Annotated in this window: 19 protein-coding genes and 3 pseudogenes; 11 read left to right on the top strand and 11 right to left on the bottom strand. The window is 72.5% G+C overall.

From position 1 onward, the window contains the following. The first annotated feature begins 142 nt into the window (after nt 1-142). The 4 genes and pseudogenes from ACIBAF_RS43930 to ACIBAF_RS43915 form a co-directional block, all read left to right on the top strand. Nucleotides 143-1,918, top strand: coding sequence for an RICIN domain-containing protein (locus ACIBAF_RS43930; RefSeq protein WP_399471512.1), 1,776 nt, complete (start codon nt 143-145; stop codon nt 1,916-1,918). A 252-nt stretch (nt 1,919-2,170) separates the two neighbouring features. After that, nucleotides 2,171-2,455, top strand: a complete 285-nt coding sequence (locus ACIBAF_RS43925; protein WP_399471510.1) for a hypothetical protein — start codon at nt 2,171-2,173, stop codon at nt 2,453-2,455. Between the two features lie 394 nt (nt 2,456-2,849). Beyond that, complete coding sequence (locus ACIBAF_RS43920) at nt 2,850-4,241, top strand: protease inhibitor I9 family protein (protein WP_399471508.1); 1,392 nt, start codon at nt 2,850-2,852, stop codon at nt 4,239-4,241. A gap of 478 nt (nt 4,242-4,719) precedes the next feature. Continuing rightward, a pseudogene (locus ACIBAF_RS43915) lies at nt 4,720-5,179 on the top strand (transposase family protein); the annotation flags it as partial. 84 nt (nt 5,180-5,263) lie between these two features. On the opposite strand, the gene ACIBAF_RS43910 reads toward ACIBAF_RS43915, so the two are convergent. Next, entirely contained in the window at nt 5,264-6,064 is an 801-nt protein-coding gene (locus ACIBAF_RS43910) for a hypothetical protein (protein ID WP_399471516.1), read from the bottom strand. Nucleotides 6,065-6,534: 470 nt separating this feature from the next. Continuing rightward, nucleotides 6,535-7,464 (bottom strand): alpha/beta hydrolase fold domain-containing protein, encoded by a 930-nt coding sequence (locus tag ACIBAF_RS43905; RefSeq protein ID WP_399471506.1) that lies wholly within the window; start codon nt 7,462-7,464, stop codon nt 6,535-6,537. Nucleotides 7,465-7,680: 216 nt separating this feature from the next. Between ACIBAF_RS43905 and ACIBAF_RS43900 the strand changes: the two are divergent. Continuing rightward, nucleotides 7,681-7,890 (top strand): annotated as a pseudogene (locus ACIBAF_RS43900) (IS5/IS1182 family transposase); the annotation flags it as partial. A gap of 296 nt (nt 7,891-8,186) precedes the next feature. After that, complete coding sequence (locus ACIBAF_RS43895) at nt 8,187-8,792, top strand: LuxR C-terminal-related transcriptional regulator (RefSeq protein WP_399471504.1); 606 nt, start codon at nt 8,187-8,189, stop codon at nt 8,790-8,792. Nucleotides 8,793-9,249: 457 nt separating this feature from the next. Here ACIBAF_RS43895 and ACIBAF_RS43890 read toward each other — a convergent pair whose 3' ends face one another. Continuing rightward, complete coding sequence (locus ACIBAF_RS43890; RefSeq protein ID WP_399471514.1) at nt 9,250-11,010, bottom strand: S8 family peptidase; 1,761 nt, start codon at nt 11,008-11,010, stop codon at nt 9,250-9,252. Between the two features lie 274 nt (nt 11,011-11,284). On the opposite strand from ACIBAF_RS43890, the gene ACIBAF_RS43885 reads away from it, so the two are divergent. Together ACIBAF_RS43885 and ACIBAF_RS43880 are read left to right on the top strand one after the other, a co-directional pair. Beyond that, nucleotides 11,285-11,737 (top strand): transposase, encoded by a 453-nt coding sequence (locus ACIBAF_RS43885; protein WP_399471502.1) that lies wholly within the window; start codon nt 11,285-11,287, stop codon nt 11,735-11,737. Between the two features lie 51 nt (nt 11,738-11,788). After that, the gene (locus ACIBAF_RS43880; RefSeq protein ID WP_399471500.1) at nt 11,789-12,196 is read left to right on the top strand and encodes a hypothetical protein; all 408 of its coding nucleotides are present in this window, start codon (nt 11,789-11,791) and stop codon (nt 12,194-12,196) included. A 92-nt stretch (nt 12,197-12,288) separates the two neighbouring features. On the opposite strand, the gene ACIBAF_RS43875 is transcribed toward ACIBAF_RS43880, so the two are convergent. From ACIBAF_RS43875 to ACIBAF_RS43840, 8 genes are read right to left on the bottom strand one after another with little or no spacing between them, the layout of a single operon-like run. Then, a complete protein-coding gene (locus ACIBAF_RS43875) occupies nt 12,289-14,982 on the bottom strand; it encodes a non-ribosomal peptide synthetase (RefSeq protein ID WP_399471498.1) in 2,694 nt (897 codons plus the stop codon). A 48-nt stretch (nt 14,983-15,030) separates the two neighbouring features. Then, a complete protein-coding gene (locus tag ACIBAF_RS43870) occupies nt 15,031-15,855 on the bottom strand; it encodes an SDR family oxidoreductase (RefSeq protein ID WP_399471496.1) in 825 nt (274 codons plus the stop codon). A gap of 3 nt (nt 15,856-15,858) precedes the next feature. Further along, nucleotides 15,859-16,611, bottom strand: coding sequence for a thioesterase II family protein (locus ACIBAF_RS43865; RefSeq protein ID WP_399471494.1), 753 nt, complete (start codon nt 16,609-16,611; stop codon nt 15,859-15,861). A gap of 33 nt (nt 16,612-16,644) precedes the next feature. Continuing rightward, nucleotides 16,645-16,857 (bottom strand): MbtH family protein, encoded by a 213-nt coding sequence (locus tag ACIBAF_RS43860; protein ID WP_399471492.1) that lies wholly within the window; start codon nt 16,855-16,857, stop codon nt 16,645-16,647. Then, nucleotides 16,854-20,891: an amino acid adenylation domain-containing protein gene (locus tag ACIBAF_RS43855; RefSeq protein ID WP_399471490.1), complete on the bottom strand. Its 4,038-nt coding sequence runs from the start codon at nt 20,889-20,891 to the stop codon at nt 16,854-16,856. Before ACIBAF_RS43855 ends, ACIBAF_RS43860 begins: the two co-directional genes overlap by 4 nt. Nucleotides 20,892-20,951: 60 nt before the next feature. Then, the gene (locus ACIBAF_RS43850) at nt 20,952-27,320 is read right to left on the bottom strand and encodes an amino acid adenylation domain-containing protein (RefSeq protein WP_399471488.1); all 6,369 of its coding nucleotides are present in this window, start codon (nt 27,318-27,320) and stop codon (nt 20,952-20,954) included. A 6-nt stretch (nt 27,321-27,326) separates the two neighbouring features. Further along, entirely contained in the window at nt 27,327-34,979 is a 7,653-nt protein-coding gene (locus ACIBAF_RS43845) for an amino acid adenylation domain-containing protein (protein ID WP_399471486.1), read from the bottom strand. 52 nt (nt 34,980-35,031) lie between these two features. Beyond that, nucleotides 35,032-36,330, bottom strand: a complete 1,299-nt coding sequence (locus tag ACIBAF_RS43840; protein WP_399471484.1) for a cysteate synthase — start codon at nt 36,328-36,330, stop codon at nt 35,032-35,034. A gap of 457 nt (nt 36,331-36,787) precedes the next feature. Here ACIBAF_RS43840 and ACIBAF_RS43835 point away from each other — a divergent pair, with 457 nt between their 5' ends. The 3 genes and pseudogenes from ACIBAF_RS43835 to ACIBAF_RS43825 form a co-directional block, all read left to right on the top strand. Continuing rightward, entirely contained in the window at nt 36,788-37,738 is a 951-nt protein-coding gene (locus ACIBAF_RS43835) for a thiamine pyrophosphate-dependent enzyme (protein ID WP_399471482.1), read from the top strand. Nucleotide 37,739: 1 nt separating this feature from the next. Then, entirely contained in the window at nt 37,740-39,866 is a 2,127-nt protein-coding gene (locus ACIBAF_RS43830) for a 2-oxo acid dehydrogenase subunit E2 (protein ID WP_399471480.1), read from the top strand. 87 nt (nt 39,867-39,953) lie between these two features. Beyond that, nucleotides 39,954-40,106, top strand: a pseudogene (locus ACIBAF_RS43825) (DNA helicase); the annotation flags it as partial. Between the last annotated feature and the right edge of the window lie 571 nt (nt 40,107-40,677).

The raw sequence follows: 40,677 nt of genomic DNA, 5'->3' as shown, positions 1-40,677 counted from the left end.
CCGAAGGGCGTCGAGCTCGCCGCATAACCCCAGCAACCCTGAACCACCCCAAACCCGACAGAGGTGCCTTGACGAAGGACATAGAGGCACCCCCCAGCGCGCCGGCCACCTGCAAGTCCCCTCCAGCCCAGGAGAGCCGCTGATGTCATACCTGAGCTCCCGCCACCGCCACAGAGGAACCCTCGGCCGCGCGAGCGCCGCCGCCCTCGCCACGGCCCTGGCCACCACCACCGCCGCCGTCGTCCTGTCGGGCACGTCCGCCCAGGCCACCCCCTCCTCCTCCACCACCCTGGTCGTCAACGCCGCGCAGACCCTGCGGCCCGTCACCCATGTCGGCACGGGCAGCCTCTACGGCCTCGCCGACGACAGCACGCCCGCCGACAGCCTGGTCAGCGCGCTGAAGCCGAACACCTTCGTGCAGATGGCCCCGGGCGGCTCCCAGCTGCCCAACGGCGAGCCCGCGCCGGCCGGTGACGCCCTTGTAGTGGCGCCGAAGGCGGCCCGCGCGGGCGCCAAGGTGGTCGCACGAATGCCGGACTGGTACCCGGACTTCCCCTACAAGTGGGTCAGCATGAGCAACTGGCTGTCCGCCGTAGACCAGCAGATCGCCGCCGTCCAGGCATCCGGCGTCACCAACATCTCCGCGTGGGCCATCTGGAACGAGCCCGACCTGAACTGGGACACCACCCACGCCGGCCCCTTCGACGCCGCCTGGAACACGACGTACAAGGAGATCCGCTCCAAGGACACCACCACCCCCATCCAGGGGCCGAGCTTCAGTTCCTACACCCATGCCAAGATGCAGACGTTCCTCCAGGACGCCATCGCCAACAACGCCGTCCCCGACGTCATCGCCTGGCACGAGCTGCAGACCAGCGCGAACATCGCGTCGCACATCTCCGACTACCGCGCCCTCGAGTCCAGCCTCGGCCTGAGCCCCCGCCCGATCGACATCGAGGAGTACGGCACACCCGCCCAGATGGGCAACTCCGGCGCCCTCATCAGCTACGCCGCCAAGTTCGAGCGCGCGGGCGTCCGGGACGCCGAGCTGGCCTTCTGGAACCACTACGGCACCCTCGGCGACACCCTCACCGACACCGGCGGCTCGCCCAACGGCTCCTACTGGACGTACAAGTGGTACGGCGACATGTCCGGGAACATGCTGACCACCACGCCTCCCGCCCAGACCGGCATCGACGGTCTCGCCTCCCTCAACGGCGCCGGCAACCAGATCAGCGTCGTCGCGGGCGGCTGCACCGGCTCCTGCGCGGTGACCGTCAACGGCCTGTCGTCCCTTTCGGCCTTCGGAAGCACCGTCCACGTCAAGCTGGAGTACAGCCCCGACACCGGCCGCCTCAACGCCTCCCCCGGCCCGATCACCATCTCCGACGCCAGCTACACGGTCTCGAACGGTTCGATCACGGTCCCGGTGGCGATGAACGCCAACGACGGCTACCACCTGGTCATCACCCCCAGCGGCGCCAACACCTCGCTGGCCGGCCGCTACCAGATCACCAACAAGAACAGCGGCCTCGCCCTCGACACCCTGAACGCGGGCACCGCCCAGGGCACTTCGGTCGTCCAGGCCACGTCCACCACGGGCACCGACCAGAACTGGACCCTCGTGGCTGCCGGCAACGGCCTGTACAAGATCCAGCAGCAGTCCAGCGGCCTGCTCCTGGGCATCACCAACGCGGGCACCGCCGACGGCGGAACGGCCCTGATCTGGGGTGACAACGGCACCGCCGACCACCTCTGGCAGGTCATCCCGGCCCCGGGCGGCTACTACAAGATCGCCAACTACAACAGCGGTCGCCTGCTCGGCGTCAACAACATGAGCACCTCCTCCGGCGCCCAGGTCCTGCAGTGGGCCGACAACGGCACCGCCGACCACCTGTGGACACTCACCTCCCGCTGAGGCAAAACCAACGGCCCCGCGTCCGTCCTTCCGGCGGGCGCGGGGCCGCCGTCTCTCCGGCCGGGTGCCTTCGGGCTCGGGCGGGCCTGTGCGCATCCGGCGCCCAGGGGGCGACGGACGTCCTCACCTCGGCCTCCGGTACGCCACACTGGCGGGAGGCGGCCTACCGCACCCGTGGGGTCAACCGCTTACGGGCCCAGCTCACCGGCGTCCTCGGTCTGGAACGGGTGTTGGATCTGACCAACACCCGGCTTGCTGACGTTGCTGACCGGCTACCAGACGCCGGCGGCTATCCGCCGAATCGGTGCCAAGCGGCTGGAGACCCGGCTGCGCAACCGTCACGTCGTCCGCCCCAGCCGGCTGGCTGAGATCACTGTCCAGGCCGCGGAACGGCAGCACACCAGCCTGCCCGGCGAGAAGCTGGCCGCCGACCTGGTGCACACGCTGGCGAAGGAAGTGCTCGCGTTCAACCAACAGTCGCCGATCCCGACAAGGACATCGAGGCCCGGTTTCCCGACCACCAAGCCTTCGACTTGATCACAGCAGGCCTGGCCTGGGCGTCGTCCTCGGCGCCGAGTTCCCGGCCGCCACCGGCTAGGAACAACTGACTGGCCTCCGCTCCGGGGCGGTTGGAGATGTTGAGGCCAAATGCCCCTAGTTCTGTTCGGTTCCGGAAGACATATTTGACGCGCCCCCACAGAAAGAGCTGGACCCATGCCGATGTTCACCTCATCCCGCAGCAAGTTCAGGTCGTGGGCCGGTATGCGAGTCGCATCGCCCACGGTGCTGGCCGCGACCGTGACGGGGGAGTAGTCCGAGGCGCCAAGTCGACCAAAATGGACAAGATTTGAAACACGGCAACCGGCACGACAGGTCAACTGTCAGGTGCTTGACGGCTCTTCTGACCGTATCCCTGAGTGTCGTCGGTACGGTGGCGTCTGCCCACGCCGACCTCGCCGGCAAGCCCGCCGACGCAGGCACCCGCATGTACTTGGTGAAACTCGCCGACCCGCCGGTCGCCACCTACCAGGGTGGCCTGAAGGGTCTGGTGCGCACCGCCCCCTCCCCCGGAGACCGGCTCAAGACGGGCACGAACGCCGTCCGAGCGTATCTGCGGCACTTGGACGCCCGCCGCGACGAGATACTCGACGACGTCTCCGGCATCAAGAAGGTCTACGAGTACAACTACGCCTTCAACGGCTTCGCCGCGCTTCTCACCGCACGTCAGGCGGCGGAGTTGTCCGCCACTCCCGGCGTGGTCTCACTGACCCGGGACAAGGCCGATCCCCTGCCCCCGGCACCCGTCCAGTCCACCGCGCAGGAAGCTGCTGGGGACGCCCGTCACCCGGCAGCCGCCGACGGCGGTCGGCCCCGACAGGAGCCATTCGCACGCGACATCGCCGCCCCTGGCCGTATCGCGGTCGGCGACCTGGCCGCGCGGCAGACGGTGACCCGCACCGTCACCAACGTCGGCACGGACACCGCCACCTACTGCGCGACGCTCCAGACACCGCCCGGCTACAAGGCCCAGGTCACCCCGCAGCGCCTGACCGTGGCCCCGGGTGGCTCGGCGACGTACCGGGTCACCTTTACACGCACCGACGCCGCCTATGGGACCTTCTCCTACGGCTCCCTGACCTGGAGCGATGCCCGCAGCCAGCACCGGGTCACCAGTCCGATCGCGCTGCGGGCCGCGCACGTCGCCGCACCGTTCGAGATCGCCCTCGAAGGTGAGCGGTCCACGGCGCTGACCGTGCGGGCGGACTGGAAGGGCGAACTGACCGCGCGGGCGGAGCTGTACAAGTCCGAGAAGATCACCGGCACCCTCACCGGCGAGGACCCGTCGAACTTCGCGGCGGACCCGCACACCGGTGACGCCGTCGCGAAGGTCCCGGTCCACGTCCCGGACGGTGCCCCCTTCACCCGGGTCGGGGTTTACGCGGCGGACCACGTGCCCGGCAGCAAGATGTCCCTCTACGCCTTCGACGGGAACGGAGTCAGGATCTTCCCCGGGCCGCAGACCGGCTCGGACGACTACCTCGATCTGCCCCCCGGCGACTACGACGTCTATGTGGTGCAGGAGGACATGCCCAAGGGCACCGACAGCCAGCAGTACACGCTGCGCCTGTGGAAGGTGGGCCAGGGACCCCCGGCCGTCCGCCCCACCGTCGGGCCCGCCACAAGGCCCGTCACCCCGGCCACCCTGCGCGGACTGACGGTGACGTGGCCGGATGCAGCGCGAGGTGAGCAGTACGTCGGCATCGTCGAGTACGGCGACGGGTCCCGGCCCGTGGGCTTGACGAGGCTGGCCGTCACGGCGTAGCACCCGACGACAGCAGCGAAGAACCGCTCGTGAACCCCGCACGGTTCGCGAGCGGTTCGGGCTCCGGAAGCAGGAGTCCCTCCGCGAACGGTCACTGATCGTCGGCCGGCAGCGCACAGTTGACCGCCCGGCCGGTCCAAAAGCTGTGGCGGATCGCGCGATATGCCGGCGCAGCCGGTAGCACAGACGGGCGGGCAGGCCCGGCCGGTAGCACAGCAGCCCGGCTACCGAGAGGCGGCCGCGGCTGCGACCGGAAACGCGCAACGGCGGGGTGATGCCCCGCCGGCCCCAGGTGCGGCCCTTGGGCGGACGGCCGGTCACGCCCGCTTCGTCCTCGAAGCAGACGAACGCGCCGGTCGCCGCCCGGAGGGTGGAGGGGGGCCGGCCGCGCACGGCTGGGCGGACGGGGTGAGAGAGGGGCCCGCAACGCACAAGGCGGAGGTATTCGAAGTCTCAACCCACCGGCGCAGGAGCTTTGTTGGGTCCCTTTCCTGCCGCACTCGACCTGCCGCACGGGCTGGTCGAGTGGGTAACCACGCTCATCGTCACCCGTGAGGGTGACAGGCGATGCAAACGCACGCCGCACCAGCGCGCTCGTCGCTCTGGTGTACCTGCACCGTCATGACACCCTTGCCCGCATCGCCGCCGGCTTCGGCATATCCGTCATCATGCGGATCTACGAACACCAGGGCGTCCCCGTCCTCGCCACCGCGCCTGCACCGGCGCCGTCCCCTGGGGTACCACCGGCCTCAGACGGCCACCTTGCGGGGAACTCACCCCAACCCAGCGCACCGTCAACCGCACACTCGCCCAGGCCCGAGCACCCGTCGAACGTGCCATGCCACGGCTGAAGTCCTGGCAGATCCTCCGCAGATCCCGCATCGGCCCTAACCGCAACAGTCATCACCAAGGCCGTCCTCACCCTGGAGAGGCAACGCAGAAACGCTCACTGCGTCAGCTCGGACACGACTGTTCCTGGCGAGGGAATCTCGCCAGGAACAGTCAGGCCTTCTCGCGCTGTCTCAGCAGTGGTCGGATTTGCGGACCGGGCGGTCATGGGCCACGTACTGGCCTTCCGGCGAGCCGTCGGACTTGAGCACCTCGCCTATGGCGTCGTAGTAGGCGCTGTAAGAGGTGATGTCGCTGTAGTCACGGCCGCGCCAGTTGGAGCTGCTGCCCCCGTCCCACTTGTACACGTAGATGTGGAAATTCGGGTTGGAACGCACCGTACGCATCACCGGGCGCAGCGACAGCCATGCCACCCGGCGCGGGCCGACGGCAAGGCCCGTGGTCGTGGACCAGCCCGACGTCTTCGCGTACGACCAGCTGTGGCTGTAGCTGCCGCCCGCCTCGACCTCCAGGACCTTCTCGAGGGCTGTCCAGTCGATGCCGAACTGGGCGCTGACGCTGTTCTCCGTGGTGCTCGTCGTGCTCCCGCTCGTCTGAATGTTCTGAGTCAGCGTGGATTGGTGGGCGCAGTTCACGAGCGTGTTGCTGACCTGTCTCTCGGACCCGGGCCAGGTCCAGCTGGTCGACTGCGGGTAGCTGCAGTAGCCGTCGAACGTCTCCCACGGCCCCGTCAGCCTCCCGAAGCGGAACGTGGCGGCGTCGGACTGCCGGATCTCGCCGGTGTTGACGTTGATTTTCCAGAACGAGAGGGCCGTCGAGCCGGTGCAGATGCTCCCCAGGATGTGGTTGGTGTCGAACGGCTCGCGGCCCTGGATGTCGGTTACGGCGCTCGCCGGCGTAACCAACATCAGCCCCGAGGCCAGGCTCAGGGCACCGACAACTGCCGTGCGTTTGATCGCAGTACGGGAAATCATGTGGAGTACCTGCTCTCCTGAAGACGCAAGTTGGTCACTTGACTAGAACGCCGACGTGGATCTGGAGCGTGATGCGTGTGGGGGAATCTGCAGGCCGAGTGTGCCCGGGACGGCGCCGCGCAAAATAGAGTCATTTGCCTCCACCGGCCGCGCACTTGGCGCATGGCGCGGTGGAGGAGTTCAGCGTCTTGACCCACCGAGTCGGGCGGTGGGTGGTGGCCAAAGGCCGCCCGGGGGCCCAGGGACGGAGCCCGCCTGACGGGGGCTGAAGGGGCAGGGCCTCTGGGGATCGGACGGCAGGGGCGGCGGGGGCGAAATTTGATCTCCGCCGCCCCTGAGGCACCACGCCAGCCCAGGCCCCCCGCACCGGGATCGACGTGAACGTCGGCGCCGGGTCCTGATGAGTTGGGTACCAGCCAGAAGCAGTCGGCCGGTACCCCGCTCGTCGATTCCGGTCGGGCGGTACGCGGTCAGTCGGGGCACACGGCCTGACATATGTGCTTGGCCATCAGGCCGTACATGCCACGGGCTGTTTCGGCGTCGTTCTGGTCGTAGCCGTGGTCGGCGCCCGGCACGTCACAGTGGTCGCGGAGCGCGCCGACGCCGCGCAGCCGCTCCGCGTAGCGAGTGCCCTCCGCACGGAGGAGGTCGTGCTCCGGCGTGATGACGAGGGCGGGGGCGATACCGGTCAGGTCGGCGGTGTCGGAGGGATGGGCGGGGGAGACCAGGCGATCGCCGCGCAACGTCGGCTCCGGCACGTAGGAGGTGTCGAAGATGTCTGCCATCCACGGGCGCAGCATCGGCTTGGCGATGACCGAGCGCTTGTCCCTGGCATGGGTGACGAGGTCCAAAGGGGGATAGTGCAGGATCTGGAGAGCGATGGAGGGGCCTCCTCTTTCCAGTGTCTGACGGGCCACGGCCGCTGCGAGGGCCCCTCCGGCGCTCTGGCCGCCCACCGTGAGGAGGTCGCCGTCCCAGCCGTGTTCGGCGCCGTGCTCGGCGACCCACACGACGACCTCGTACGCCTGGTGAGGCGGCGCGGGAAAGGGGTGCTGCGGCGCGACGGCGTAGTCCACGTTCACCACCACGGCGCCCGCTTCGGCCGCGAGGAAGCGGCACAGCGGGTCGTCCAGTTCGACAGGCGGCAGGACGAAGCCGCCACCGTGGAAGTTCACGTGGACCGGCGGCAACGGCGCGCCGGCGGGACGGTCGGGTACGTACACCACAGCGCGCGCCGGGGCGACGGAGGTCGGGATGGTCAGCTCGTGTGTGTTCCGGGGATACTCCGGATAACGCTTGTGCAGGGAGGACGCGACGTGTCGGTCTGCCAGCAGGGCGTTCAGACGCTGCATCACTTTGGCGGCGGGGAAGGCCAGCGCCGGCCGGGCCAGGAGGGACATGACAGCTCCGTTCGGTGGGATGGTACGCCGGGCTCGCCGCTTCGAGGGGCGGTCACCTGCGCAACCCCCTGCTCTGCCGGCCCGCCCGTGGTGCCCTGTGGCGTGTGTCCAGGCTAGTGATCTCTTACGGGACGAGCAGGACACCGGAGAAGCGAAAATGACGGGCCTGACTGGTACTTGAGTAGGAGTGGCCCTGTCCGAAAGGACAGGTGGGAGCTACGGGTGCCCTTTCGCGGCCGGTGGGGCCGGCTCTCGGCAGGCCAACGCGCGTTCAACGCCGCGCACGCCCGCATCTGGGCCGTCGGCGAGCAGACCGTGGCGATCCTGAAGAGCTGGTTCCTGCTACGGAAGATCCGCTGCAGCACCACCCGAATTACCAGCCACGTCCAAGCCGTCCTCACCCTCCACCTGACCTGCTCCAACTGAGGTCGGTAAAGGCTCGCTACTTCAGTAGTAACTGGTCCAGCGGCTTTTTAGTTCTTTGGTCGCATGACCACAAGGGGGGAGTGCCATACCCTTCCTGACCAAGGGCTGTACCGTAATCCCGCAAGGCCCCGCCAGTCCCCCATGCGCGTGGAGCTGCAGTGCCACCTTACTTCGTCACTCGATCGAGCGCTTCTCAAGTTCCCTTGTCAATTGCAGTGGTCAGTTCTAGCGGCCTTGTTCCGAATTATCTTTCGGTAGCCCGAACCCGACTGGTCAACAAATCGTCCGCCATTCGCGTGAACGACGACGTCATTCTTTTTTATGGAGAGAGAATGGGGCAGGAGTTGATGCGCTTCTCGGGAGAACTGGAAGGCAAGCTGCCACCGAGCGCAGTACTGGCGCACGCGTTGGACTGGGACGACGTGTCCTTGGCTCTCAAGCAAGGGGTCACCACCTATCTGCTGGAGAATCGGTACGATTTCCTCCTCATGGAAGCGCTCCTGTGCACATCCCGTGGCGCCGGGTTTCTGGACCCTGTGATCGCAGGCACATTAGTGAGGGAATTTTCCGGTTCGTCAAGCGTGACACTTGGCACGACGAGGCTGCAGACCGTGCCCGCGATCGGCCTGGATCACCGCTCGACGCTTTCGCCGCGGGAACGCCAGGTCATGGATCTGCTCGCCTCCGGCATGAAAGTTCGCGAGGTCGCGCAGCGGATGTTCCTCACGGAGAAGTCGGTCCGGAACTATCTGAGCCGCATCTACCGCAAGCTCCATGTACGCGGTCAGTCCGAGGCGATTCTGTGCTGGATAGGATGCCTGGAGGCTCCGATTCCTATGGGTCAGCAGGGGCTGGCCTCAGCCGGAACCGGACCGAATCAGCCCGGAGCGGTAAGGCAATGACGATGCCGGGGCCCGGTGCCGTACCCCGGCTACCCGGCTCCAGGCCATCCGGGCCGGCGTCGGTGCGCAAGGCGTAGGCCTCCCGCGGTGAGGCCGCCTCCGCGGTCCGGGCCGGGACGGCCGGCCGCCGTTCGAGCCGGCCGGCACTCCTCGGGGCCATGGTGCGCGCAGCCGCGGCCTCGCTGCCCGTACGGTCAGCGCGGACACGGCCCGCAGCTCCTCGGGGAGGCGCACGGTGAGCTGGACACCGGCTCCAGGCCGTCCGCGGCCTTCCTGGACGCCTCCGGCATGGTGGCCCCGACCGCGGCGTACACCGCCGCCGGGGCCCATCTGCCCTCGCCGCCCAGCAGTTCGCAGCCCGGGCCGAACAGACCGCAGCCCGCCTGGTCCGCGGCCGCGGGCGGGGAGCTGCCGCCGGCGCTGTGCGTGCTGTACGCGGGCGTTGCCGGGCCTTGCGCTAGAAGGTCAGGTTCCAGGCGTCGATCTTGCCTGTGTCGGAGGCGGCGTTGTCGTTGACGCGCAGCTTCCAGGTGCCGTTCGCGACCTCCGAGGAGGCGTTCACGGTGTAGGTCTGGGCGATGTCGTCGGCGCTGCCGCCGGCGTGGTTGTGCAGCGTGTAGACGGTGCCGCCCGGCGACACCAGGTCGACCTTCAGGTCACCGATGTAGGTGTGCTTGATGTCCACACCCACCTTGAGGGTGGCCGGGGCGTTGCCGGTCACGCCGGTGACGGCGATCGGGCTCTCCACGGTCGCGTTGTCGTTGATGGCGAGGTCCGCGAGGTTCTCGAAGTACTTGCCGGTCGGCGGGGTGGTCCCGACGGCCTTGAGGGCGTCGACCTGTCCTTCGCCGAAGAACGAGTTGTTGGCCGTCGTGCCCGTGCAGCGGCTGTCCGAGGGGCAGGCGATGTCGTTGGCCTGCTCGGCCAGCTTGGCGCGGATCTGCGCCGGGGTGAAGCCCGGGTTGGCACTGGCGATGAGCGCCGCCACGCCCACCACGTGCGGGGTGGCCATCGAGGTGCCGCTCTTGCTGCCGTAGCCGCCGCCGGGGACGGTGGAGTACACGTTGCTGCCCGGCGCCGCGACGTCGATGACGCCCTGACCGTAGTTGGAGAACGAGGCCTTGGTGACGCCCGTGCCGTTGGCCGCGACGGTGACCACGCCCGGCAGCTCGGTCGGGATGTCGAGGCAGGCGTTGGTGATGGTGCGGGTGACCGGCGTCGAGTCGTTCGGGCTCGCGGAGTCGGTGGTCTTGTGGGCGAGGTCGTAGTTCTCGTTGCCCGCGGCGGCGATCTGGAGGGAGCCCTTGCTCTCGGCGTACTCCTGGGCGCGCTTGACGCCCTCGATGATGGCGGCCTGGTCGATGTTGTCCGGGCAGTTGAACTGCCACGGGTCCGTGTAATAGCTGTTGTTGGTGACCTTGAAGCCGTGGTCACCGGCCCAGACGAAGCCGCAGATGGTGTTCTCGGCGAAGAAGAAGGAGTTGCCCGGCTCGGCGACCCGGACCGCGGAGATCTTCACCCCGGGGGCCACGCCGACGACGCCCTTGCCGTTCTTGGCCGCGGCGATGGTGCCCGCTACGTGGGTGCCGTGCGTGTCGACGTCCCGCCAGGCGCCGGCACGGGTGTCGGGCTTGCCGTAGGCGCAGGAGACCGAGTCGGCCGCGTTGAAGTTGGGCGCCAGGTCCTGGTGCTGGTCGTCCACACCGGTGTCCAGGATGCCGACCGTGACGGACGCGGAGCCTGGGTTCACGGCCCAGGCCTGGTCGGCCTTGATCTGGCTCATGTCGGCGCGGACCGGTTCTCCGGCCGGGGTCGAGGCCTGGGCCGGATTGGCCGGGAGCGCCGGGTTGTAGGCGTCGGCCGGGACGTCCGAGGTACGCGTGGCGCCGACCTGCTGCACGCCTGCGACGCCGCGCATGGTGGCGGCGAATCCGCTGGACGCCGAGTGGGCGACGATCACGCCGATGGCGTCGAAGTTCGAGAAGACGGTGCCGCCGTTGGACGCGATCGCGGAGCGGACCGCCGAACTGTCACCGGGGGCGGTGATCACGAGGTAGGCACGCGTACCGGCCACCCACGTCGCACTCTGGGAAGCCGGCACGGCGGCCGGCGCGTGGGCCTTGGCGGCCGGCGCGGTGGAGGGGACGACGGGGAGCGTGCCCGCGAGGGCGCCCGGGGCGCCGAACGCGAGGGCGGCGCCGAGCGTGGCCGCCAGCACCAGCGTGCGTCTAGGGCGGCGGGACATGTGGGGTATCAATGCGTCCTCCGGAGACGGCCCGGCCGTGCTGAGGGCAGCGGCCGGGCCGTACGAAACGAGTGGTGGATGCAAGATGTCAGGTGCATGCTCTAGTACGGAAGTACCTTTCCGTGCAGGGACGTTATAGAGGCATGGCTGAAAAGAGACGTACTGCGGGCATCGGGGGATCGGGATCCGCCGGGAGCTCGGCGACGTCGACCGTGCCCTGGCGTACGCCGCCGGCCTGGTGCCGGCCGTGCTGCCCGCACCAGAGCGCCGGACCCGCGCGGCGACCGACGCCGCGTCCTGCTCGCTGCAGTGGCGCCTGTTCCTGCCCGAAGAGTGGGCCTCCGACACCGGCCGTCGGACCGTCGCCCGCATCCCGCCCGAGGTCACGCACCGCGAGAAGTGGCGCCTGGCCCTGGACGTGCTCGACACCCTGGCGGGCTGGGGCATGGTCCTGCCGGTCGTGGTGGCCGATGCCGCCTACGGCGCCAACGCGCACCTGCGGGCCGCGCTGGCCGACCGCCACATCGACTACGTGCTGGCCGTCCGGGCGGATGTGACCGCCACCCCTTCGACGCCAAGCCCGCAGCCCCGGACCGTAAGGGGCCTGTCGGTTGCCTGCCCCAGCCCCGCTACTGCCGCCCCGCGCCCCCGGTGGCAGCCCTCGCCGCCCGCCTGGGGCGCGACGCATTCACCCGCGTGACCTGGCGGAACGGCTCGCGAGGGGAGTTACGGTCCCGCTTCGCCGCCGTGCGTGTCCGTCCGGCCGGTAAGGCCGTCGAGCGTCCGGTCAAAAGCCGCGGCCTCGGCCGGGCAGGGCTGGTGGGACGGAGTCCTGCCCGACTGCTGGCTGCTGGTCGAACGGCCCGCCGATGCCGAGGCGCCGACCGATGACCGGCTGTCCAGCCTGCCCGCCGACACCCCGGTCACCGACCTGGTCCGTCTGGCCAAGGTCCGCTGGCGCATCGAGCAGGACTACCGCGAACTCAAGCACGGCCTGGGCCTGGACCACTTCGAAGGCTGGTCCTGGCCCGGCCGGCGCCAGCACGTCACCCTCGTGACCGCCGTGCATGCCTTCCTCACCGAACAGCGTCTCGCCCCAAAAGCCCCCGGGCCGGCCTCACGCTCTACCAGGTCCTCGATGCCCTCCAGAACACCCTGAGGTGCTGGACCGTCCTCTGCACCACCTGCCACCAGCCCCTGCCCAGCCGGCCCCCAGCACGCCGAGATCGAGACAGACCAAACGGAGTGCTATCAGCGCCTGCCCTCGGTGTCGCTGTGCGCGGAGGTCCCGAGGCTCCCGACCGTTCCCCGGACGGTCGGGTGGCGATACAGCTCCCGGAGCGGCGGGGACGGCAGGCCGCGGGCGCGCAGCGCGGCTCGGATGCGGACGGCGAACAGAGAGTTGCCGCCGAGCTCGAAGAAGTCGTCGTCCGGGCCGACGGGCACGCCCAGCACCTCGCTCCAGACCTCCGTCAGGCTCGCGGTGAGATCGTCCTCACCGCCACCGCCACCGCCACCGCCACTGTCACCGTCACCGCCACCGCCAGCGCCGGGCGCGGTGTCCGGGCCTCGCGTCCGGCGAGCGGAGGGTGCGGGAAGCCGGGCCGCGTCCAGTTTGCCGTTGGGGGTCAGCGGCAGCGCGTCCAGCGCCGTGACCGTGGCCGGGAGCATGTACTCGGGCAGGATGCCGGCGGCCCGTTCGCGGACCTCGGCCGGGTCGCCCCCGGACGACAGGACCACGTACGCGTCGATCCTGGCCATGGCGGCGTCGGCCCGGTCGTCGCGGCGCACCAGGACGGCCGCGGCGCGCACGGCGGAGTCCTCCAGCAGGACGGAGCGGATCTCGTCGAGTTCGATCCGGAAGCCGCGGATCTTCACCTGGCTGTCGATCCGCCCCAGGTGTTCGAGCCGCCCGTCGCAGAGCAGCCGCCCCAGGTCACCGCTGCGGTACATCACGGCCCCGGTGAAGGGGTCCGGTACGAACCGTCGGCCCGTCAGTTCCTCCTCGCCCAGGTAGCCGAGGGCGACTCCGGCACCGCCGACGTGTATCTCACCCTCCACCCCCGGCGGCACCGGCCGTCCGGCCGCGTCCAGCACGTACAGGTGCCAGCCGGGCAGCGCGCGCCCGACCGAGCGGGTGGCGGTGAGCGCCAGTTTCCGGGTGAGGGTCTGCTCGGTGACATGGACGGTGGTCTCCGTGATGCCGAACATGTTCACCACCCGGCAGGACCGCTCCGGGTGCCGGTCGAACCAGGGCAGCAGCATCCGCGCGTCCAGCGGCTCCCCGCCGAAGACGACGAGCCGGACGGCGACGTCGGCGTGGTCGACGTCCAGGAGCTGGGCGAAGGCCGACGGGGTCTGGCTGAGCACGGTGACCTGCTCGGCGACGAGCAGATCGCGGAAGCGCTCCGGCTCCCGGGAGACGAGGTACGGCACCACGACCAGCCGTCCGCCGGTCAGCAGGCAGCCCCAGATCTCCCACACCGAGAAGTCGAAGGCACTGGAGTGGAACCAGGTCCACACATCCGAGATGCCGAAACCGTACTCGCCGCGGGTCGCGTCGATGAGGGCGATCACGTTGCGGTGCGGCACGACGACGCCCTTGGGCCGGCCGGTGGAGCCGGAGGTGTAGACGACATAGGCGGGGTCGCCGGGGGAGGGCGGAGGTGGACTCGGGTTCTTCGGCGGGCTCGTGCTCACGAGGTCGTCCGGCGTCACCCGCACGCAGCCCGCCACCGCCGGGAACTCCGCGAGCCGGGTGACCACCACGCCCAGCTCCGCGTCCCGTGCCGTGTGGGCGAGCCGGTCCGCCGGGTAGGCGGGGTCGACGGGCACATAGGTCGCGCCCGCCTTCAGCACGGCGAGCAGGGTGACGACGAGTTCGGCGGAGCGCTCCAGGCAGACGCCGACCCGGTCGCCGCCGCCGACCCCGCGCGCCCGCAGGCCCTGCGCCGACCGGGCCGCCCGCTGGTCGAGTTCGCGGTAGGTCAGGCCGGTGGCGCCGTCGGTCACGGCGACGCTGTCCGGCCTCGCCGCCACGATCAGGGCGAACGCCTCGGGCACGCTCACCGGCGGCCGGGCGGTCAGGGAGCGGGACGGCCGGCCGAGTGCGGCCGTACGGGCGCGTTCCGCCTCGTCGAGCAGCTCGACGTCGTCCCATGCGGTGTGCGGGCGGCGCAGGACCTGCTGGTGCACGTGCAGGAGATGCCGTACGAACTGTGCGGCCACCTCCGGGGAAAAGTGACTGCTCAGGTGGTCGCAGCGCAGTCGGCTGCCGTCGGCATCCCGCAGCACGGAGACGGTGAGCGGGAACGGGGGTGCGAGGCACGGTACGTACTCGTACTCGGTCTCGATCTCGCCCGCGCCCGCACCGGGAAGGCCGGAGTCGGCGATGGCGGCGATGGCGGCGGCGGTGTCGTCGAAGAGCAGGCCCGTGAGCGCGGGACCCGTCGCCGCGGAGGGCTTCGACTCACCCAGCGTGGCGGCCGGTTCGACGGTGAAGCCGCCGTGGTCGGTGCCGATGACCGGCGCGGTGTCGTCGGGGTCGTAGCGGCGCAGGGTGACGGTGAGCGCCGTGAGCCAGCTCGCCTCGTCGCCCTCCCCGTCCAGCGGGACGGCGAAGCAGGCGGCCGGACCGTCGCCGCCCAGGCCCCAGGCGGGAGGGGGCGCGGCTGTCGGCAGGTCCGGGGGGACAGGGGTGGAGCGGGCGCGCCGGGCCACGACGATCAGGTCGGACACGTCGTCGGCGTACCGGAGCAGGACTCTGCGCAGGTCGTGGGCCGGGCGGGCGAGTTCGGTGGCCCGGCGGCGTTCGGCGCGCGGGTCCGCGGCCGGAACGGGGACGTCCTCGATCCACAGCCCCGGGTCGCCGATGGACTCCGGGACGCGGGCCGACCGGACGCGGATCGCGTGGCAGCGGGCGGGGTCGGGCAGTGAGGCGGACACGGTCCGTACTCCTTGACGGTCGGGGGAGATGGTCGGGGGAGGCCGGGCTCAGCGGACGCTGAACCCGCCGTCCACGGTCAGGACCGACCCGGTGATCTGCCGGGACTCGTCCGAGGCCAGGAAGACGACCGCGGCGGCCACGTCCTCGGGTTCGATCAGCGCGTTCATGGGCTGCGCCTCGACGAAGGTCCTCTCGTGGTCGTGCACCGGCACCTCCAGCGCCCGGGCGATCTCGGCCAGCATCCGGCCCTCGGCCCACGCGTCGTCACGCACCGACCCCGGACAGACCGCGTTCACACGTACCTTCGTCGGCGCGTAGTCGAGCGCGGCGGCCTTGGTCAGCCCGACGACGGCGTGCTTGGCGGCGACGTACCCGGCGAAGTGCCGGTAGCCGACGAGCCCGGCCGTGGAGGCGACGTTGACGATGCTGCCGCCGTGCCGGGCGCTCATCGCCTTGCCGACCTCGCGGATCACCCGCCAGGCCCCGGAGAGGTCCACGTCGATCAGCAGGGCCCACTCGTCCTCGCTGATCTCGTGCACCGGTTTGCCCGAGGGCGCGGCGATGCCCGCGTTGTTGACGGCGACGTCGATCCGGCCGAACCGGTCCTCGGCGCGGGTCACCGCCTCCCGTACGGCGCGGATGTCGCGGATGTCGGCCACGGCGGTCAGGACGGCCGAGCCCGCCTCCCGGCAGAGCACGGCCGTGTGCTCCAACTGGCCCGGGGCGCCCAGCGGGTAGGGCACGCCCGGCAGGTCGGCACAGATGTCCAGCAGCGTGAGATCGGCGCCCTCGGCCGCGCAGGCTACCGCGATGGCCCGGCCGAGTCCGCGGGCGGCGCCCGTGACGAGGACCGACTTGCCGTGCAGACGCATCGGCTACTCCTTGACGGTGGGGGAGAGGGGGTGGGGTGCAAGGACCGTCGAGGTGATCACCCGGACCAGGGCGGGTGCGGACTCGGTCAGGTACATGTGGCCGCCGGGGACCTCGACATGCGTGAAGTCGCGGCCGGTCGCCATGCTCCAGGACGCGGCGTCGTCGCGGGCGACGAGGTCGTCGTCCGCGCCCCGGACGACCGTGAGGGGTGCGTCCAGCGGAAGGCGGGTGCTGCGCACGTAGTTCTCGTGCATCTCGACGTCCGCGCGCAGGGTGGGCAGGACCAGCTCGCGCATCTCCGGGTCGTCGAGCGCGGGATGCCGGTAGCCCGCGAACTCACCGACCCGGGCGAGGAATTCCTCGTCGGACAGTCCGGTGGCGCGCCGGTCACGGCCGCGGTCGGGTTCCGGCGACCCGCTGACGAACAGGTGGACGAGTTCGACGCCGGGTTCGGCGACCAGCCGGTGGGCGAGTTCGTAGGCGAGCACGGCGCCGAGACTGTGCCCGAAGAGGGCGATCCGGTGCTCGCCCGCGCCCAGCCGCTCCCGCAGTTGCGCCAGGAGGGCGTCGACGGCCCGGTGCACGTCCCGGTACGGCTCGTCGTCGATCAGCCTTTCCCGGCCGGGCAGGTGCAGCGCCACGATCTCCAGCGCGTCCCCGGCCAGGGCGGTCCAGGGGCGATAGAGCGAGGCGCCCGCTCCGGCGTAGGGAAGGCACACCAGCTTGGTGGTGCGGGTCGGGTCATCGGTGGGCATGGCTGTGGGTCTCTCCTCGTGCGCGGTGGTGGCTCACTCGCCCATGGCCTCGATCAGGCTCTTGGGGCGCAGGTCGGTCCAGTGCTCGCCGACGTAGTCCAGGCAGGACCGGCGGCTCGCCCTGCCGTGGACGACGGTCCAGCCGGCCGGGACCTCGGCGAAGGCGGGCCACAGGGAGTGCTGGCCTTCGTCGTTCACCAGGACCAGGTGCTCGATGCTGTCGTCGTCGAAGGGGTTGGTGGTCATGGCTGATTCCTCCTGAGGCGGCCGGCCAGCACGGGGCCGATGCGGTCCAGTGCCGTGGGCCGGGTCATCTCCCCGTGGGTGCAGGGGATGTCGTGGTTGTCGATACGGCCTTCGACGTACGGCTGCCAGGAGCCGTACCGGCCGGGGAGCGCGTCGGGATCCCGCGCGGCGGTGAAGAACAGCAGGTCGCCGTCGTACGAGGTGGGGGCGAACTCGCCCAGCAGACGCCGGTTGTTCGCCGTCACGTCGACCAGGGCGGCCAGTGCGGCGTCGTCGAGGCTGCCGGGCATGTCGGGCACGCGACGCACCAGTTCCGCGAACCGGCTGTCCGTCAGCGGCTCGGCCTCGTCCTCGGGGACCTCGCGGCCGAGGATGGTGAGCAGACTGCGCAACAGGGCCGGTCGGTCGGACGGGGCGGGGCCCTGCCGCAGCCAGGACCCCGGGAAGGCGTCGAGCAGCGCGAGGAGCGCGACCTGTTCGCCGGCCGCCCGGAGGCCGACGGCCACCTCGTACGCGACGAGGCCGCCCATGGAGTAGCCGAGCAGGTGGTACGGCCCGTGCGGCTGTGTCGCGCGGATGCGCTCGGTGTGCTCGGCGACCGCCTCGGCCAGGGTGCCGGACGGTTCCCGTCCCGGGACCAGGCCACGGGACTGCAGGGCGTACAGCGGGCGGTCGGGGTCGATATGGCGGGCGAGCCCGGCGAAACCCCAGGACAGGCCGGAGGCCGGGGGAAGGCAGAACAGGGGTGCACGGTGGCCGCGGGTGCGCAGGGGGAGCAGCGGGCCCAGCGGGGCCGCCTCCGCATCGACGCGGTGGTCGCCGTCGGCCGTCCGGCGGGCCAGCGCCGCCACGGTCGGGGTGTCGAAGAGGACGCGCAGGGGCAGGTCGGCGCCGAGTTCGGCGCGGATGCGCGAGGTCAGGCGGGGGGCCAGCAGGGAGTGGCCACCGAGGTCGAAGAAGCCGTCGTGGACGCCGACCTGCTCCGGGCCGAGGCCGAGGACCTCGGCGAACAGGGCGCGCAGCGTCCCCTCCCGCCCGGTGCGCGGGGCCGTCCTGGTGGTGCGGGGCACGTCGGGGGCGGGCAGCGCCTTGCGGTCCAGCTTGCCGCTGGCGGTGTGGGGGAGGGCCGCGACCGTGACGAACGCGGAGGGGATCATATGGGCGGGGAGCGTGCGGGCGAGGTGGCCGCGCAGGGCGTCGGGGGACACGGCGGCCTCGGCTTGTGCGGTCGCCCCTTCGGCCGGGACGACATACGCGACCAGCTGTTTCTCGCCGCGGCCGTCCTCCCGTACCGTCACCGCCGCCTGGGCGACGGCCGGATGGGCGGCGAGGACGGCCTCGATCTCGCCCGGTTCGACACGGAACCCGCGCACCTTGACCTGCTGGTCGGCCCGGCCCAGGAAGCGCAGATGTCCGTCCGGGCCGCGCGCTGCCAGGTCACCCGTGCGGTACAGGCGTTGTCCGGGCTCGCCGAACGGGTCGGCGACGAACCGCTCGGCTGTCAGCGCGGGCCGGTCGAGGTAGCCGCGGGCGGGGCCGCCGCCGGCCACGTACACCTCGCCGACGGCCCCGTCGGGCACGGGATGCAGGGCGTGATCGAGGAGGTGGATCACGTTGCGGGCGAGCGGGCGGCCGATGGGCGGCGGCCCGGGCGGCTCCTCCGGTCCGCGGCCGTCGGGGCGGGGGTCGGACCGCCAGGCGGTGGCGTAGATCGTCGCCTCGGTGGGGCCGTAGAAATTGACGAGCCGTGCGCCGGGGAAGGCGGCCTCGACCCCGGCACGGAGCCGTTCGGTGATCGGTTCGCCGCCGAGGGCCACCGTGTGCGGTGAGACGGCCGGACGTTCGGCGAGCACGGCGGCCATGACGGTGGGAACGCCGCTGATCAGGCCGACGTCCCGAGGGGCGCCGTCGGTGAGCGCGAGGAGGTTGCCCACGATCTCGATGCGGCCGCCGCACAGCAACGGGGAGAAGATCTCGAACACCGACACGTCGAAGTTGAGCGAGGTCGAGAACAGCACCTCGGCCAGCCGGTCGGGACCGAACTCGGTGTGTGTCCACTCCACGAACTCGACGGCTCCCCGGTGCGTGGCCAGGACCCCCTTGGGCCGGCCGGTGGAACCGGAGGTGTAGGTGATGCAGGCGAGGTTGTCGGGCTTCAACTCCCTTGTACCGAAGAGACCCTGATCAGCCGTCAGTTCTGTCAGTTCTGTCAGTTCTGTCGGTTCCGTCGGTTCTGTCGGTTCCGTCGGTCCATCACCGATATCGAGAGTCGGTGTGTCCTTCGGCAGCGCCCCGGCCGTCTCGGCGGTCGTGAGGACGACGACCGGGCGGGCGTCGCCGACGATGTACGCCAGGCGGTCGGCCGGGTAGGCGGGATCGAGCGGCAGATAGGCGGCGCCGGACTTCAGCACCGCGAGGACGGCGACGACCAGCTCGGCCGTGCGGGGCAGCGCGATGCCCACGACGCGCTCGGGTCCGGCGCCGAGCACGGTGAGAGTGCCGGCCAACAGGTCCGCCCGGGCGTCCAGTTCGCGGTAGGTGAGACGGGCGCCCCGGTCGTGTACGGCGTCGGCGTCCGGGGTGGCCGCGACCTGCGCCGACCAGAGGTCGGCGAGGGTGCGGGCCGCCGGTGGCGGAAGCTGGATCCGTCGGGGACGTTCCTCGGCGGTCAGCAGGCCCAGGCGGCCCTGCGGGAGCGCCGGGTCGGCTGCCATGGCCTCCAGGATCCGCACCAGCCGGGCGAGCGTGGCGTCGGCCCAGCCGACGGCGAACAGCCCGGGCCGGTAGGCCAGCCGGAAACGGGGCCGGGGGCCGGGGAGGGCCACCAGGGTCACGGGGTAGTGGGTGGCGTCGCGCCCGCTGGAACCGACGACGCGGAGCCCGGCCCCGGCATTCTGGTCCTCGCGGCCGTCCTCCTGACGGCCGTCCCCGGTCGCCTCCGGGGCCACCGGATAGTTCTCGAAGACGACGAGGGTGTCGAAGAGCTCCGGGACGCCCACCGCCCGCTGGATGTCGGCCAGGCCGAGGTGATGGTGGTCGAGGAGGTGGACATAGCCGTCCTGGACCTCGCGGAGCAGGCGGTCGAAGGGGTCGGCCGGGCGCAGCCGGACCCGGGTGGGGACGGTGTTGATGAAGAGGCCGACCGTGGACTCGACGCCGGGCAGTTCGGGCGGCCGGCCGGAGACGGTGGTGCCGAAGACGACGTCGTCGCGGCCGGTCAGCCGGCCGAGGAGGATCGCCCAGGCCGACTGGACGAGGGTGTTCAGGGTGACGCCGAGGCTCCGGGCCCGGGCCGTGAGGGCGGCGCCGGTCTCCGCCGACAGCTCGGTCCGGGCCTGCGCCAGGCCGGCGGCGCCCGAGCCGGCGGTCGATGCGGTGCTCGCCGTGGTGTTCGGGGCCAGCCGGGTCGGTTCCGTCACGCCGGCCAGCGCGTCGCGCCAGGCGGCCTCGGCGGCGCCACGGTCGCGGCCCTCCAGCCAGCTGAGGAAGGCGCGGTACGGCGGGACGGGCGGGAGTGCCGCCAGGTCACCGTCGGCCGCGTACAGGGCGAGCAGTTCCCGCAGGAGCACGGACACCGACCAGCCGTCGAGCAGGATGTGGTGGTGGGTGACGAGCAGACGGTGACGGTGCTCGCCGATGCGGACCAGGGTGCAGCGCAGCAGGGGCGGGGCGGCCGGGTCGAACCCGTGCTCGCGGTCCTCGTCCAACAGCGCGGTCCACGCCTTCTCGACGTCGGTACCCGGCCCGGTCAGGTCGGCTTGTGACCACGGCAGCGTCGCCCGGTGCGGGACGACCTGCACCGGCTGGCCGCCACGGCGACGCCTGAAGGCCGCCCGCAGGTTCGGGTGACGGTCCAGCAGCGTTTGTGCGCAGGCACGCAGGCGGTCGGCGTGCACGGGGCCTTCGAGTTCGAAGACCAGCTGCACGAGGTACACGTCAGGGGCGTTGCGTTCCTGCTCGTACAGGGCGTGGAAGAGCAGGCCCTCCTGGAGTGGGGTCAGGGGCAGTACGTCGGCAAGCGCGGGCTGCGTCATGGCGTCTTCTCGTCTCGCTGTCTCTTCTGGCTGGTCCGAGGCGTCCGGCTCTTCTTCGGGTCAGCCGTCAAGGCCTGCCGCCAGCTCGTCCAGCTCGTCCCGGGACAGCCCCGCGACCGACATCCCCGCCCCCGACGGGCCGGAGCCGCCGCCGTCGCCGGTCCGGCGCACGAGCGCCGTGAGCGCGGCGAACCAGGACTCGGCCAGCGCCCGCACCTCCGGCTCGGTCAGGACGCCGTCCGGCCATGACCAGTCGGCCAGCAGCCGCGGTCCGGCGCCGGTGTCATGGACGACCGCGTTGACGTCGAGGACGTGGGCGGCGGCGAGGCCGGGGTCGGCGCCGACGCCGAGCGCCGACGACTCGGGGGCGAACGCCCACGGCTCGGTGCCCGCGGCGTCGGGGGCGGCGAACCGCCCGAGGTAGTTGAAACCGATCTCCGGAGCGGGAGCCTTGGCCAGCTCGGCCGCCGTGTCCGCGTTGAGGCGGCGCAGCAGGCCGTACCCCGTGCCGTGGTCGGGCAGTACGCGCAGGCGCTCGGCGACCCGGGCCGCCGCGAGGTCGGCGCTCGGCCCGGCGGCCAGCGCATCGCCCACGTCCACGCCCTCCAGGTCCAGGTGGACCGGGTAGAGCGAGGTGAACCAGCCCACCGTGCGCGACAGGTCGAGCCCGGGCGTCAGTTCCTCGCGGCCGTGGCCCTCGACGTCGAGCACGACATGGCCGGCGCCCTGCCGGTCGGCCACGGCGAGCGCGAGACCGGTGAGCAGGACGTCCTGGACACCGGCGCGGAAGGCGGCCGCAACGGTGGTGAGCAGGGGGCCGGTCGCCTCGGGCGGCAGGGTCAGCCGCATTGAACGGGTGGTGGCGGCGGTGTCCAGGTCGGGGTCGAGCGGCCGCGCGCCCATCGGGATGCGCGGGGCCTCCCCGATTTCGCGCCAGAGCTCGACCTCGGCAACCCGGGCCGGCGCGTACGCCTGCTCGCCCAGCACCGCCGACCAGTGCCGGAACGGCGTGCCCACCGGGGGCAGTTCGGGTCGCCGCCCGGCCGCGATCGCCTCCCAGGCGGCCGCCAGGTCGGGTACGAGGACGCGCCAGGACACACCGTCCACGGCCAGATGGTGCACGACCAGCAGCAGACGGCCGGGCCGGTCGGGGCCGGGGTCGAACCACACGGCCCGCACCATCACCCCGGCCACCGGATCGAGCAGACCCACGACCCGGTCGAACTCCTCGGCCACCGCCGCGTGGAGATCCGGCGAAGCGTCGCGCGAAGCTTCGGGCGAACCCGAGGTGGCGGACGGGCCGCAGACGTCCCGCCGGTCGAGGAGATCGGCGGCGCGGACCGTGCCGGCCGGGCGTACGTCGAGTTCCGGTCCCGTGACGAGCCGGGACCGCAGCATGTCGTGGTGGTCGAGCAGGGCCTGCAGGGCGTCGGTCAGCCGGGGCAGGCCGGCCCCGGCCGGAACCGTCAGCAGCACGGACTGGCTGAACCGGCCGATCGGCCCGCCGCGTTCGAGCAGCCACCGCATGACGGGCGTGAGCGGTACCGGGCCCGTCCCCTCGCCGGGAGCGTGGGGGAGGGCCGCGCCCCCACCGGGGACGGGCGCACCGCCGACCGGCCCCCGGGCCACCGCCGCCAGCTCCCGCACCGTCTGGTGCTTGAAGACGTCCCGGGCGCTGATCACGACCCCGGCCTCGGCCGCCCGGCTCACCAGCCGGATCGAGGAGATGCTGTCTCCGCCGAGGGCGAAGAAGTCCTCGTCGAGCGGGACTTCGGGCAACGCGAGCAGCTCGCGGAAGAGCGCGGCGAGGACGCGCTCGGCCGGGGTCAGCGGTTCGGTCACCGGTTCCTGTCCGCCGACGGATCCCGTGTCCCCCTCTTCCGCCCCCGCCGCCGGAGCGATCCCCGGCAGTGCCGTGCGGCGGCCCCGCTCCCGGAAGAAGGCGTCGTCCCCCAGGAGGTCCACGTCCTCGATGCGCAGGCCGGGGTCGGCGGTCACCGCGGCGAGGAAGCGGACCAGTGCCCGCGCGAGCCGCTCGGCGGTGGCCGGGTCGAACAGGTCGGTGCTGTACTCGGCGACGCCGTCGATGCCCGCCGGGCCGCCGTCGGCGTCGCGGTGCTCGTTCAGGTGGACGGAGAGATCGAAGCGGGCGGCGCCGGTCTCGACGCGTTCGTGGGTCACCGCGAGGCCGGGCAGGGAGAGGCCGGGATGCGCGGTGTGGCCGGTGAAGGCGAGCACGACCTGGAAGAGCGGGTGGCGGGCGAGGGTGCGTTGCGGGCTGAGGGCGTCCACGAGGAGGTCGAACGGCACGTCCTGGTGGGCGTAGGCGGCGAGGTCGAACTCCCGGACCCGATGGAGCAGTTCGCGGAACGTGGGGTTGCCCGAGGTGTCGGTGCGCAGGGTGAGGCTGTTGACGAAGAAGCCGACGAGGTCGTCCAGCCTGGCGTCGGCGCGTCCGGCGACCGGGGTGCCGAGGGTGATGTCGGTACCCGAGCCGAGCCGGGTCAGCAGCGCGGCGAGGCCCGCCTGGAACACCATGAAGAGGGTGACCTTGGAGTCGGCGGCGAGGTCGGCGAGGCCCGTGTGCAGGGCGGCGTCGATCGTGAGGGCGGCCCGGTCGCCGTCACCGCTGGGCTCGGCGGGCCGGGGACGGTCGGCCGGGAGCGCGAGCTCGTCCGGCGCTCCCGCCAACGCCTCACGCCAGTAGGTGATATGACTGCCCATCAGACTGTCCGGCTGGACGGCGGAGCCGAGGACTTCGCGCTGCCACTGTGCGAAGTCGGCGTACTGGACGGGCAGTTGCCCCCACTGCGGGACCTCTCCGTCGGTGCGTGCCGCGTACGCCGTCTCCAGGTCGCGCATCAGCGGTGCCAGGGACCAGCCGTCGACGGCGATGTGGTGGGCGAGGAGCAGCAGGACGTGCGTCTCGCCGTCGAGCGCGTACAGGGTGGCGCGCAGCGGAAGGTCGGTGGAGAGGTCGAAGCGGTGCCTGGCCGCGGCGGTGAGCAGTGCGGGGAGTTCGGCCTCGGTGGTCGGTACGACAGTGAGGTCCGGGCGGCCCGCCTCGGGGTCGAGGATGCGTTGGTAGGGGGTGCCCTGGAAGTCGGGGTGGAGGGTGCGCAGCGGTTCGTGGCGGGTGACGAGGTCGGCGAGGGCCTCCCCGAGCGCCTGCCGGTCGAGGGGGCCGGTCAGGCGCAGGGCCCAGGGAACGGTGTAGGTGGTGTTGCCCCCGTCGAGATGGCTCAGGAACCACAGGCGCTGCTGGGCGTACGACAGCGGAATCGGGGCGTGTCCGCGTGCGTACGGGGCGAGTTCGGGGCGTCGGACGTCGTCCCCGGAGCTCAGCCGCTGAGCCAGCCCGGCGGGTGTCGGCGCCTCGAAGACCGCGCGGACCGGCAGCGCGGTGCCGAGAGCGCCCCTGATCCGGTCGGAAAGACGCATGGCGAGGAGAGAGTCGCCGCCGAGGTCGAAGAAGCCGTCGCCGGCGCCCACTCGGTGCGCCGCGACGCCGAGCACGTCCGCGAACAGGCCGCACAGGATCTCCTCCTGCGGGGTGCGCGGGGCACGGCTGCCGCCGGTCGGCGCGGCCGGCTCGGGCAGGGCGGCCCGGTCCAGCTTGCCGTTCGAGGTGAGCGGCAGCCGGTCCAGGACGACCACGGCGGAGGGGACCATGTGCTCCGGGAGCGTTCTGCCCGCGTGGCGGCGCACCTCGTCGGCGTCGGGGGTCTGGCCGACGACGTAGCCGACCAGCCGCCCGTCCCGCACGAGGACGACCGCCCGGGCCACCTCCGGATGGCCGGTGAGGGCCGCCTCCACCTCGCCGAGTTCGATGCGGAAGCCGCGGATCTTGACCTGGTCGTCGGCGCGGCCCGCGTACTCCAGCTCACCCTCGGCCGACAGCCGTGCCAGGTCGCCCGTGCGGTACATGCGTGCGCCCTGGCCGCCGAACGGGTCGGCCACGAACCGCCCGGCCGTCAGCCCCGGTCGGCCCTGGTACCCGCGGGCGAGGCCGGGCCCCGCGACGTACAGCTCACCGGTCGTTCCCGGCGGTACGAGCCGCAGCCCCGCGTCCAGGACGTACGCGCGCAGGTCGGGCAGGGGGCGCCCGATGCGACCCCGGCCGTCGCGAGGGGAGTCCCCGCTCAGCGGCAGGCCGGTGACATGGACCGTCGTCTCGGTGATCCCGTACATGTTGACCAGCACGGGCGCGTCCTGCGGATGCCGGGTGTACCACTCCGCGACCCGCGCGACGTCCAGCGCCTCGCCGCCGAACACCACGTAGCGCAGGGCGAGTCGGCGGCCCACCTCCGGCAGAGCGGCGTCCGCGCGCAGCAGTTCGCCGAAGGCCGAGGGCGTCTGGTTGAGCACCGTGACGCGTTCTTGGGCCAACAGCCGCAGGAATTCCTCCGGTTCACGGCTCACGGCGAACGGCACGATCACGAGCGTGCCGCCGTGCAGCAGCGCGCCCCACAGCTCCCACACCGAGAAGTCGAAGGCGTAGGAGTGGAAGAGGGTCCACACGTCGTCGGGCCCGAAGTCGAACCACTGCCGGGCGGACTCGAAGAGCCGCACCACGTTCGCGTGCGGCACGGCGACGCCCTTGGGGCGGCCCGTGGAGCCCGAGGTGTAGATCACGTACGCCGTGTTGCCGGGGGCCGGAGGCGGCGCCTGGAGCGCTGCCGAGGGGTGGTCGAGCGGCTCGGCCACCGTGACCACGGGGACCTGACCGGCGGGCAGCCCCGAGGCCAGGTCGTCCGTCGTCAGCAACAGCACCGGGTCCGAGTCGGCCAGCATGAACGCCAGTCGTCGCGTCGGATACTCCGGGTCCATCGGCACGTACGCGGCACCGGTCTTCAGCACCGCGAGGACGGCCACCACCAGGTCCGGTGTGCGCGGCAGCGCCAGGGCGACCAGCCGCTCCGGGCCCGCGCCGCGTTCGGCGAGCAGACGCGCCAGGCGGTGGGAGCGCTCGTCGACCTCCCGGTAGGTGAGGCGGGTCGCGCCGTGCACGACGGCCGTGGCCTCGGGGGTGCGGGCGGCCTGCTGGGCGAACAGTTCGGGAAGGGTGGCAGCCGGTTCGGCCGCGGCATGCGTCGCGGACGCGGTGCGGCCCAGCAGGTGTTCCCGTTCGCCCGGCAGCAACGCCTCCACCTCGCGCACCGGGCGTGCCGGGTCGGCCGTCAGGGCCGCCAGCACCCGGGCGAAGCGGTCCAGCAGGGCCCGCGCGCCGGCCTCGTCGTACAGGTCGGGCCGGTAGGACAGGCGCAGGGCCAGGCGGCGGGCGGGCAGGACGGACAGGGTCAGCGGGTAGTGGGTGGCGTCGCGGCCGGTGAGCCGGGTGACCCGCGACGCGCCTGGGGCGGCGGACGCGGGGTAGTTCTCGAAGGCCAGCAGAGTGTCGAAGAGGTCGCCCGTGCCGGTGGCGCGCCGGATGTCGGCGAGGCCGAGATGCTGGTGCGGCAGCAGGCCCGCCTGCCGGCTCTGCAGGCCGGTGAGGAACTCGGCGACGGTGTCGCCGTCGTCCCAGCTCACGCGGGTGGGAACGGTGTTGATGCAGAAGCCCACCATCGAGGCGACGTTCGGCAGCTCGGGCGGCCGTACGCTGACGGTCTGGCCGAACACGGCGTCGGTACGGCCGGTCAGCCGCCCCAGCAGCACGCCCCAGGCGCCCTGGACGAGGGTGTTGAGGGTGACGCCCAGGGAACGTGCCGTCGCTTCGGCGCGGGCCGTCGGCTCCTCCGCCAGCTCCACGACGAGCTCGTGCGGGAGGACGGGCGCGGCGGGGGCCGTGCGGGCCAGCAGGGTGGGTTCGGCCACCGAGCCGAGGGCGTCCTGCCAGGCCCGTTCGGCGGCGGCATGGTCCTGCCTGGCCAGCCATGCCAGGTAGTCGCGGTACGGCGGCACGGGCGGGAGCGCGGTCGGGTGCTCGCCCGCGTACAGGGCGCCGAACTCGCGGACGAGCAACTGCTTGGACCAGCCGTCCAGCAGGATGTGGTGGTTGGTGATCACCAGCTGGTAGCGGTCCGGGGCCCATCGGACGAGCAGATGGCGTAGCAGCGGCGGCTTGGCGAGGTCGAAGCGGCGGGTGCGCTCCTCGTCCAGCAGCCGCTGCCATGCCGTCTGCCGTGCCTGCTCGTCAAGTGCGGACAAGTCGACGTCCGCCCAGGGGAGTTCGGTGTCCGTGGGCACGATCTGGAACGGCCGCCCGCTGTCCCGGCGGCGAAAGCACGCGCGCAGGTTCGGATGCCGGTCGAGCAGCGCCTGCCCGGCGGCCCGGACGGCGGCGGGGTCGACGTCGCCCGACAGCTCCAGCACCTGCTGGGCCGCGTAGACGTCGGGGTCGTGGTCGTCGTCGTACAGGGCGTGGAAGAGGAGCCCCTCCTGCAACGGCGACAGGGGCAGGACGTCGGAGATTCCGGACCGGGTCACCGTGGGTTACCTCCACTCGGTTCCGAACTCGGCTTCGAGTTCGTCGATCTCTGCTTGGGACAGCGCCACCAGCGGCAGGTCGGACGGGGTGTGTCCGCCCGCCGCGGTGGTGTGGCCCAGGGCGGTGAGGGCTTCGCACCACAGGTCGGCGAGGGCGCGGACCTCGTCCTCGGACCAGATGCCGGGCGCCCAGGACCAGGTGGCCCGCAGCCCCTCGTCCGTGGCCATGGCGGTGATCTCCAGGCCGTGCGCGACGGGCAGGGCGGGGTCGTGGACGGCGCCGAGGGCGAGCGTGCCGGGCAGGTCCTCGGGGGCCGTGGACCAGTCGGCCGGCTGCCCGCCCGCCGCCGGTTCGCGGGCCGTGCGGCCCAGGTAGTTGAAGCCGATCTGCGGGGCCGGGAGCGCGGCGAGGACCGGCCCGGTCTCGGGGTCGAGATGGCGGAGCAGACCGTGACCGATGCCGTGGTCGGGTACGGCACGCACCTGCTCCTTGACGCTCCTGAGCACCTGGGCGGGGTCCCCGAGATCGAGCCCGGCGAGGTCGAGCCGGGCCGGGACGACGCTGGTGAACCAGCCCACCGTGCGCGAGAGGTCCACCCCCTCGGCCAGTTCCTCGCGGCCGTGCCGCTCGATGTCCACCAGCAGTGCCGGATGCCGGCGCCATCGGGCGAAGGCGAGCGCGAGGGCGGCGAGCAGGACGTCGTCGGGACCGGCGTGAAAGGCGGCCGGGACCGCGGTGAGCAGTTCGGCGGTCGGCTCGGGCGCAAGGCCGCGGGTGAGATGGCGCACGGTGCCGACGACGTCCCGTTCGGGGTCGGGGCGCCGGATGCCGGCCCCTGGGTCGAGGCCTTCCCCCACGCGCCGCCAGGTATCCAGTTCGGCCCTGCGCGCCCCGGCCTCCCGCTCCAGCAGCCGGGCCCAGTGGCGCACCGATGTGCCGGCCGGCGGCAGTTCCACCTCCCGCCAGGCAGTGGCCAGGTCCGCCCGCAGGATGGCCCAGGACACGCCGTCCACCGCCAGGTGGTGAACCGTCAGCAGCAGGCGCCCGGGACGGCCTGGCCCCGCGTCGTACCAGACCGCACGCACCAACTCACCCGACTCCGGCCGCAGTCGGTGGGCCGGCACCTGAAGCACCGTCGCGAAATCGCCGTCCGGTACGGCGACCCGCTCCAGCAGTCCGGCCGCCTCCACGCTCCCGGGCGGCGGGATGTGCGCGGTCCAGTCGCCGTCGGTCGCCACCCGCATCCGCAGCGCGTCGTGGTGGTCGAGTACCGCCTGAAGGGTGCCCGCCAGACGCTTCTCGTCGGCCCCGGCGGGCGTGACCAGCAGCACCGACTGGCTGAACGAACCGATGGGACCGCCGCGTTCGCGCAGCCGGTGCATGGCCGGGGTGAGCGGCAGTGCACCCACCGAGGACGCCTGGAGGGGCCCCTGTGCCGGGGCGGGGCGAGCCGCGGCCACGGCGGCGAGAGCGGCGATCGAGCGCTGGTCGAACACGTCACGTGGACTCAGCCGCAGCCCGGCCGCGAGCGCGCGGCTGACCAGGTGGATCGAGGCGATGCTGTCGCCGCCCAGGTCGAAGAAGCCGTCGTCGACCCCGACACCGCGCGGGTCCAGGCCGAGAACCTCGGCGAACAGCGCGCGCAAGGTCTCCTCCTGGAGGCTGCGCGGGGCGCGCGGGGTGTCCGCCGCGCCGGTCGTGACCTCCGGCGCGGGCAGGGCGGCGCGGTCCAGCTTGCCGTTCGCCGTCATCGGCAGGGCGTCCAGGACGACGAGCGCCTCGGGGACCATGTGGTCCGGCAACCGCCGTGCCGCCTCGGCCCGTACGTCCGCACGGTCGACGTCGGCCGCCGCGCCCACGAGGTACCCGACCAGGCGTTTGCGGCCCCCGTCCGCGCGCACCACCACCGCGGCCTGCTCGACGGCGGGATGCGCGGTGAGCACGCCCTCGATCTCGCCGGGCTCGATCCGCAGCCCCCGGATCTTGAGCTGGCCGTCGGCCCGCCCGCGCAGCTCCAGGGTTCCGTCGGCACGGCGCACGGCCAGGTCGCCGGTGCGGTACATGCGCTCGCCGGGCGGCCCGTAGGGGTCGGCGACGAACCGCTGCGCGCTCAGCCCGGGCCGGTTCCAGTAGCCCCGGGCCACCTGGGCGCCGGCCACGTACAACTCGCCCTCGACACCGGCCGGGACGGGGTTCAGCCACCCGTCCAGGACGTAGGCGCGGGTGTTCCACATCGGGCGCCCGATCGGCACCGGCCCGGACGGCAGCTCCTCGTCGGGTTCGATGCGGTGGTCGGTGCAGCCGACGGTCAGCTCGGTGGGGCCGTAGTGGTTGATCAGCCGCACGCCGGGGTGCTCCCGGCGCCAGGCCCGCAGGGCCTCTCCGACCAGGGCCTCTCCGCCCAGCATGAACTCCTCGGCGGGCGAGAGGTCGTACGGCAGGGCGGGCAGCAGCGCCAGATGGCTGGGCGTGGCCTTGAGGAACGTGTAGCCGCCGGGCAGCGGATCCGCGCCCGCCTCGTGGACGGCCGCGATGTGCACCCGGCCGCCCGCGGCGAGCGCGCCGTGCAGGGTGGTCACCGTGGCGTCGAAGGACAGGGTGGCGTGCAGCAGCGACGAGCCGCGCAGACTCGGGTACGCGGCCACGCAACGAGCTACGTACGGGGTGAGGTTGCGGTGTTCGACGACGACCCCCTTGGGGCGCCCGGTCGTGCCGGAGGTGTAGATCAGGTAGGCCGCGTCGGCGGGACGGGCCCGGGCCAGTTCGGTCCCGGTGCCGGTCGCCTCCTCGTCGGGGCTCACGACCGGGCACGCGACGGCCATCGGGTCCCTGGCGATGACACACACCGGGTCCGCGTCGGACAGCAGATACGCCGTCCGCTCGGCGGGATGCTCCGGATCGAGCGGCAGATAGGCCGCGCCCGCCTTGAGCACGGCCAGCACGGCCACCGCGAGGTCGACGGACCGGGGCAGCGAGAGGGCGACGATCCGGCCGGGCCCGGCACCGCAGGAGGTCAACGCCAGCGCCAACCGGCCAGCCCTGTCGTCCAGTTGACGATACGTCAGACTTGTCCGGGCATCCGTCACGGCCACCGCGTCCGGCTGCTCGGCCGCCCGGGCCTCGAACATCCGGTGAAACGTCGTGTCCGGCACGTCATGCGCGGTGTCGTTGAACTCGACGAGCAGGCGTCGCCGTTCGGCCGGGCCGAGCAGATCCAGCGCGCCGACGGGCCGGTCGGGGGCGTCCACGGCGGCCCGCAGCAGCCGTTCCAGCCGGGCGGCGAGGTCCTCGGCCGTGCCCCGGTCGAAGAGGTCGGCGCTGTACTGGAGGATGCCCTCGATGCCGTCCGGCGAGCCGTCGGGGGTGCGCAGCTCGCCGAGGTTGAAGGTGAGGTCGATCTTGGTGGCGCCGGTCTCCACGGGCAGCGGCCGGCCGGCCAGACCGGGCAGGTCGAGGTGCGGTTCGGCGGTGCCGGGGCGGAAGGCGAGCATCACCTGGAACAGCGGGTGCCGGGCCGTCGAACGGGGCGGATTGAGGGCCTCGACCAGCTGCTCGAACGGCAGTTCCTGGTGGGCGTAGGCCGCGAGGTCGCTCTCCCGGACCCGGGCGAGCAGCTCGCGAAAGGTGGGGACGCCGGAGGTGTCGGTGCGCAGGACGAGGGTGTTGAGGAAACAGCCGATCAGGTCGTCCAGCGTCTCGTCGGCGCGGCCCGCGACCGGGGTGCCGAGCGGGATGTCGGTGCCCGCCCCGAGCCGGGTGAGCAGGGCGGCGAGCCCTGCCTGGACGACCATGAACACGGTCGTGCCGGTCTCCCCGGCCAGCGCGCGCAGCCGCCCGTGCAGCCTCGCGTCCAGCCGTACGGGGATGTCGCCGCCCCGGTGCGTGGCGCGGACCGGGCGGGGGCGGTCGGCGGGCAGCGCGATCTCGTCCGGCAGGTCGGCCAACGACCGCTTCCAGTAGGCGAGCTGAACGTCCATCACCTCACGGTCGAGGAGCAGGTCCCGCTGCTGGACGGCGTAGTCGGCGTACTGCGCCCGAAGGGGAGCCCACGCGGGACTCCGGCCCTCCTGCCGGGCGCGGTAGGCGGTGGCGAGGTCGCGGAGGAGGGGTTCGAGGGACCAGCCGTCGGCGGCGATGTGGTGCAGCACCAGCAGCAGGGCGTGTTCCTGCGGCCCGAGGACGAGGAGGTGGGCGCGCAGCGGGACGTCCTCGTCGAGCCGGAACTCCTCGCCTGCCGACTCGGCCAGCCGCTCTGCCACTTGGGCCTGCGTGACCCGCTCGACGTGCAGCCGGGGCCCGGCCGCCGTCGGGTCGAGGAGTCGCTGGCGCGGGATGCCGTCGGCGTTCGGGTAGACGGTGCGCAGGATCTCGTGCCGGGCGACGAGGTCGGAAAGTGCGGCGCGCAGGGCATCCGGGTCGAGGCCGGCGCCCGTCAGCCGCACGGCGAACGGGATGTGGTACGCCGCCCCGGACCCCTCCAGCCGGTCGAGGAACCACAGTCGCCGCTGGGCCGACGACAGTGGAGCCTCGTCGGGGCGGGCGCCCGGCGCCAGCGGCCGGGCGGGCCGGGCGACGGCCCCGGCACCGGCGACCAGTGGGGCGAGGGCGGCCGCAGTGGGCGCGCCGAACAGGTTCCGCAGCGTCAGTGCCGCGCCCAGGGTGTCGCGGATCCGGCCGATCAGGCGCAGGGCGAGCAGGGAGTGGCCGCCGAGCGCGAAGAAACTGTCGTCGGGACCGACGGCGGGCAGACCGAGGACGTCCGCGAAGAGCCCGCAGAGCGCCTCCTCCTGCGGAGAGCGCGGGGCACGGCTTCCGGTCTCCGTGACGGGCGCCGGCAGGGCGGCGCGGTCCAGCTTGCCGTTGGCGGTCAGAGGCAGCCGGTCCAGTCGGACGACGGCCGACGGCACCAGGGCGGCGGGCAGCCGGTCGGCGAGGTGGGCGCGCAGGACGTCCGGGGCCGGCGCCGTGCCCACGGCGGGCACCGCGTAGGCGATCAGGCGGCGGTCGCCGGGGCGGTCCTCGCGGACGAGCGCGACCGCCTGGGCGACCTCCGCATGGGCGGCCAGCACCGACTCGATCTCGCCCGGCTCGATGCGGAAGCCACGCAGCTTGACCTGGCCGTCGGCCCGCCCGTGGAACTCCAACTCGCCGCTGTCCAGGCCGAGTCGGACGCGGTCGCCGGTGCGGTACATGCGCGCGCCCGGAGGGCCGAAGGGGTCGGCGGTGAAGCGCTCGGCGGTGGCTTCGGGGCGGCCGAGGTAGCCGCGGGCCACGCCGGGACCGGCCACGTACAGCTCACCGACCGTGCCGCGCGGTACCGGTCGCAGGGCGCCGTCGAGGACATAGGCGCGCATGCCGTCGAGCGGGCGGCCGATGGGCAGCGGCTCGGGCACCGCGCCCGCGTCGGGGCAGGGGCGGCAGGTGGCGAAGGCGGTGGTCTCGGTCGGGCCGTAGCCGTTGGTGACGGTCAGCCCGGGGCAGGCGGCCAGGACCCGGCGGACGACGGACGCGGGCACGGCCTCGCCGCCGGCCCACACCTGGCGCAGCCCGGCGAAACAGCCGGGGTCCGCCTCGGCGGCGAGCCGGAACAGCCCGGCGGTCAGCCACAGCGCCGTCACCCCGTGCCGGGCCGTCAGGCGTGCGACCGCGGCGGCGTCCACGTCCTCGTCCGGCCCGGCGACCACGGCGGTGCCCCCGCCCAGCAGCGGCACCCACATCTCGTAGGTGGAGGCGTCGAACGCGGTCGGCGAGTGCACCAGCACCCGGGTGTGCGCGCCGCAGCCGAACGCCGAGTCGGCGGCCAGCGCGGTGACGTCCCGATGGGTGACGGCGACGCCCTTGGGCCTGCCGGTCGAGCCCGAGGTGTAACTGACGTACGCCAACTGGTCCGAGTGGAGCGGGACTTCGGGGTCCGTGGCGGGCTCGACGGCGAGCGAGGGGTCGGTCGCGGTGACGAGGGCGGGACCGTCGTAGGCGTCCCCGTCCGACAACCGGTCGCACAGCAGGACGGTCGCGCCGGTCTCGGCGAGGATCCGCCGGGTGTGCGCGGCCGGGACACGCGCGTCGAGGCCGACGTACGCGCCACCCGCCTTCAGGACGGCCAGCAGCGCCACGATCAGCTCGTCGGAGCGGCGCATCAGGACCGCGACCCGGTCCTCGGGCCGGACGCCGAGGCGGAGCAGGCGGTGGGCGAGCCGGTTGGCGCGCGCGTTCAGGTCCCGGCAGGAGAGCGCACGGCCTCCGTGGACGACGGCGACGGCATCGGGTTCGGCGGCCGCGCGGGCCGCGATCACGCCGGGGACGGTACGGCCGCCCGCGAGCGCGACCGGCCCGTCGAGCAGCGCTCCCTCGCCCGGCAGCGTCAGCTCCACCCGCCCCACCACCGAGCCCTCGGGCTCCAGGACCGACGCCGCGAACCGCTCCACGAAGTGCACGAAACGCCGGTGATGGGCGGTGAGTTCGGCTTCCGTGTGGTGTTCGGGACTCGCGTCCAGGTCCACCCGGATCCCTTGGCCGTCCGCGCGGTCGTAGACGTTGACCGCGAGGTCCTCGACCGGGCCCGTGGACAGGTTGTGCCGGGTGGTGGGATGCCCGTCGAAGCGCACCTCCGGTCCGAAGGCCATGATGTTGACGACCGGTCCGAAGAAGCGGCGTCCGTCCTGCGGCCAGTCCAGCGCGCGGCGCAGGTCCTCGCCCCGGAAGCGCTGGTGCGCCAGCAGGTCGCGGGTGGCCCCGGCGGCCTGCCGTACGAGGTCGACGGCCGGGGTGTCCGGGCGTACCGCGAGCCGCAGCGGGAGCACGTTGGACGCCATCCCGGGAGTGCCGAGCTCCGTCTCGCTCTCGCGGCCGGTGACCGCGAGGCCGAGGACGACGTCCCGCGCGCCGGTGAGCCGGTGCAGATAGGCGGCGGTCGCCGCGAGAACCACGCGGGACCAGCGCGTTCCGGCGCGCTCGGCCGCACGGTGGACCAACTCCCCGGCAGACTGGGGCAGATGACCGGAGCGGCGCAGGAAGCGTCCGGCGACATGCGGCGGGCGGACGGCCAGGCTCACCGGGTCGGGCCGGTCGGCGAGGGCCTGCGTCCAGTGCGTACGGTCCTGCTCGTGCCGTACGCCGCCGCGATAGGCCTCGTCGGCGGCGGCCAGCGGCGCGAGGGGCGCGGGTGGCGGAGTGTGCGGGGTGCCGTTCGCGAGCGCGGTGTACGCCTGCGCCACTCGCCGGGCGATCAGGGAGCAACTGAAGCCGTCGACCGCGATGTGGTGGTACGCCTGGTACCAGATCCAGTGGTGGTCGGCGAGCCGCAGGAGCGCGTAGCGGAACAACGGGCCCCGGTCGAGGTCGAAGGGCGTGGCGAAGTCGTCCGCCATCCACTCCCGCGCCGCCTCGCCCCCTGCCGCGTCGACGACGGGCATCCCCCACTCGGGATCGGCGTCGACGAGCAGCCGTACGCCGTCCTCGTCGGCCGCGAACCGGGACCGCAGTGTCTCGGTCGCGTCCACCACCTGCCGTACGGCCGTCCGCAGGCGCAGCGGGTCCACGGGACCGTGGATCTCCGTGTACTCGCCGACGTTGTAGGCGGCGCCGGCTCCGTCGAGCCGCTGGCCGAACCACATCGAGCGCTGGGCGGCGGACGGGTCAGGTCCACGGCGTACGGTCATCGACGGACTCCGGTGGGGGTGGGGGACGGACCGCAGGGCATCGGAGGGCCGCTCACGTGGCGGCGGGGGCGTACGTGAGCCGTCGCCCGACCCGCTCGGCGACCGCGCGCGGGCCGTCGCCGTCCGCGCGCCACGGGACGCGCAGCCAGGGCTCGGCGGGGACGAGCGGGACGTCGTGGGCCTGACGGGCCCGGCCGCCGCCGGTGATGTTGAGGAGGACCAGCTCGTCGCGGTCGACGCGTCCGGCGCGTACGGCGTCGGCGAGCGCGGCCAGCGCGACCCCCGCACCGGGCTCGATGTCGATGCGCTCGGTCTCCTCGAACAGGGCCATGGCGGCGAGGGCGGCGCCGTTGTCGGCGCACAGGACGTCGCCGCCGCTCTCGGTGAGCGCCTCACGCACCCCGCCGCGTACGGTGAACGGCGGGCGGCGGTTGGTCAGTTCGCGGGCCAGCGGCTCGTGTTCACGGTCGGCGGGAGCCGCACCGCCGGAGTGCCAGGCCGCGAACAGCGGGGCGAACGGCGCGTTCTGGCACATCAGCAGGCGGGGCGTCGGCTCGTCGCCCGAGCGGATCCGGCGGCCCGCGTCATGGGCTCCGATGGCTCCGGTACCGCTGCCGACGGCCTGCACATACGTCCGCGGCAGGCGTCCGATCATCTCGGCCGCGGCGAGCATCACGGTCCCCAGACCGTCGCGGCGCCCGATGTTGCGGCAGCCGCCCTCCGCCTGGTGTCCGGGGAGCCGGGCCAGCAGGTCGGCGCAGGCGATGGCGTCGCTGTAGGTGGCGTCGCCGTCGAGCACGACGATGCGTACGCAGGGGTCCAGCGGGCCGGGGAAGCGCATGCTCTCCAGGGCCGGGGCGGGTACGACGATCAGACAGGGCGCCTGATGGCGGGTGGCGGCCCAGGCGAAGGCGGCGGCGGTGTTGCCCGCCGAGGGGATCACCAGCACGGGCGGGTCGGCGGGCAGCCGGCCCAGCACCGTGTACGCCTCCAGGTCTTTGAACGTGCAGGTGGGCATGGACGCCCCGCGTTCGGGCCAGTACCCGTTGAAGGCGACCCACAGCTGGGAGAGCCCGATCCGGCGACCGAGCCGGTCGGCGCGGTACACGAGCGGCCCTGGCACGCCGGGAAACGTCCGGGCCACGGGGAGCAGACAGGCGTGCCGGAACAGCCCCGCACGATCCCCGCTGGGCGCGGCGGGCCGGTCGTACTCGGCCCGCAGGAACGCCGGTTCGTGCGGTTGCGGGCAGTCGAGTATCAGACCGTCGTCCTCGTAACGGGCCCCGCAGGCGGAGCAGACGACCGTGTAGTGCCGATTTCCCGGGTGTACTTGGGGGCGTACTCGGGACATTTCCTTGCCTTCCGCAGTGGTGCGACGTTCGCTGGTCAATTGCAACCGCGACTGCGGAAATGCGGGGCGACCCACGCATTACCGTTCCACCAACGTGCAGTTGACATTCCGTTCGCTCCCGGGGGCCGGTCTATACCTTTGGACTGTTCAGTTCCGCTTCATCTCCCCTTCTTGATGCGGAGGTTGATGGGCGCATGGACCCTGGGCAAGCATCCGAGACGCACACGTCTTGACGAGAGGACGGCGGGAAATGGGCGAGAAGTCGATGCATGAACTCGCGACGGAGCGGGCACGAACTTCTCCCCTGCCATGGCTGCCGTCGCCGGTTCCGGTTTCCTTTTTGCCATCGAATGGCAAAGCCCTGGAAGAGGCGCCCCCGGAAGATTATGGCGAATATGGTGAGTATCGCGAATATCGCGAACCCGCTCCCGATTCGCTGCTGACCGCCTACCGGAAAATGGTCCTCGGGCGACGCTTCGACGAGCAGGCGACGGCGCTCGCCCGGCAGGGCCGGCTCGCGGTCCACCCCTCCAGCCTCGGCCAGGAAGCGTGCCAGGTGGCCGCCGCTCTCGCCCTGCGCGACACCGACTGGCTGTTCCCCACCTACCGCGACTGCGTGGCGCTGGTCAGCCGGGGCATCGACCCCGTCGAGGCGCTGACCCTGCTGCGCGGCGACGGCCACTGCGGTTACGACCCCGTACGGCACCGCACCGCGCCCCAGTGCACCCCGCTGGCCACCCATGCCGCGCACGCCACCGGACTCGCCCACGGCGAGCGCCTCAAGGGCACGGACACGGTCGCCCTCGCCCTCGTCGGCGACGGCGCCACCAGTGAGGGGGACTTCCACGAAGCACTGGGCCTCGCGGGCGTCCTGCGCGCACCCGTGGTCTTCCTCGTACAGAACAACCGTTACGCCATCTCCGTCCCGCTCTCCGCCCAGAGCGCGGCGCCGAGCCTGGCGTACAAGGGCGTCGGCTACGGCGTCCGCTCGGAGCAGGTGGACGGCAACGACGCCGCGGCCGTCCTCGCCGTCCTGGGCGCGGCGGTCGAGGACGCCCGCACGGGCGGCGGCCCCTGGCTGGTCGAGGCGCATACCTACCGCATGGCCCCGCACACCAGCGCCGACGACCCCTCCCGCTACCGTCCGGCCGAGGAGACCGAGTACTGGCGCGGGCGCGACCCGATCGACCGCCTGGAGTCCTGGCTGCGCGAGCGCCGCCTGCTCACCGAGGACGACATCGGGGCCGCCGCGGCCGAGGCCGAGACGTACGCGCTCGCCCTGCGCGCCCGGCTCGCCGAGGACCCCGCCCTGGACCCGCTCGCACTCCTCGACCACGTGTTCAGCGCCCCGACCCCGCAACTGACCGAACAACGCGCCGCACTGCGGGCCGAGTTGGAGAGGCACTGAGATGACGGAGACGGTCAAGGCGCCCGGGCGGACGGCCACCACCATGGCGAAGGCGCTGAACACCGCCCTGCGGGACGCGCTGGACGCGGACGACAGGGTCGTCGTCTTCGGCGAGGACGTCGGCCGGCTCGGCGGCGTCTTCCGGATCACCGACGGGCTCGCGGACGCGTTCGGCGAGCGCCGCTGCTTCGACACCCCGGTCGCCGAGGCGGGGATCGCGGGCCTCGCGGTCGGCATGGCGATGGCCGGGTTCCGGCCGGTGGTGGAGATGCAGTTCGACGCGTTCGCCTACCCGGCGTTCGAACAGATCGCCTCCCACGTGGCCAAACTCCGCAACCGCACCCGCGGCGCCCTCGCCCTGCCCATGGTCGTCCGCATCCCGTACGGCGGCGGGATCGGCGGCGTAGAGCACCACAGCGACTCCAGCGAGGCCTACTACGCGCACACGGCGGGCCTGAAGGTCGTCACCCCCGCGACGGTGGCGGACGCGTACTCCCTCCTGAGGGAGGCCATCGACGACCCGGATCCGGTGGTGTTCCTGGAGCCCAAGCGCCACTACTGGACGAAGGACGAGGTCGAACTTCCCCTGAGCACCGAGCCGTTCGGCACGGCAGCGGTGCGCCGCCCAGGAACCGACGCCACACTCGTCGCCTACGGCCCCTCGGTCGGCGTGGCCCTGGCGGCGGCGCGGGAGGCGGCGGCCGAGGGGCTGGACGTGGAGGTGCTCGATCTGCGCACCCTCGTCCCGCTCGACGACCATGCGCTCACCGCGTCGGTGCGGCGCACCGGTCGCTGCCTGGTCGTGCACGAGGCCCAGGGTTTCGCCGGAGTCGGCGCCGAGATCGCGGCGCGGGTGCAGGAGCGCTGCTTCGACGCGTTGCGCGCGCCGGTGCTGCGGGTCACGGGCCTGGACATCCCGTATCCGCCGCCCCTGCTGGAGAGCGCCCATCTGCCGGGCGTCGGACGGGTGGTGGCGGGCCTGCGCCGCCTGCTGCCCGAGGGCGGACCGGGCGTACGGCGTCCGCTGCCGGTCTCTCACGGCGCGGCGGCGGCCGAGGGCGGTGGGGCCGTCCGGATCGCCCGGATCTTCCGGGCCGTTCGGACTTTTCAACTGCCGGACCTGGGGGAGGGGTTGGCGGAGGCGGAGCTGCTGGAGTGGAAGGTCGCGGTGGGCGACCACGTCACATCCGACCAGACGGTCGCCGAGGTCGAAACGGCCAAGTCCGTCGTCACCCTCCCGAGCCCCTTCGCCGGGACGGTGACCGCCCTGCACTGCCGGGCCGGGGAGAGGGTGACGGTCGGGGCGCCACTGCTGTCGGTGGCGGAACCGGCGGCGGAGGGGGCAGTGGAGGGTGTGACGGAGGCGGCGGACGACTCCGGTGCGGTCCTCACCGGGTACGGGACGGGCGGCGCGCGCGGCAACCGCGTACCGATGCCGAAACGCGGCGAGCCTGCGCAGACCAATGCCCAGGGAGCTCAACAGCCTGCAATCCGCGCCCCCTTGGGCGTCGCCGCCGAGAAGTTCCTCCGCGCCCACCGCGACATACCCGCCGTCACCATCTGGGCCGACACCGACGCCACCGGACTGCTCGCGGCCCGTGACGCCCATGGCACGGGCCTGCTTCCCCTGCTCGCCAGGGCCTGTCTCGCCGGGCTCGCCGCCTTCCCCGAACTGAACGCCCGGGTGGACGCCGAGCGCGCCGAGGCCGTCCGGCTGCCGCGGGTGCACCTCGGCTTCGCCGCCCAGACCGGCCATGGGCTGCTCGTCCCCGTCGTACGGGACGCCGACCGGCTGCCGCTCGACGGCCTGGCCGCCGAACTGCGCCGCCTCACCGGCCTCGCCCGCGACGGCGTACTTCCCGCGGAACACCGCACCGGCGGTACCTTCACCCTCAACAACTACGGTGTGCTGGGCGTCGACGGCGCCACGCCGATCCTCAACCACCCCCAGACGGCGATGCTCGGTGTCGGCCGCCTCGTCGATCGCCCGTGGGCGGTGAGCGGCCGGCTGGAGGTCCGCAAGGTCGTCCAGCTGTCGCTGACCTTCGACCATCGTGTGTGCGACGGGGGCACCGCGGCCGGATTCCTTCGTCATGTCATCGACGGCATCACCGCTCTCGAACCGTGAAGCGCGCGCTCAGGATGCCTGCCGCGCGGCCGCGGCCATGACGACGACGGAGATCAGGGCGACGACGGAAATCAGGGCGATGACGGCGCCGACCGCCGGCTCCACCTTGCCGACGCCCCCATCCGCCTCACCGGCACCCCCGCCGTGCCCACCGAACTCGGCCCCGTCACCCCGCCGGACGCCGTGTTGTGCCGCACCGACGTCGGCGCCATGGCCCACGTCATGAGCTGGCGGGCAGCAACGTGGTCAGGGCGGCGCGCTGGGCAGCATCGGGTTGGGCAGCCAGTGTTGCGGCCTTCCTGGAAGTGAGCAGTCCTTCGCTGCTGACCTGCGCTTTGCGCAGTTCGGAGAGCGGAACGCATCGGAGTTGACTGCTAGTCAGTATTGGCGCGTCTTCGGTCCCTTAGTGCTGTGACCTGCGAGTTCGTGAGTGCCCTAACCGGCCTGATCACCATGAGCGTTGACTGCTCAGTGTGGGAGAGCCGCCGGTAGTGGCGATCGCGGCAGCGGGCTGCGCCGTTCGAATGGCGTGCCGGGTAAGCCTTTCGGCCGCTCACGACCGCGACACGACAGGCTGACGAGCGGACTGGTCGTTTTCCGTGGCTGCCCCGCCGGATGGCGAGCGTGCTCCCGTCCGGGCGCCCCGCCCGGTGTGCGGAATTTCCGGTAGGGCAGCATCTGCTCAGTCATCGCCTGCCCGTGAGGGGTCGTCATGCGCTCCGCCCGCCGCGTCGCTTCGTCCGCGCTGCTGACCTGTCTGTTTCTGGCGGGCTGTTCGTCCGTCCCGCTGGGTGTGTCGGACCCGTCGTCA

The organism is Streptomyces sp. NPDC051677 (assembly GCF_044453465.1).
Lineage (GTDB): Bacteria > Actinomycetota > Actinomycetes > Streptomycetales > Streptomycetaceae > Streptomyces.
Note: the sequence above shows the minus strand (reverse complement) of the source record. Positions and strands in the feature narration are given on the sequence as shown.

Excerpts from the sequence above, each read along its gene's own strand:
- ACIBAF_RS43870 (WP_399471496.1), bottom strand. The coding sequence starts at position 15,855 with ATGCGTCTGCACGGCAAGTCGGTCCTCGTCACGGGCGCCGCCCGCGGA.
- ACIBAF_RS43855 (WP_399471490.1), bottom strand. The coding sequence starts at position 20,891 with ATGACGCAGCCCGCGCTTGCCGACGTACTGCCCCTGACCCCACTCCAG.
- ACIBAF_RS43835 (WP_399471482.1), top strand. The coding sequence starts at position 36,788 with ATGGTCCTCGGGCGACGCTTCGACGAGCAGGCGACGGCGCTCGCCCGG.
- ACIBAF_RS43840 (WP_399471484.1), bottom strand. The coding sequence starts at position 36,330 with ATGTCCCGAGTACGCCCCCAAGTACACCCGGGAAATCGGCACTACACG.
- ACIBAF_RS43905 (WP_399471506.1), bottom strand. The coding sequence starts at position 7,464 with ATGTCCCTCCTGGCCCGGCCGGCGCTGGCCTTCCCCGCCGCCAAAGTG.
- ACIBAF_RS43845 (WP_399471486.1), bottom strand. The coding sequence starts at position 34,979 with ATGACCGTACGCCGTGGACCTGACCCGTCCGCCGCCCAGCGCTCGATG.
- ACIBAF_RS43910 (WP_399471516.1), bottom strand. The coding sequence starts at position 6,064 with ATGATTTCCCGTACTGCGATCAAACGCACGGCAGTTGTCGGTGCCCTG.
- ACIBAF_RS43830 (WP_399471480.1), top strand. The coding sequence starts at position 37,740 with ATGACGGAGACGGTCAAGGCGCCCGGGCGGACGGCCACCACCATGGCG.
- ACIBAF_RS43865 (WP_399471494.1), bottom strand. The coding sequence starts at position 16,611 with ATGCCCACCGATGACCCGACCCGCACCACCAAGCTGGTGTGCCTTCCC.
- ACIBAF_RS43860 (WP_399471492.1), bottom strand. The coding sequence starts at position 16,857 with ATGACCACCAACCCCTTCGACGACGACAGCATCGAGCACCTGGTCCTG.
- ACIBAF_RS43930 (WP_399471512.1), top strand. The coding sequence starts at position 143 with ATGTCATACCTGAGCTCCCGCCACCGCCACAGAGGAACCCTCGGCCGC.